The sequence below is a fragment of the Burkholderia sp. BCC0398 genome (assembly GCF_902833245.1).
GTDB lineage: Bacteria > Pseudomonadota > Gammaproteobacteria > Burkholderiales > Burkholderiaceae > Burkholderia > Burkholderia sola.
In genome coordinates, this window is the sequence record NZ_CADFEM010000002.1 from 339,685 (window position 1) to 393,172 (window position 53,488).

The 53,488-nt window shown below is 65.5% G+C and carries 45 protein-coding genes, 1 tRNA gene, 2 rRNA genes and 2 pseudogenes (2 of these 50 running past the window's edge); 16 read left to right on the forward strand and 34 right to left on the reverse strand.

The annotated features are described in order from the left end of the window. Together ffh and HWX76_RS05405 are read left to right on the forward strand one after the other, a co-directional pair. Window positions 1-928: the 3' portion of a signal recognition particle protein gene (gene ffh / locus HWX76_RS05400; RefSeq protein ID WP_050013880.1), read on the forward strand. It extends 440 nt beyond the left edge of the window; the window shows 928 of its 1,368 coding nt (coding positions 441-1,368); its start codon lies beyond the left edge, outside the window; its stop codon occupies window positions 926-928. Window positions 929-1,022: 94 nt separating this feature from the next. Beyond that, a complete protein-coding gene (locus tag HWX76_RS05405; protein ID WP_023477519.1) occupies window positions 1,023-1,574 on the forward strand; it encodes a hypoxanthine-guanine phosphoribosyltransferase in 552 nt (183 codons plus the stop codon). A gap of 89 nt (window positions 1,575-1,663) precedes the next feature. On the opposite strand, the gene HWX76_RS05410 is transcribed toward HWX76_RS05405, so the two are convergent. Further along, window positions 1,664-2,272 carry a MarC family protein gene (locus tag HWX76_RS05410; protein WP_050013881.1) on the reverse strand — a complete coding sequence of 203 codons (609 nt, stop codon included), beginning with the start codon at window positions 2,270-2,272 and terminating at the stop codon, window positions 1,664-1,666. A 21-nt stretch (window positions 2,273-2,293) separates the two neighbouring features. Next, window positions 2,294-4,030, reverse strand: a complete 1,737-nt coding sequence (locus HWX76_RS05415; RefSeq protein ID WP_050013882.1) for a proline--tRNA ligase — start codon at window positions 4,028-4,030, stop codon at window positions 2,294-2,296. Window positions 4,031-4,248: 218 nt separating this feature from the next. On the opposite strand from HWX76_RS05415, the gene HWX76_RS05420 reads away from it, so the two are divergent. Further along, a complete protein-coding gene (locus HWX76_RS05420) occupies window positions 4,249-4,893 on the forward strand; it encodes an RNA pyrophosphohydrolase (RefSeq protein ID WP_050013883.1) in 645 nt (214 codons plus the stop codon). 13 nt (window positions 4,894-4,906) lie between these two features. Next, on the forward strand, window positions 4,907-5,515 hold the full coding sequence (locus tag HWX76_RS05425) for a CNP1-like family protein (RefSeq protein ID WP_050013884.1): 609 nt from the start codon (window positions 4,907-4,909) through the stop codon (window positions 5,513-5,515). Window positions 5,516-5,613: 98 nt separating this feature from the next. Here the strand turns inward: HWX76_RS05425 and proB are convergent, their stop codons facing one another. The 4 genes from proB to rplU all read right to left on the reverse strand — a co-directional run bounded on the left by proB (window position 5,614) and on the right by rplU (window position 8,728). Continuing rightward, on the reverse strand, window positions 5,614-6,732 hold the full coding sequence (gene proB / locus HWX76_RS05430; protein ID WP_124637949.1) for a glutamate 5-kinase: 1,119 nt from the start codon (window positions 6,730-6,732) through the stop codon (window positions 5,614-5,616). 97 nt (window positions 6,733-6,829) lie between these two features. Further along, a complete protein-coding gene (gene obgE, locus HWX76_RS05435) occupies window positions 6,830-7,942 on the reverse strand; it encodes a GTPase ObgE (protein WP_050013886.1) in 1,113 nt (370 codons plus the stop codon). A 186-nt stretch (window positions 7,943-8,128) separates the two neighbouring features. Next, the gene (gene rpmA / locus HWX76_RS05440) at window positions 8,129-8,392 is read right to left on the reverse strand and encodes a 50S ribosomal protein L27 (RefSeq protein ID WP_006476999.1); all 264 of its coding nucleotides are present in this window, start codon (window positions 8,390-8,392) and stop codon (window positions 8,129-8,131) included. A gap of 24 nt (window positions 8,393-8,416) precedes the next feature. Beyond that, window positions 8,417-8,728, reverse strand: coding sequence for a 50S ribosomal protein L21 (gene rplU / locus HWX76_RS05445; RefSeq protein ID WP_004194344.1), 312 nt, complete (start codon window positions 8,726-8,728; stop codon window positions 8,417-8,419). A gap of 210 nt (window positions 8,729-8,938) precedes the next feature. Between rplU and HWX76_RS05450 the strand changes: the two genes are divergently transcribed. The 9 genes from HWX76_RS05450 to HWX76_RS05490 all read left to right on the forward strand — a co-directional run bounded on the left by HWX76_RS05450 (window position 8,939) and on the right by HWX76_RS05490 (window position 16,857). Further along, on the forward strand, window positions 8,939-9,934 hold the full coding sequence (locus HWX76_RS05450; protein ID WP_050013887.1) for a polyprenyl synthetase family protein: 996 nt from the start codon (window positions 8,939-8,941) through the stop codon (window positions 9,932-9,934). 149 nt (window positions 9,935-10,083) lie between these two features. Next, window positions 10,084-10,160, forward strand: a tRNA-Pro gene (locus HWX76_RS05455). A 140-nt stretch (window positions 10,161-10,300) separates the two neighbouring features. Next, window positions 10,301-11,593, forward strand: a complete 1,293-nt coding sequence (locus HWX76_RS05460) for an HlyC/CorC family transporter (RefSeq protein WP_050013888.1) — start codon at window positions 10,301-10,303, stop codon at window positions 11,591-11,593. 116 nt (window positions 11,594-11,709) lie between these two features. Then, window positions 11,710-12,987, forward strand: coding sequence for an ATPase, T2SS/T4P/T4SS family (locus tag HWX76_RS05465; protein ID WP_176015584.1), 1,278 nt, complete (start codon window positions 11,710-11,712; stop codon window positions 12,985-12,987). After that, the gene (locus HWX76_RS05470; protein ID WP_176015585.1) at window positions 12,984-14,195 is read left to right on the forward strand and encodes a type II secretion system F family protein; all 1,212 of its coding nucleotides are present in this window, start codon (window positions 12,984-12,986) and stop codon (window positions 14,193-14,195) included. Before HWX76_RS05465 ends, HWX76_RS05470 begins: the two co-directional genes overlap by 4 nt. A gap of 46 nt (window positions 14,196-14,241) precedes the next feature. Then, a complete protein-coding gene (locus HWX76_RS05475; protein WP_050013891.1) occupies window positions 14,242-15,153 on the forward strand; it encodes an A24 family peptidase in 912 nt (303 codons plus the stop codon). A gap of 1 nt (window position 15,154) precedes the next feature. After that, window positions 15,155-15,763: a dephospho-CoA kinase gene (gene coaE / locus HWX76_RS05480; protein WP_050013892.1), complete on the forward strand. Its 609-nt coding sequence runs from the start codon at window positions 15,155-15,157 to the stop codon at window positions 15,761-15,763. A 109-nt stretch (window positions 15,764-15,872) separates the two neighbouring features. Continuing rightward, window positions 15,873-16,628 (forward strand): cell division protein ZapD, encoded by a 756-nt coding sequence (zapD, locus tag HWX76_RS05485; protein WP_050013893.1) that lies wholly within the window; start codon window positions 15,873-15,875, stop codon window positions 16,626-16,628. Window positions 16,629-16,656: 28 nt separating this feature from the next. After that, the gene (locus HWX76_RS05490) at window positions 16,657-16,857 is read left to right on the forward strand and encodes a DNA gyrase inhibitor YacG (RefSeq protein ID WP_011544509.1); all 201 of its coding nucleotides are present in this window, start codon (window positions 16,657-16,659) and stop codon (window positions 16,855-16,857) included. A gap of 53 nt (window positions 16,858-16,910) precedes the next feature. Here HWX76_RS05490 and HWX76_RS05495 read toward each other — a convergent pair whose 3' ends face one another. The 4 genes from HWX76_RS05495 to secA all read right to left on the reverse strand — a co-directional run bounded on the left by HWX76_RS05495 (window position 16,911) and on the right by secA (window position 22,431). Continuing rightward, window positions 16,911-17,354 (reverse strand): NUDIX domain-containing protein, encoded by a 444-nt coding sequence (locus HWX76_RS05495; protein ID WP_006487137.1) that lies wholly within the window; start codon window positions 17,352-17,354, stop codon window positions 16,911-16,913. Further along, window positions 17,351-18,220: an ATP-binding protein gene (locus tag HWX76_RS05500; protein ID WP_050013895.1), complete on the reverse strand. Its 870-nt coding sequence runs from the start codon at window positions 18,218-18,220 to the stop codon at window positions 17,351-17,353. The genes HWX76_RS05495 and HWX76_RS05500 overlap by 4 nt, the downstream gene beginning before the upstream one ends. 19 nt (window positions 18,221-18,239) lie before the next feature. Further along, window positions 18,240-19,481 (reverse strand): bifunctional glutamate N-acetyltransferase/amino-acid acetyltransferase ArgJ, encoded by a 1,242-nt coding sequence (argJ, locus tag HWX76_RS05505; RefSeq protein WP_089488150.1) that lies wholly within the window; start codon window positions 19,479-19,481, stop codon window positions 18,240-18,242. Between the two features lie 142 nt (window positions 19,482-19,623). Continuing rightward, a complete protein-coding gene (gene secA / locus HWX76_RS05510; RefSeq protein WP_050013897.1) occupies window positions 19,624-22,431 on the reverse strand; it encodes a preprotein translocase subunit SecA in 2,808 nt (935 codons plus the stop codon). 256 nt (window positions 22,432-22,687) lie between these two features. Here secA and HWX76_RS05515 point away from each other — a divergent pair, with 256 nt between their 5' ends. Next, the gene (locus HWX76_RS05515; RefSeq protein ID WP_050013898.1) at window positions 22,688-23,164 is read left to right on the forward strand and encodes a DUF721 domain-containing protein; all 477 of its coding nucleotides are present in this window, start codon (window positions 22,688-22,690) and stop codon (window positions 23,162-23,164) included. An 83-nt stretch (window positions 23,165-23,247) separates the two neighbouring features. Here HWX76_RS05515 and lpxC read toward each other — a convergent pair whose 3' ends face one another. The 18 genes from lpxC to coq7 all read right to left on the reverse strand — a co-directional run bounded on the left by lpxC (window position 23,248) and on the right by coq7 (window position 43,416). Then, complete coding sequence (gene lpxC / locus HWX76_RS05520) at window positions 23,248-24,165, reverse strand: UDP-3-O-acyl-N-acetylglucosamine deacetylase (RefSeq protein WP_089488148.1); 918 nt, start codon at window positions 24,163-24,165, stop codon at window positions 23,248-23,250. A gap of 240 nt (window positions 24,166-24,405) precedes the next feature. Then, window positions 24,406-24,912 (reverse strand): peroxiredoxin, encoded by a 507-nt coding sequence (locus HWX76_RS05525; RefSeq protein ID WP_050013900.1) that lies wholly within the window; start codon window positions 24,910-24,912, stop codon window positions 24,406-24,408. A 189-nt stretch (window positions 24,913-25,101) separates the two neighbouring features. Continuing rightward, window positions 25,102-26,298: a cell division protein FtsZ gene (gene ftsZ, locus HWX76_RS05530; protein ID WP_006487140.1), complete on the reverse strand. Its 1,197-nt coding sequence runs from the start codon at window positions 26,296-26,298 to the stop codon at window positions 25,102-25,104. A gap of 112 nt (window positions 26,299-26,410) precedes the next feature. Further along, complete coding sequence (gene ftsA, locus HWX76_RS05535) at window positions 26,411-27,643, reverse strand: cell division protein FtsA (RefSeq protein WP_006487138.1); 1,233 nt, start codon at window positions 27,641-27,643, stop codon at window positions 26,411-26,413. 26 nt (window positions 27,644-27,669) lie between these two features. After that, the gene (locus HWX76_RS05540; RefSeq protein ID WP_006477014.1) at window positions 27,670-28,422 is read right to left on the reverse strand and encodes a cell division protein FtsQ/DivIB; all 753 of its coding nucleotides are present in this window, start codon (window positions 28,420-28,422) and stop codon (window positions 27,670-27,672) included. Between the two features lie 19 nt (window positions 28,423-28,441). Next, a complete protein-coding gene (locus HWX76_RS05545; protein WP_050013901.1) occupies window positions 28,442-29,383 on the reverse strand; it encodes a D-alanine--D-alanine ligase in 942 nt (313 codons plus the stop codon). A gap of 1 nt (window position 29,384) precedes the next feature. Next, window positions 29,385-30,782 (reverse strand): UDP-N-acetylmuramate--L-alanine ligase, encoded by a 1,398-nt coding sequence (murC, locus tag HWX76_RS05550; RefSeq protein ID WP_050013902.1) that lies wholly within the window; start codon window positions 30,780-30,782, stop codon window positions 29,385-29,387. Next, window positions 30,779-31,882, reverse strand: coding sequence for an undecaprenyldiphospho-muramoylpentapeptide beta-N-acetylglucosaminyltransferase (murG, locus tag HWX76_RS05555; RefSeq protein WP_050013903.1), 1,104 nt, complete (start codon window positions 31,880-31,882; stop codon window positions 30,779-30,781). Before murG ends, murC begins: the two co-directional genes overlap by 4 nt. Next, window positions 31,879-33,162, reverse strand: coding sequence for a putative lipid II flippase FtsW (gene ftsW / locus HWX76_RS05560; RefSeq protein WP_050013904.1), 1,284 nt, complete (start codon window positions 33,160-33,162; stop codon window positions 31,879-31,881). Before ftsW ends, murG begins: the two co-directional genes overlap by 4 nt. Beyond that, window positions 33,159-34,667, reverse strand: coding sequence for a UDP-N-acetylmuramoyl-L-alanine--D-glutamate ligase (gene murD / locus HWX76_RS05565; RefSeq protein ID WP_050013905.1), 1,509 nt, complete (start codon window positions 34,665-34,667; stop codon window positions 33,159-33,161). Before murD ends, ftsW begins: the two co-directional genes overlap by 4 nt. A gap of 28 nt (window positions 34,668-34,695) precedes the next feature. Next, entirely contained in the window at window positions 34,696-35,865 is a 1,170-nt protein-coding gene (gene mraY, locus HWX76_RS05570) for a phospho-N-acetylmuramoyl-pentapeptide-transferase (protein ID WP_006477019.1), read from the reverse strand. A gap of 16 nt (window positions 35,866-35,881) precedes the next feature. Continuing rightward, entirely contained in the window at window positions 35,882-37,288 is a 1,407-nt protein-coding gene (gene murF, locus HWX76_RS05575) for a UDP-N-acetylmuramoyl-tripeptide--D-alanyl-D-alanine ligase (RefSeq protein ID WP_050013906.1), read from the reverse strand. Continuing rightward, window positions 37,285-38,832 (reverse strand): UDP-N-acetylmuramoyl-L-alanyl-D-glutamate--2,6-diaminopimelate ligase, encoded by a 1,548-nt coding sequence (locus HWX76_RS05580; protein ID WP_050013907.1) that lies wholly within the window; start codon window positions 38,830-38,832, stop codon window positions 37,285-37,287. The genes murF and HWX76_RS05580 overlap by 4 nt, the downstream gene beginning before the upstream one ends. Next, entirely contained in the window at window positions 38,829-40,676 is a 1,848-nt protein-coding gene (locus HWX76_RS05585; RefSeq protein WP_124637943.1) for a penicillin-binding protein 2, read from the reverse strand. Before HWX76_RS05585 ends, HWX76_RS05580 begins: the two co-directional genes overlap by 4 nt. Beyond that, window positions 40,673-41,014 carry a cell division protein FtsL gene (gene ftsL, locus HWX76_RS05590; RefSeq protein WP_089488145.1) on the reverse strand — a complete coding sequence of 114 codons (342 nt, stop codon included), beginning with the start codon at window positions 41,012-41,014 and terminating at the stop codon, window positions 40,673-40,675. The genes HWX76_RS05585 and ftsL overlap by 4 nt, the downstream gene beginning before the upstream one ends. Next, on the reverse strand, window positions 41,011-41,952 hold the full coding sequence (rsmH, locus tag HWX76_RS05595) for a 16S rRNA (cytosine(1402)-N(4))-methyltransferase RsmH (protein WP_050013910.1): 942 nt from the start codon (window positions 41,950-41,952) through the stop codon (window positions 41,011-41,013). The genes ftsL and rsmH overlap by 4 nt, the downstream gene beginning before the upstream one ends. Before the next feature lie 23 nt (window positions 41,953-41,975). Next, complete coding sequence (mraZ, locus tag HWX76_RS05600) at window positions 41,976-42,404, reverse strand: division/cell wall cluster transcriptional repressor MraZ (RefSeq protein ID WP_006487094.1); 429 nt, start codon at window positions 42,402-42,404, stop codon at window positions 41,976-41,978. A 385-nt stretch (window positions 42,405-42,789) separates the two neighbouring features. Then, entirely contained in the window at window positions 42,790-43,416 is a 627-nt protein-coding gene (gene coq7, locus HWX76_RS05605; RefSeq protein WP_050013911.1) for a 2-polyprenyl-3-methyl-6-methoxy-1,4-benzoquinone monooxygenase, read from the reverse strand. Between the two features lie 276 nt (window positions 43,417-43,692). On the opposite strand from coq7, the gene HWX76_RS05610 reads away from it, so the two are divergent. After that, window positions 43,693-44,844 (forward strand): porin, encoded by a 1,152-nt coding sequence (locus tag HWX76_RS05610; RefSeq protein WP_124630563.1) that lies wholly within the window; start codon window positions 43,693-43,695, stop codon window positions 44,842-44,844. Window positions 44,845-45,124: 280 nt separating this feature from the next. Here the strand turns inward: HWX76_RS05610 and HWX76_RS05615 are convergent, their stop codons facing one another. The 3 genes and pseudogenes from HWX76_RS05615 to HWX76_RS05625 all read right to left on the reverse strand — a co-directional run. Continuing rightward, window positions 45,125-46,798: a long-chain fatty acid--CoA ligase gene (locus HWX76_RS05615; RefSeq protein WP_050013913.1), complete on the reverse strand. Its 1,674-nt coding sequence runs from the start codon at window positions 46,796-46,798 to the stop codon at window positions 45,125-45,127. A gap of 137 nt (window positions 46,799-46,935) precedes the next feature. Next, window positions 46,936-49,011: a molybdopterin oxidoreductase family protein gene (locus HWX76_RS05620; RefSeq protein WP_050013914.1), complete on the reverse strand. Its 2,076-nt coding sequence runs from the start codon at window positions 49,009-49,011 to the stop codon at window positions 46,936-46,938. A 96-nt stretch (window positions 49,012-49,107) separates the two neighbouring features. After that, a pseudogene (locus HWX76_RS05625) lies at window positions 49,108-49,617 on the reverse strand (integrase core domain-containing protein); the annotation flags it as partial. Between the two features lie 45 nt (window positions 49,618-49,662). Here HWX76_RS05625 and HWX76_RS05630 point away from each other — a divergent pair. Next, entirely contained in the window at window positions 49,663-50,706 is a 1,044-nt protein-coding gene (locus tag HWX76_RS05630; protein WP_060316196.1) for an IS110 family transposase, read from the forward strand. A gap of 254 nt (window positions 50,707-50,960) precedes the next feature. Here HWX76_RS05630 and HWX76_RS05635 read toward each other — a convergent pair. The 3 genes and pseudogenes from HWX76_RS05635 to HWX76_RS05645 form a co-directional block, all read right to left on the reverse strand. Next, window positions 50,961-51,595 (reverse strand): annotated as a pseudogene (locus HWX76_RS05635) (transposase); the annotation flags it as partial. Between the two features lie 197 nt (window positions 51,596-51,792). Continuing rightward, a 5S ribosomal RNA gene (rrf, locus tag HWX76_RS05640) occupies window positions 51,793-51,905 on the reverse strand. Between the two features lie 227 nt (window positions 51,906-52,132). Then, window positions 52,133-53,488 (reverse strand): 23S ribosomal RNA (locus HWX76_RS05645) (it continues 1,520 nt past the right edge of the window).

Here is a 53,488-nt window from a genome sequence, read left to right on the forward strand (position 1 = left end):
CGCGATCATGCAGCTGAAAACGGTGACCGAGCAGGTCGGCGCCGACTTCTTCCCGTCCACGCCGGACCAGAAGCCCGTCGACATCGCGCTCGCGGCCGTCGACTGGGCGAAGCGCCACTACCATGACGTGCTGCTCGTCGACACGGCCGGCCGCCTCGGCATCGACGAAGCGATGATGCAGGAAATCGCCGCGCTGCACGGCGCGCTGAAGCCGGCCGAAACGCTGTTCGTCGTCGACGCGATGCTCGGCCAGGATGCCGTCAACACCGCGAAGGCGTTCAACGACACGCTGCCGCTCACCGGCGTCGTGCTGACCAAGCTCGACGGCGATTCGCGCGGCGGCGCCGCGCTGTCGGTGCGTCACGTCACGGGCAAGCCGATCAAGTTCGTCGGCGTCGCCGAGAAGCTCGACGGCCTCGAGGTGTTCCACCCCGACCGGATGGCGAACCGGATCCTCGGCATGGGCGACATCCTCGCGCTCGTCGAGGAAGCGCAGCGCGGCGTCGATGTCCAGGCCGCGCAGAAGCTCGCCGACAAGGTCAAGAAAGGCGGCGATTTCGACTTGAACGATTTCCGCGCGCAGATCTCGCAGATGAAGAACATGGGCGGTTTGTCGTCGCTGATGGACAAACTCCCCGCGCAATTCCAGCAGGCGGCTGCCGGCGCCGACATGGGCCAGGCCGAGAAGTCGATCCGCCGGATGGAAGGCATCATCAGCTCGATGACGCCCGCCGAGCGCGCGAAACCCGAAATCATCAAGGCGACGCGCAAGCGCCGCATTGCGGCCGGCGCGGGCGTGCCGGTGCAGGAAGTCAACCGGATGCTGAACCAGTACGACCAGATGCGTACGATGATGAAGAAGCTGAAGGGCGGCAACATGCAGAAGATGATGCGCGGCCTGAAAGGCATGATGCCCGGCATGCGCTGATTACGTCCGTCGGCCGGCGCGCGGGTTTTTGCCGTAGCGCGCGCCTGCCGTTCTGCTTCATCCTTATTTGTATACCGACTGCCCGCCAGAACACATGAACCGCGAAGAAGCCCTCCACATTTTCGACCACTCCGAAGAGATCGTCTCGGCCGACGCCGTCAATGCGTCGATCTCGAAGATGGCCGACGCGATCCGCGCCGAGATCGGCGACGCGTTCCCGCTCGTTCTCTCGGTGATGGGCGGCGCTGCGGTGTTTACCGGGATGCTGCTGCCGCATCTCGATTTCCCGCTCGAATTCGACTACATCCACCTGACCCGCTACCGCAACACGACGCAGGGCAGCCCGGAGATGCACTGGCGCGTCGCGCCGCGCGAATCGGTGAAGGACCGCATCGTGCTCGTACTCGACGACATCCTCGACGAAGGCGAGACGATGGCCGCGATCCGCGACCGCATCCTCGACATGGGCGCGAAGCGCTTCATGTCGGCCGTGCTGTGCGAGAAGACGCTCGCGAAGGCGAAACCGCTGCACCCCGACTTCTGCGGCTTCTCGGTGCCGGACCGCTACGTGTTCGGCTGCGGGATGGACGCGAAGGGCTACTGGCGCAACCTGCCGACGATCCGCGCGCTGACCGCGAACGTCTGATCGCCGCGCTGTCCGCTATATAAATAGAAAGCGGCGCTCCGGTTGCCCGGAGCGCCGCTTTTTTTCGTCGGCCCGCCGCGCCGCCCGCGCTACGGCTGCAACTGGTGCACGAACGCGCGAATGCCCGCGAGCAGCATCTCGACCGAGATCGCGACGAGCACGAGGCCCATCAGCCGCTCGAACGCGGCGACGGTCCGCTCGCCGAGCCACGCCTGAATCCGTTCGGCCAGCACCAGCGTGATCGCGCAGACGATCATCGTGACCGTCAGCGCGCCGACCCACTCGAGCATTTTGCCGGGCGCCTGCGACGTCAGCAGCATCACCGTCGCGAGCGCGGACGGCCCGGCCAGCGCCGGAATCGCGAGCGGCACGATGAACGGCTCGCCGCCCGCGCGCGGATCGCTGCCGAGCGCGCCGTCCGGATGCGGGAAGATCATCCGCAGCGCGATCAGGAACAGCACGATCCCGCCGCCGAGCCGCAGCGACAGGTCGGTGAGGCTCATCATCCGCAGGAAGCGGTCGCCGACCAGCATGAAGAACAGCAGGATCACGAACGCGATCCCCACTTCGCGCAGGATCAGCTTCACGCGCCGCTCGCGCGGCACATCCCGCATCGCCGTGATGAACAGCGGGATGTTGCCGAGCGGATCCGTGATCAGCACGAGGAGCACGGTGGCCGACAGGAACGTGTATTCCATCGTGTCCCCCGGTCGCCGCGCTTAGTGCGCGAGCGCGGCGCGGATCTTTTCGGCGACCGTCGCCGCGGCCGTGTCGGCCGGCAGCAGCGTCGCTTCGGCGTCGCGGCGGCCCTGGTACTCGATCTTGCCTTCCTTCAGGCCGCGCTCGCCGATCACGAGACGATGCGGCACGCCGATCAGCTCCCAGTCGGCAAACATCACGCCCGGGCGCTCGCCGCGATCGTCGAGGATCACGTCGATGCCGGCCGCGACGAGTTCCGCGTACAGCTTGTCGGCCGTCTCGCGCACCATGTCGCTGCGGTCATAGCCCATCGGGCACAGCACCACCTCGAACGGCGCGATCGACTCGGGCCAGATGATCCCGCGGTCGTCGAAGTTCTGTTCGATCGCCGCGCCGAGAATGCGCGTGATGCCCACGCCGTAGCAGCCCATCAGCATCGGCTGCGGCTTGCCCGACTCGTCGAGGAACGTCGCGCCCATCGCTTCCGAGTACTTGGTGCCGAGCTGGAACACGTGGCCGACTTCGATGCCGCGGCAGATGTCGATCGCGCCCTTGCCGTCCGGCGACGGATCGCCCTTCTTCACGTTGCGCACGTCGGCGACGTCCGGCTCCGGCAGGTCGCGGCCCCAGTTCACGCCCGCGATGTGATAGTCGACCTCGTTCGCACCGACGACGAAATCGCTCATGTTCGCGACCGTACGGTCGGCGATCACCTTCACCGGCTTCTTCGTGCCGACCGGGCCGAGATAGCCCGGCGGCGTGCCGAACCACTCGACGATTTCCTGCTCGGTCGCGAAGCGGTGGTTCTTCAGGCCCGGCAGCTTCGACACCTTGATCTCGTTCAGGTCGTGATCGCCGCGCAGCATCACGAGCCAGATGGTCGGCTCGGCGCCTTCGTTGTCGGTCGCGAGCACGATCGACTTGATCGTGCGCTCGAGCGGGATCGCCAGCAGTTCGGCGACGGCCTCGCACTTCGCCTTGCCGGGCGTCGCGACCTTTTCCATCGCTTCGGCCGGCGCCGCGCGCTCAGGCGTCAGCGGCAGCGCTTCGGCCGCCTCGACGTTCGCCGCGAATTCGGACGTCGGGCAGTACGCGATCGCGTCCTCGCCGGTATCGGCGATCACGTGGAACTCGTGCGAGAAGTTGCCGCCGATCGAGCCGCTGTCGGCCGCGACCGCGCGGAACTCGAGGCCCAGGCGCGTGAAGATGCGCACGTACGCGTCGTACATCTTGCGGTACGACTCGTTCAGGCCGGCCGCATCCTTGTCGAACGAATACGCGTCTTTCATGATGAATTCGCGGCCGCGCATCACGCCGAAGCGCGGGCGGATCTCGTCGCGGAACTTCGTCTGGATCTGGTAGAAGTTCACCGGCATCTGCCGGTAGCTCTTGATCTGGTTGCGCGCGATGTCGGTGACGACTTCCTCGTGCGTCGGCCCGATCACGAAATCGTTGTCCTTGCGGTCCTTGAAGCGCAGCAGCTCGGGGCCGTACTGCTCCCAGCGGCCCGACTCCTGCCACAGCTCGGCCGGCTGCACGGCCGGCATCAGCAGCTCGATGGCGCCCGCCCGGTTCATTTCCTCGCGCACGATCGCCTCGACCTTGCGAATCGAACGCAGGCCGACCGGCAGGTAGTTGTAGATGCCGCCGGCGACGCGACGGATCATGCCGGCGCGGACCATCAGCTTGTGGCTGACGATCTCTGCGTCGGCGGGTGCCTCTTTCAGGGTGCCGATAAAGAAACGGGAAGCTTTCATGCGGACGGTTCCAAAAACGGCGCCCCCAGGCGGGGCGCCCGAAAAAGTTTCAAGGTGAAAAAGCGGCGCGCCGCGAACGACGATGGCGCAGATGACGTAGCAGACTAATCAGGGACAATTCAGCCGGTGTGCCCCGCGCGGATTCGCTCCGTCACGGTGCGCAGCGCCCGTTATCTGTTTATAATCAAAGCAATTTTAAAGGATTCGAAGGTGGTTGTATGCTGGATCGTGAAGGCTTTCGCCCGAACGTCGGCATCATCCTCTTGAACGCGCGCAACGAGGTGTTTTGGGGCAAGCGGCTCCGCGAGCATTCCTGGCAGTTTCCTCAAGGTGGGATCAAGTACGGCGAGACCCCCATGCAGGCGATGTACCGGGAACTGCACGAGGAAACGGGCCTGCATCCGGAACACGTCAAGATAATCGGCCGCACCCGCGACTGGTTGCGTTACGAGGTGCCTGACAAGTTCATCAAACGCGAAGTACGCGGTCATTACCGCGGCCAGAAGCAGATCTGGTTCCTGCTGCGGATGGTTGGACGCGATTGCGACATTTGCTTGCGCGCGACCGACCACCCGGAGTTCGATGCGTGGCGCTGGAACGAGTATTGGGTACCGCTCGATGCGGTGATCGAGTTCAAGCGGGATGTCTATCAGTTGGCGCTGACGGAACTGTCGCGCTTCCTGCGCCGCCCGGCGCAGCGAGCCGAGAAGCCGCGCGGGCCGCGTGTGTCGCGCTATCCGCGCGTCATTGGCGCACAGGCTCAAACGCTGACGATTGTCGACGCATCGGTGGTTTGTTCGGAGATCGAAGTGGAAGCGAGCACGCTCGACGAGATGCCGCCCCACGTGATCGTCGGCAAGTGACGAGTCGGACTGCATGACCGGGCGCGACCTTGGTGTCGCGCCCTTTTTTTACGAGGAATGCATATTGAAAGCGATTGCTCTCGCGCTCGCATCGATCGCCGCGATGGCCGCCCTGGCCGGCTGCGCGAACTCGAAAGCGCCGTCCAACAAGGATGACAGCGAGTTCGTGTACCTGCTCGACCGTCAGGGAACCTGGAAGGAAAACGCCGTCGACACGCTGCCGCCGCTGCCGCAAACGGGCGATCTGCTGCCGTTCAACGTGTCGCAGAACACACCGCTGAAGTTCTTCGTCGATGCGAAGTCCCTCGAGGTCGGCAGCGACGGCGTCGTGCGCTACGCAGTCGTCGTCACGAGCCCGGCCGGTGCGCGCAACGTGAACTACGAAGGCATCCGCTGCGACACCTACGAATGGCGCCAGTACGCCGGCCTGAACTCGGACCACAACGGCTGGGATCGCACCGTCGAGAACGACTGGCGGCGCATCGAGAACGGCGAGCTGAACGCCTACCACTCCGCGCTCTACCAGGACTACTTCTGCGCGAACAAGATGCCGCAGGGCTCGACCCGGCAGATCCTCGAAAACATCCGGTTCCACCGCACCGCGATGACGCAGTTGCGCTGACGGCACGCGATGCGGGTCGTCCGCATCGCCCTCCCGCCGGACAAAAAAGCCCGCATCGCGCGGGCTTTTTCATTTGAACGGCGGCATTTGGCCGGCGCTCACACCAGCACGAGGTTGTCGCGATGAATCAGTTCGGGCTCCAGCATGTAGCCGAGCACGGTCTCGATCTCGCCGCTCGGCTTGCGGTGAATCAGCTTCGTTTCCGCGCTGCTGTAGTTCGTGAGCCCGCGCGCCACCTCGCGCCCGTCCGGGCCGACGCACGCGATCACCTCGCCGCGCGCGAACGCGCCCTGCACGTCGATCACGCCGATCGGCAGCAGGCTCTTGCCGCCGGCCGTCAGCTTCTCGACCGCGCCCGCGTCGATCACGACATGGCCGCGCACCTGCAGATGGTCGGCCATCCATTGCTTGCGTGCCGCCATCCGCGCGGTACGGGCGATCAGTTGCGTGCCGATCGCCTCGCCGGCCGCCAGGCGCACGAGCACGTCGGACTCCCGGCCGCTCGCGATCACGGTATTCGCGCCGCTGTGGGCCGCACGCTTCGCCGCGAGGATCTTCGTCAGCATCCCGCCGCGACCGAGGCTCGAACCGGCCCCGCCCGCCATCGCCTCGAGCTCCGGCGCGCCCGCATTGGCCTCGCCGACGAGCTTCGCATTCGGGTCCTTGCGCGGATCGGCCGTGAACAGCCCCGACTGGTCGGTGAGGATGATCAGCGCATCGCCTTCGATCAGGTTCGCGACGAGCGCGCCGAGCGTGTCGTTGTCGCCGAACTTGATTTCGTCGGTCACGACCGTGTCGTTTTCGTTGATGATCGGCACGACGCCGAGCCGCAGCAGCGTGAGCAGCGTCGAGCGCGCATTCAGGTAGCGCTCGCGGTCCGCCAGATCGGCGTGCGTGAGCAGGATCTGCGCAGTGCGGATGCCGTGCTCGGTGAAGCGGCTCTCGTAGACTTGCGCGAGCCCCATCTGGCCGACCGCGGCAGCGGCCTGCAGCTCGTCGATTTCCCGCGGCCGCTTGCTCCAGCCGAGCCGCTGCATGCCTTCGGCAATCGCGCCCGAACTGACGAGCACGACTTCCTTGCCCTGCGCACGCAACGCGGCGATCTGGGCTGCCCAGCGGCCGATTGCAGCATGATCGAGCCCCTTGCCGTCGTTGGTCACGAGGCTGGAACCCACTTTCACCACCAATCGCTTCGAATCCGCGATGATCGAACGCATCCTGCACTGTCTCCTGTATCTGATGCCGGCCCGCCGGGCGCGATGGAACGCCGACGCCGGGCGGCACGCCCGGCGCGTGATCTGACCGCCTGACCGTTCAGGCGTCGTCGCCCGGGGCCGCGCCGCCCTTCGCCGGCGGCGCATCGCGGAAACGCACGTCCGCCGCGAGATCCTCCGCCTCCGCCGCGCGATGCGCGTCCGAATGTTCGGAGAGGTAGTCGTAGATCGCGTAGCACAGTGCTTCGCAGCCCTGGCCCGTCAGCGCCGAGATCTCGAACACCGGGCCGTCCCAGCCGAAGCGGTCGAGGAAATCCGCGACGCGCGCCTCGCGCTCGTCTTCCGGCACCATGTCCAGCTTGTTGAGCACGAGCCAGCGCGGCTTCTCGTAGAGCGCCTCGTCATACTTGCGCAGTTCGCCGACGATCGCCGTCGCTTCCGCGACCGGATCGACGCTTTCGTCGAACGGCGCGAGATCGACCAGATGCAGCAGCACGCCGGTACGCTGCAGGTGACGCAGGAATTGATGCCCGAGGCCCGCGCCTTCGGCCGCCCCTTCGATCAGCCCCGGGATATCGGCGATCACGAAGCTCTTGCTCGGGCCGACCCGCACCACGCCGAGATTCGGCGCAAGCGTCGTGAACGGGTAGTCGGCGATCTTCGGCTTCGCATTCGACACCGACGAGATGAAGGTCGACTTCCCCGCGTTCGGCATGCCGAGCAGGCCGACGTCGGCGAGCACCTTCAGCTCGAGCTTCAGCATGCGCCGCTCGCCCGGCTTGCCGTCCGTCTTCTGGCGCGGCGCGCGGTTCGTGCTCGACTTGAAATGCAGGTTGCCGAGACCGCCGGCGCCGCCCTGCGCGAGCATCACCTGCTGGTCGTGCTCGGTCAGGTCGGCGATCAGCTCGCCCGTTTCCATGTCGCTGATGATCGTGCCGACCGGCATGCGCAGCGTGACGTCGTCGCCGCCCTTGCCGTAGCAATCCGAGCCGCGACCGTTTTCGCCGTTGCGCGCGAGGTGCTTCTTCGCGTAACGGTAGTCGATCAGCGTGTTGATGTTGCGGTCGGCGATCGCGTAAACGCTGCCGCCCCGGCCGCCGTCGCCGCCGTCCGGCCCGCCGAACGGGACGAATTTCTCGCGGCGCATCGACGCGCTGCCATCGCCTCCGTCGCCGGCGATGACTTCGATTCGTGCTTCGTCAATGAACTTCATTCGTCACTCCGCCCAGTATTTCCGCTATTGTGCCGCGCGCCAGCACGCTTGAACAATCTGCCGTTCGGCCGATCGACCGCCGGTTGCGCGAGGGTCGCCGGTCCGCACTGGCGGGCGGCGACCCAATAAAAAAGGCCCCGCGAAGACTGCGGGGCCTTTCGGCTACGAAGCCCGTGGGTGCCTGACTTAGGCAGCCGCCGGGACGACGATGACCAGATGCTTCTTGTCCGCGCCCTTCGTCGCGAACTTGACGTGACCGTCGACCAGCGCGAACAGGGTGTGATCCTTGCCCATGCCGACGTTCTCGCCAGCGTGCATGCGCGTGCCGCGCTGACGCACGATGATGCCGCCAGCGTTGATTGCCTGGCCGCCGTACACTTTCACGCCGAGACGTTTCGACTCGGAGTCGCGGCCGTTCCGGGAAGAGCCGCCTGCCTTTTTGTGTGCCATCTGATTGCTCCTTTACCGAGGCGCTTACGCGTTGATCGCGTCGATGCGCAGCTCAGTGTAGTTCTGGCGGTGGCCGCCGTGCTTTTGGTAGTGCTTCCGGCGACGCATCTTGAAGATGGTGACCTTGGCATGACGACCGTGCGACACAACGGTGGCCTTGACGGAAGCCCCACTGACCAGCGGCGTACCGAACTGAATCGATTCGCCTTCGCCCACTGCGAGAACCTGGTCGAGCGTGATTTCAGCGTCAATGTCAGCCGGTATCTGTTCTACTTTGAGTTTTTCGCCAACGGCAACCTTGTACTGCTTGCCGCCGGTTTTTATGACCGCGTACATTGAGAACCTCACTCTGGATCCAATTTTTCCGCACACCACGCGCGGAAAACACGTGATTATACATGGGCTTAGCATCCAAGTCAAAGCCGATCGACGATTGCCGCGCGCGGGCTTCGGCCGGACGGCCAAAATCGCGCCGCTGGTACGTCTGACAGACCGGCATATCGCGGATTCGACTTATAATCCGCCGCATCACCCAATTCCATCATCATGTCGTCGTCCACCGCCTCCCCCACCCTCAGCGCCGCCCACCTGCTCGCCCCGATCACCAGCGACATGGAGCAGGTGAATCGCGTTATCCGGCAAAGCCTCGCGTCCGACGTGCTGCTGATCAACCAGATCGCCGAATACATCATCGGCGCGGGCGGCAAGCGGCTGCGTCCGGCGTTGCTGCTGCTCGTCGCCGGCGCGCTCGGCGAAACGTCGCACCAGCGGCACGTGCTGGCCGCCGTCGTCGAGTTCATCCACACGGCCACGCTGCTGCATGACGACGTCGTCGACGAATCCGAGCTGCGCCGCGGCCGCCAGACGGCCAATGCGCTGTTCGGCAACGCGGCGAGCGTGCTGGTAGGCGACTACCTCTACTCGCGCTCGTTCGAGATGATGGTCGGCGTCGGCAAGATGCGCGTGATGGAGATCCTGTCCGAAGCGACGACGATCATTTCGGAAGGCGAGGTGCTGCAGCTCCTCAACATGCACGACGCGGACGTCGACGAAACGCGCTACATGCAGGTGATCCGCTACAAGACGGCGAAGCTGTTCGAGGCGTCGGCGCGCCTGGGCGCGGTGCTCGCGGGCGCCGATGCGCCGACCGAGGCCGCCGCCGCCGAATACGGCCGCCGGATCGGCACCGCGTTCCAGATCATGGACGACTGGCTCGACTATGCGGGCACCGCCGAGGCAATGGGCAAGAATGCCGGCGACGACCTGCGCGAAGGCAAGCCGACGCTGCCGCTCATCTATCTGATCGAGCGCGGCACGCCCGAACAGTCGGCGCTCGCACGCGAGGCGATCGAACACGGCGGCACCGATCGCTTCGACACGATTTTCGAAGCGATCACGCGCTCGGGCGCGCTCGATCACACGCTTGAATGCGCACGCCAGGAAGCGCAGGCGGCCGCCGCCGCGATTGCCGCGTTCCCCGATTCGATCTACAAGGAAAGCCTGCTCGGGTTGTGCTCATACTCGACGTCGCGGCAATCGTAAACACGCCGCGAACGCGAAGCGATGCGTTGTCTCGAAAATTTTCTTCATCAAAGTATTCCCTTTTAGAAAAAACATCGTTATAGTTACGTTCTTGCTTGTGACGACGCAGCGATTCTTAACGAAGACGGCGAAGTCGGAAGAGCAAAAATCGGGGTGTAGCTTAGCCTGGTAGAGCGCTACGTTCGGGACGTAGAGGCCGGAGGTTCGAATCCTCTCACCCCGACCAGATTTAAAAAAACCGTGCACCGCGTGCACGGTTTTTTTTCGTCCGGCCGCCGCGGGCCCTCGTGTCGCGCGCGACACATCGCGGTCGCCGGCCTCTGCTATATTTCCCCCATCCCTGTCCTTCACTGCCCTTTCCAACGCGTGGACCAAATTCCCTTATGGGCGCAAATCGGCGCCGTCTTCCTGCTTCTTCTCTGTTCCAGCTTCTTTTCCATTTCCGAGACCGCGATGATGGCGCTCAACCGCCATCGGCTGAAGCATCTCGCAGGTCAAGGCGCACTCGGCGCGAAAACCACGCAGGGGCTTCTCACGCGCACTGACTTGCTGCTCAGCGTGATCCTGATCGGCAACAACCTGTTCAACACGATCATCCCGGTCCTCACGACGTCGCTCGCGCTCCATACGTTCGGCCGCAACAACCTCGCGCTGTCGATCGCCACCGGCGTCGTCGCGTTCCTGATCATCGTGTTCGCGGAAATCGCGCCGAAGATCGTCGGCGCGACGTTCCCCGAACGCATCGCGCTGCCCGCGAGCCTCGTGATCGCCCCGCTGATGCGCGTGTTCAAGCCGGTCGTGTGGTTCGTCAACGCGCTCGCGAACGGCGTGCTGTGGGTACTGCGCATCAACACGAAGACGGGCCGCGACCAGCGGATGTCGGCCGACGAGCTGCGCGCCATCGTGCTCGAATCGAGCAGTTTCATGCCGACCAAGCACCGCAGCATCCTGCTCAACCTGTTCGACCTCGAGAACATCACGGTCGACGACGTGATGGTCCCGCGCCGCCAGATCGAGTCGCTCAACTTCTACGCGCCGCTCGACGACATCCTGCATCAGCTCGAAACCTGCTATCACAACCGGCTGGTCGTCTACGAAGGCGACATCGACAAGGTGCTCGGCGTGCTGCACGTGCGCAAGACGCTCACCGGGCTGCACAACCAGGATTTCGACCGCGAGACGCTCCGCGCGCTGCTCGCCGAACCGTACTACGTGCCGTCCGGCACGCCGGTGGTCCAGCAGCTCCAGTTCTTCCAGGAAACCCGACAGCGCACCGCGCTCGTCGTCAACGAGTACGGCGAACTCGAAGGGCTCGTCACGCCCGAGGACATCATCGAGGAACTGATCGGCGAATTCACGACGTCGATGCCGCGCAGCGAACGCGCGGGCGGCTGGGACGAGAACGGCGAATGCATCGTGTCGGCCAGCATGCCGCTGCGCGAGCTGAACCGCTGGCTGCACCTGAAACTGCCGACCGACGGGCCGAAGACGCTGAACGGACTGGTACTCGAGATCCTCGAGGAAATTCCGGAAGACGACGTGTGCCTGAAAATCGGCGACGTGATGCTCGAGGTGATGCGCAGCGACGATCAGGCAGTACGCACCGTCAAGCTCTTCAAGCCGCGCGGCACGCGCACCGTGCGCGCCGCCTCGCGCTAGGGCCGGTTCACGCTAATAACGGGCTAGCGCTAGCCGAACGGCCGACTGCCGGCGCTGGCCGCGACGCGCGATGATCTGCGCATCACGGTCAACTGGCGGCCAGCGTGCCGGCTCACATGCACTTTCCTTCCTCCGCGGCGTCGCTACACGCGCGGTCGGCGCCCGCGCACGCCGGCGCGCCGCCCGCCGACGCGCCCCATGCACTCGATGCGGCCCAGCTCGACGATGCCCCCGCCGTACGGCTGCTGACGGACACGCTGCACGCGGCGCGCGTGCGCGACGCGTCGGACATCCACGTCGAGCCGTTCGAAGCCGGCTGGCGCATCCGTCTGCGCATCGACGGCGTGCTGCATGAACACGCGCGACCGCCGCTGCACCTGCGCGATGCGCTCGTCACGCGGATCAAGGTGCTCTCGCGCATGGACATCGCCGAGCGGCGGCTTCCGCAGGACGGCCGGCTGCGCATCGCGATCGACGGCGGCACGCGCGGCGACTATCGTGTCAGTTCGCTGCCCACGCTGTTCGGCGAAAAGCTCGTGCTGCGGCGGCTCGAAACGCTGCCGCCCGATCTCACGCTGGCCAACCTCGGCTTCGATGCGCGGCAGGCGGCCGCGATGGAGGCCGCGATCCGCGCGCCGCATGGCCTCGTGCTCGTCACGGGCCCGACCGGCAGCGGCAAGACGCTGTCGCTCTACTGCGCGCTGCAAATGCTCGATCGCGACGCGCACAACGTCTGCACGGTCGAGGATCCCGTCGAGATCCAGCTCGACGGAATCAATCAGGTCGGCGTCGCCGACAAGGCGGGGCTCACGTTCGCGACGGCGCTGCGCGCGCTGTTGCGACAGGACCCGGACGTCATCATGGTCGGCGAGATTCGCGATGCGGAGACGGCCGACGTCGCGATCAAGGCCGCGCAGACCGGCCATCTCGTGTTGTCGACGCTGCACACGAACGACGCGCCGGCAGCCGTCGCGCGGCTGCTCGACATCGGCGTCGCGCCGTACAACCTCGCCGCCGCGCTGCACCTCGTCACCGCGCAACGCCTCGTCCGGCGCCTGTGCGTTCACTGCCGCGCGCCTTCGGACGCATCGGCGCGCGCGCTGCGGGAATCCGGCTGCGACCCGGCGGCGCTGGCGGCCGGCTGGCGGCCGTTCGTCGCGCGCGGCTGTTCCGCCTGTCACGGGATCGGCTATCGCGGCCGCATCGGCCTGCATCAGACGATGCCGGTCTCGCCCGCGCTGGCCGAGCGCATCGTCGCGCGGGCGAGCGTCGGCGAACTCGCGCACTGCGTGGCGGCCGAGGGCGTGCGCACGCTACGCGACGCGGCATTCGCGCGCGTCATGGACGGCACGACGAGCCTCGCGGAAGCCGTCGCCGCCACCCCCGCCGCGTGAACGTGCGCACGCCGCCGCGCGAAACCCGCTTCGCATGGCGCGGCCGCCATCGCGACGGCTCTCCACGCCGCGGGATCGTCATCGCGTTCGACGCCTCGGCCGCGCGCGCCACGCTCGCGCGCGACGGCATCGCGGTACTGTCGCTCGACGTCCGCGGGCCGGCCCGTCCGCCTACGGCGGCCGCGCGCGACATCACGCGCTTCACGCACCAGCTCGCGAGCCTGCTGCAGGCCGGCCTGCCGCTCGCGCCGTCGCTCGAGATGCTCGCGCGCACCCGCACGCGCGACGGCGTGCCGCGCATTGCCGCGGGTCTCGCCCGCGAGATCGTCGGCGGCCGGCGCTTCGCCGATGCGCTCGCACGCTATCCATCGCAATTCGGCACGCTGTATCGTCAGTTGATCGAGGTCGGCGAAGCGTCCGGTTCGCTCGGCGTCGTGCTGACACGGGTCGCGGAACACCGCGAGCGCGCCGATGCGCAATGGCGCAAGCTGCGCGCCGCACTCGCGTATCCGGCCGCCGTCATCCTGTTCGGGCTCGCGATCTCCGCTGCATTGATGATGTGGGTCGTGCCGACCTTCCGGCAGATCTTCGACGGTTTCGGCGCCGCGCTGCCCGCGCCGACCCGCGCGCTGCTCGCGCTGTCCTCCGCGCTGTCGGCGTGGGGCGGCGTACTCCTGGCCGGCGCGGCCGCCACGGGCCTCGCCGCGCGGCACGCGCTGCGGCGCTCGGCCGCGCTGCGTCACGCGCTCGCGCGGCGCCTGCTGCGCGCTCCGCTCGCAGGCAGCGCGCTCGAGCGGTACGCCGCCGCACGCTGGTGCCGTTCGCTGGCGACCCTGCTCGGCGCCGGCGTGCCGCTCGCCGATGCGTTCGCCACGCTGGAGCGCACGGCCGGCCACCCGGTGTTCGCGCACGCCACCGCGCACATCGCCGCACGCGTGTTGCGCGGCGTACGTCTGGCCGATGCGATGCATTCGGCCGGCTGCTTTCCGGACGACGTCGTGCAGCCGATCGCCGTCGCCGAGGAAACCGGTGCGCTCGACACGATGCTCGCCGACATCGCCGCGCTGTGCGAACGCCAGCTGGACGCGCGCCTCGATGCGCTCGCGGCGCTCGGCGAACCGTTGATCGTGATCGTGCTGGGCGCACTCGTCGGCGGTCTCGTGATTGCGATGTATCTGCCGATCCTTCAACTCGGCAACGTGGTGTAGCATCGCAACCGATTCTGTCGCCTTTTAAGTCCGAACCTTGAGCCTCATGACGCCCGCGCCCCTGTCCGCCGTTTCCGATTCGCCCGAGAGCACGCTGCTCGCGCTGGCGATGCTGCCGCCCGCGCTGCAGTATGCGTTCGCGGTCGTCGTCGGCCTTTGCATCGGCAGCTTCCTGAACGTGGTCGTGCACCGGTTGCCCGTGATGATGCAGCGCGCGTGGCAGGCCGAGATCGCCGAGGCGACGGGCACCGCGAGCGCCCCGCCCGACGACGGTTATCCGCCGCGCTACGATCTGTGGCGCCCGCGCAGTGCCTGCCCGCATTGCGGCCACGTATTGCGCGCGTGGGAAAACATCCCGCTCGTCAGCTACCTGATGCTGCGCGGGCGCTGCCGGCGCTGCGGCCATGCGATCGGCATCCGCTACGTGCTCGTCGAGATCGCGTGCGCAGGGCTCGCCGCCGGCTCGCTCGCGGCGTTCGGCCCGACCGTCGCCGCGCTTGCCGCGTTCGCGCTGTGCGCGGCGCTGCTCTCGATGAGCGCGATCGATATCCGGACCGGCTACCTGCCCGACTCGATGACGCTGCCGCTGCTGTGGGCAGGGCTCGTGCTGAACCTCGGCGGCACCTTCACGTCGCTGCGCTCGGCCGTGATCGGCGCGATGGCCGGCTACCTGTTCCTGTGGTCGATCTACTGGCTGTTCAAATGGCTGCGCGGCATCGAGGGCATCGGTTTCGGCGACCTGAAGCTGCTTGCCGCGCTCGGCGCATGGATGGGCTGGGCCGCGCTGCCGCAGGTCGTGCTGTTCGCGGCGGTGACCGGCGCGATCGTCGGGCTCGTCGCAACCTGGCGCGGCCGCATGCGCTTCGAGGAGCCGATTCCGTTCGGCCCGTTCCTCGCGGCCGGCGGCGTCGCCACGCTGTTTTTCGGCACCCCTTTCTATGCGGCGCTCGGAGGCTGACATGTTTTCCGTAGGACTCACGGGCGGCATCGGCAGCGGCAAGACGACCGTTGCCGACCTGTTCGGCGCCCGTGGCGCATCGCTCGTCGATACCGACCTGATTGCCCACCGCATCACCGCGCCGGGCGGCCTCGCGATGCCCGCGATCGAGCAGGCTTTCGGTCGCGACTTCGTGGCCGCCGACGGCTCGCTCGATCGCGCGAAGATGCGCACGCTGATCTTCAGCGACGACGCCGCGCGCCGGCGCCTCGAAGCGATCACGCATCCGCTGATCCGCGCGGAGACCGATCGCGACGCGCGCAAAGCGCGGGGCCCGTACGTAATGTTCGTCGTGCCGCTGCTCGTCGAGTCGGGCACCTGGAAGGCGCGCAGCGATCGCGTGCTCGTCGTCGACTGCCCGGTCGAAACGCAGATCGCGCGCGTGATGCGGCGCAACGGTTTCACGCGCGAACAGGTCGAAGCGATCATCGCGCGACAGGCGTCGCGCGAAGCCCGCCTCGCGGCGGCCGACGACGTGATCGTCAACGACGCGCTCACGCCCGACGCGCTCGCCGCGCAGGTCGATGCACTGCACCAACGCTATGTCGAATTCGCGGCCGCCGCGCACTGAGCATCGCGCGCAATCGTGATGGTGTACGAAATTGGCGCGTTGCTAGGGTAGAGAGGGGGCATTAGAATGTCCTTCATTGTTTCAATCCCTACCCAAGAGGCGAGCGCGCTTGATTCTTTACGAGTATCCGTTCAACGAGCGAATTCGCACGCTGTTGCGTCTCGAAGATCTGTTCGAGCGCTTCACGTTCTTTTTGGCTCAGGAGGACCCGCGTGAACACCACGTCGCGCTGACGACGCTGTTCGAAATCGCCGAGGTAACGGGCCGCGCGGACCTGAAATCGGATCTGATGAAGGAGCTCGAACGTCAGCGCCAGACGCTCGCCCCCTTTCGCGGCAATCCGGGCATCGAGCAGAACGCGCTCGAAGCCGTGCTCGGTGAAATCGAGCAAACGCTCGCGAATCTCGCGCAGATGCAGGGCAAGACCGGCCAGCACCTCGTCGACAACGAGTGGCTCGCCAGCATCCGCAGCCGCGCGGTGATTCCGGGCGGTACCTGCAAGTTCGACCTGCCGTCGTACTACGCGTGGCAGCAATGGCCTGCGGAGCAGCGGCGCCAGGACATCGCGAAGTGGGTCCTGCCGATGCTGCCGTTGCGCGACGCCGCGGCGATCGTGCTGCGGCTCGCGCGCGAATCGGGTCAGGCGTCGAAGGTCATGGCGATGCAGGGCAGCTACCAGCAGATGCTGTCCGGCCGCACCTACCAGCTGATGCAGGTACGGGTGCCGCCGGAGCTGCGCGTCATTCCCGAAGCGAGCGCCAACAAATACATGCTGTGGGTACGGTTCACCATGCAGGACGGCGATGTACGGCCGCGCGCGGTGGACATCGACGTGCCGTTCCATCTGACACTGTGTAATCTGTAACGGCCACGTGCCGGATCGATGCTTTCGTATGACTACCGTTGTGAAATGTCCTTCGTGCGGCGCCGAAGTGCGCTGGACGCCTGAAAACAAGTTCCGTCCCTTCTGTTCGGCCCGCTGCAAGCAGCTCGACCTCGGCGCATGGGCCGCGGAAAAGTATCGGATCGGCGGCGCCTCCGACGAGGGTCCGTCGTCGGAAGAAGACGGCACGGACAACCGCCGCGACAGCTGAGCGACGCCCCCGTCCGCCGATACGGCCCGCCTTTCCGGCAGGCCGCCGCGGCGTCATTGCGACGCCGCTTCCTTCTCGAGCAGTTCGAGCACCGGCAGCGCCGCCGGCAACAGCGGCGCGACCTCGACCGGTAGCTGCTGCCACACGAACGCCTGCCCTTCCTTGCTGTGCGGCTCGCCCGTCCAGCCCGTCACCTTGCAGAAATAGAGCCGCACATACGCGTGCGGATAATCGTGCTCGAGCGTGTGCCAGCGATGGCTGGCCGTGACTTCGATGCCGAGTTCCTCGTGCAGCTCGCGCGCCAGCGCGTCCTCGACGCTTTCGCCGGCCTCCAGCTTGCCGCCCGGAAACTCCCAGTAACCTTCGTACGGCTTCCCCTGCAGGCGTTGCGCGAGCAGGTACCTGCCGTCCGGCTGCACCATCACGCCGACCGCGACTTCGGTCACCTTGCGACCGTCCGGCGCCCGCACGGCGCCCTGTGCCAGATCCGCGCTCATGCCTGCTCCTTGCGGCCCGACCAGTCCCGCGCGAACTGCCACGCGACGCGGCCCGAACGCGAGCCGCGCTCGAGCGCCCATACGAGCGCGTCGCCGCGCGCGGTCTCGATCTCCGCATCCGGGCAGCCGAAGTGACGCAGCCAGTGCGCGACGATGTCGAGGTAGTCGTCCTGCTTGAACGGATAGAAGCTGACCCACAGGCCGAAGCGCTCCGACAGCGAGATCTTCTCCTCGACGACTTCGCCGGGGTGAATCTCGCCGTCCGGCAGATGCTTGTACGATTCGTTGTCGCTCATGTACTCGGGCAGCAGATGGCGGCGGTTCGACGTCGCGTAGATCAGCACGTTGTCCGACTGCGCGGCGATCGACCCGTCCAGCGCGACCTTCAGCGCCTTGTAGCCCGATTCGCCGTCCTCGAACGACAGGTCGTCGCAAAACACGATGAACCGCTCCGGACGCTGCGAGATCAGGTCGACGATGTCGCCGAGATCGTGCAGGTCGTCCTTGTCGACTTCGATCAGGCGCAGCCCGTCGTTCGCGTACGCATTCAAGCACGCCTTGATCAGCGACGACTTGCCGGTGCCGCGCGCGCCGGTCAACAGCACGTTGTTGGCCGGCTTGCGCTGCACGAACTGCCGCGTGTTCTGGTCGATCAGCACTTTCTGGCGATCGATGTTGTGCAGGTCGCCGAGCGTGATCGACGACACGGCCGGTACCGGCTGCAGGTAGCCGCGCCCCTGGCGCTTGCGCCAGCGGAACGCGTGCGCCGCGTTCCAGTCGATGGCCGCCGGTGCGGGCGGCAGCATTCCTTCGAGACGGCCGAGCAGCGCTTCCGCGCGCGTCAGAAACTGTTCAAGCTTGTCCATGTCGTTCGAGCGCTCCCGATCAGGAGCGGTAATCCGCGTTGATGCTCACGTAATCGTGCGACAGGTCGCACGTCCAGACGGTGGCCTGCGCGTCGCCACGACCGAGCAGCACGCGGATCGTGATCTCGCTCTGCTTCATCACGCGCTGGCCGTCCTCTTCCTGGTAGGCCGGGTTGCGGCCGCCCGCCTTCGCGACTAGCACGTCGTCCAGATAGAGGTCGATCTTGCCGACGTCGAGATCCGCGACGCCCGCATAGCCGATCGCCGCGAGAATCCGGCCCAGGTTGGGGTCGGATGCGTAGAAGGCCGTCTTCACGAGCGGCGAATGGCCGATCGCGTACGCGATCTGGCGGCATTCGGCGACGCTCTTGCCGCCTTCGACCTGCACCGTCATGAATTTCGTCGCGCCTTCGCCGTCGCGCACGATCAGTTGCGACAACACCTGAGCGACTTCCGTCACCGCGTCGCGCAGCACCGCATAGGCCGGCGAATCGGTCGACGTGATGGCCGGCAGCGAGCTCTTGCCCGATGCGATCAGGATGAACGAGTCGTTCGTCGACGTGTCGCCGTCGATCGTGATGCAGTTGAACGAGCGGTCGGCGACTTCCTTCACCAGCGTGTCGAGCACCGGCTGCGCGACGTTCGCGTCGAACGCGAGGAAGCCGAGCATCGTCGCCATGTTCGGCTTGATCATGCCCGCGCCCTTGCTGATGCCCGTCAGCGTGACCGTGTGACCGTCGATCGTCACCTGGCGCGACGTCGCCTTCGGCAGCGTGTCGGTCGTCATGATCGCCTGCGCGGCGTCGAACCAGTTCGCGGCCTGGCGGTTCGCGAGCGCGGCCGGCAGGCCGGCCTTCAGGCGGTCGATCGGTAGCGGCTCGAGGATCACGCCGGTCGAGAACGGCAGCACCTGCGCCGGCGCGATGCCCGCGAGACGCGCGAGCTCCGTGCAGGTCTCGCGTGCGTTCACGAGGCCCGGCTCGCCGGTGCCCGCGTTCGCATTGCCCGTATTCACGACCAGCGCGCGGATGCCCGCGCCGCCCGCACGGACCTTCGCCAGGTGCTCGCGGCAGACGGTGACCGGCGCCGCGCAGAAACGATTTTCGGTGAACACGCCCGCGACCGTCGCGCCTTCGTCGACGGAAATGACCAGCACGTCCTTGCGATTCGGCTTGCGGATGTTCGCTTCCGCCCAGCCGAGCGTGACGCCGGCGACGGGATGCAGTTGGGCGGGATCGATCGACGGAAAATTGACAGCCATGGGGCACACCTGCCGGATGGAAAATGCCGGCATGCGCCGGCATCGATTGGAAGAACCGGCGGCCCCACGCGGGCCGCCACAACTCACATCACTGACTCGACGCTGCGAACGACGCGGCACGCGTGACGCGCGCCGCCGCCGATCATGACAGCTTCCCGTGACATTGCTTGTACTTCTTGCCGCTGCCGCACGGGCACGGGTCGTTGCGGCCGACCTTCGGCATTTCGCCGCCGGGGCCGCTGTGCGTCATCGCGCTGCCGACCATGTCGGCCGTCGCCGTGGCCGCCGTGGCCGCCGCGGCGGCCGTGACGTTCGCGACCGGCGCACCGGCGTCCGCGTAGTCGGCGTGCTGGTATTCGACGTTCTCGAGATGACCGCCGCGCTCCTCGATCTGCTCGGCCGCCTCCTCGAGCTGCTCCGGCGACTGGATCTGCACGTTCATCACGACGCGCGTGACTTCCTGCTTGATCGCGTCGAGCATCGCGGCGAACAGCTCGAACGCCTCGCGCTTGTACTCCTGCTTCGGATTCTTCTGCGCATAGCCGCGCAGATGGATGCCCTGACGCAGGTGGTCGAGCGCCGCGAGGTGCTCGCGCCACAGGCGGTCGACCGTCTGCAGCATCACCGAACGCTCGAACGCGCTGAACGATTCGCGGCCGACCAGCGCGACCTTCGCGTCGTACTGCTCGTCGGCGGCCGTCGTCACCGCGTCGAGAATCTCCTCGGCCGTGATCGACGACGACTCGTTCACCATTTCCTGGATCGCGAGGTCGAGCTGCCAGTCGTTGCGCAGCGCTTCCTCGAGCTCGGGCACGTCCCACTGCTCTTCGATGCTGCCTTCCGGCACGAACTGGCGGACGACCTCGGTGATCACGCCGTGACGCATCGCGGTGATCGTCTCGGTGATGTCGTGCGCTTCGAGCAGCTCGTTGCGCTGCTGGTAGATCACCTTGCGCTGGTCGTTCGACACGTCGTCGTATTCGAGCAGCTGCTTGCGGATGTCGAAGTTGCGCGCTTCGACCTTGCGCTGCGCCGATTCGATCGACCGCGTGACGATACCCGCCTCGATCGCCTCGCCTTCCGGCATCTTCAGGCGATCCATGATCGAGCGCACGCGGTCGCCCGCGAAGATGCGCAGCAGCGGATCGTCGAGCGACAGATAGAAGCGCGACGAGCCCGGATCGCCCTGGCGGCCCGCACGGCCGCGCAGCTGGTTGTCGATCCGGCGCGATTCGTGGCGCTCGGTACCGATGATGTGCAGGCCGCCCGCGGCCTTCACCTGCTCGTGCAGCGTTTCCCACTCGTCGTGCAGCTGCTTGATGCGGCGTGCCTTTTCGTCGGCCGGGATCGCGTCGTCGGCGTCGATGAACGCGGCCTGCTTCTCGGCGTTGCCGCCGAGCACGATGTCGGTACCGCGACCGGCCATGTTGGTCGCGATCGTGATGCGCTTCGGACGGCCGGCTTCCGCGACGATCGCCGCTTCACGCTCGTGCTGCTTCGCGTTCAGCACTTCGTGCGGCAGCCCGGCCTGCTTCAGCAGGTGCGACAGCAGCTCGGAGTTCTCGATCGAGGTCGTGCCCACCAGCACCGGCTGGCCGCGCTCGTAGCAGTCGCGGATGTCGCGGATCACCGCGTCGTAGCGCTCCTTGGCCGTCTTGTAGATCTGGTCCTGCTTGTCGATCCGCTTCGGCGGGCGGTTGGTCGGGATCACGACCGTCTCGAGGCCGTAGATCTCGTTGAATTCGTACGCTTCGGTGTCCGCGGTGCCGGTCATGCCGGCCAGCTTCGCGTACATCCGGAAGTAGTTCTGGAACGTGATCGACGCGAGCGTCTGGTTCTCGCTCTGGATCTTCACGTGCTCCTTCGCCTCGACCGCCTGGTGCAGGCCGTCGGACCAGCGGCGGCCGGCCATCAGGCGGCCCGTGAATTCGTCGACGATGACCACTTCGCCGTTCTGCACGACGTAGTGCTGATCCTTGTGGAACAGCGTGTGGGCGCGCAGCGCGGCGTACACGTGGTGCATCAGCGTGATGTTCTGCGGCGCGTACAGGCTCTCGCCCTCGCCGATCAGGCCCCATTCGGCGAGCAGGCGCTCGGCCTTCTCGTGGCCCGATTCCGTCAGGAATACCTGGCGCGCCTTCTCGTCGAGCGTGTAGTCGCCCGGCTTCTCGACGCCCGTGCCGTCGGCCTTCTCTTCGCCGATCTGGCGCTCGAGCAGCGGCGGCAGTGCGTTCATCCGCACGTACAGCTCGGTGTGATCCTCGGCCTGGCCCGAAATGATCAGCGGCGTCCGCGCTTCGTCGATCAGGATCGAGTCCACTTCGTCGACGACTGCAAAATTCAGTGCCCGCTGCACGCGCGCGTCGGTCTCGTAGACCATGTTGTCGCGCAGGTAGTCGAAGCCGAATTCGTTGTTCGTGCCGTACGTGATGTCCGCCGCGTACGCCTGCTGCTTCTGGTCGTGCTCCATGCCGGACAGGTTGATGCCGACCGACAGACCGAGGAAGTTGTAGAGGCGCGCCATCCATTCGGCGTCGCGCTGCGCGAGGTAATCGTTGACGGTCACGACGTGCACGCCGCGGCCGGCCAGCGCGTTCAGGTACACGGGCAGCGTCGCGACGAGCGTCTTGCCCTCGCCGGTGCGCATTTCCGCGATCTTGCCGTAGTGGAGCACCATGCCGCCGATCATCTGCACGTCGAAGTGCCGCATCTTCAGCACGCGGCGGCTCGCCTCGCGACAGACCGCGAAGGCCTCGGGCAGCAGCTTGTCGAGCGACTCGCCGGCCGCGACCCGCTGGCGGAATTCGTCCGTCTTGCCGCGCAACTGGTCGTCCGTCAGCTGCTCGATCTGCGTTTCGAGCGCATTGATCGTCGCGACGGTCTTTTGGTATTGCTTGACGAGCCGCTGGTTGCGGCTGCCAAAAATTTTCTGGAGAAAACCGGTTGTCATCGGATCGGATCCTGCGTCGCAGCACCGGCGCCCGGCGCGTGTTGCGCGCCCCGGCGCCCGAGCCTCGGCGGCTTAGCGAATTAGTGGACTCAAACGACGAATTTTAGCACGCGGGGCCGCATGCGCCTGCGTCCCGGCCGAACGGCCATTGCGCGCCGGGGCCGGGTGGGCGTGGGCGAAAGCCGCCCGTGCGCGGGCCGGCGCGGGTACAATCGGCTGCAACGTCCGCGCGCGTGCGCGCTCGAAGAAAGCCTCGATGAACCGATTTTCCAAGCGTTTCGGCCCGCTCGCCGCCTATCGCCCGCAACCCGTGTCCGAAGTGCTCGGTCGTACCGACGCATTCGCGGCGCTGCGCGCCGGCGTCGAGCAGATCGCGTCGCTGCAGCGCGACCTCGGCGCGTGCCTGCCCGACTATCTGGCGAATCACGTCGAACCGGGCTTCATCAAGGACGGCACCCTGACCCTCTTTGCCGCGCACAATGCGCTGGCCGCCCGGCTGCGACAAGTCGAAGTGCGACTGCTCGGCGATCTCCAGAAGCGCGGCTGGCCCGTGACGACGCTGCGCGTGCGCGTGCGGCCGAAGGACGCGCCGGAGCCGCCGCACGTGAAGCAGGCGCGGATGACGTCGACCGGCGCCGCCGCGCTGCGCGACCTCGCCGACCACCTCGAACCGTCGCCGCTGCAGGCTGCGCTCGCACGGATGGCGGCGCGGCACGGCGCGAAACCGCGCTGACTGCCCCGGCCGCCAGCGGCGGCCAGCCAACAAAAAAGCGACCCGAGGGTCGCTTTTTTATCGCTTGCGGTAACGAATGCCGGTCACGCGAAGGCCGTCTGCGCGTCGAACGCGAACCCCTTCGGCGCAGCCTGCGGATCGTCGAACGTCACGATGTCGTACGCGTCTTCGTGTGCGAGCAGCTCGCGCAGCAGCGCATTGTTCAGCCCGTGGCCCGACTTGTACGCGGTGTACGATGCCAGCAGCGGATGGCCGACCACGTAGAGGTCGCCGATCGCATCGAGCATCTTGTGCTTCACGAACTCGTCGTCGTAGCGCAGCCCGTCGTTGTTCAGGATCCGGTACTCGTCGAGCACGATCGCGTTGTCCATGCTGCCGCCGCGGGCGAGACCCAGCTCGCGCATCATTTCGACTTCATGGGCAAAACCGAACGTGCGCGCGCGCGCGATCTCGCGCACGTACGACGTATTCGCGAAATCGACCTCCAATTCCTGGCCGGTCTTGTCGACGGCCGGGTGACGGAAGTCGATCGTGAACTTCAGCTTGAAGCCGAAATACGGATCGAGACGCGCGAACTTGTCGCCATCGCGGATTTCGACCGGCTTCTTCACCTGGATGAAGCGCTTCGGCGCGTTCTGCTCTTCGATGCCGGCAGATTGAATCAGGAACACGAAGGACGCGGCGCTGCCGTCCATGATCGGGATTTCCTCGGCCGTCACGTCGACATAGAGGTTGTCGATGCCGAGGCCGGCGCACGCCGACATCAGGTGCTCGACCGTCGACACGCGCGCGCCATCCTTCTGCAGCACCGACGCGAGCCGCGTGTCGCCGATCGACATCGCGGAGGCCGGGATATCGACGGGCGTGGGCAGGTCGACGCGCGTGAACACGATACCCGTGCCCGGCGCAGCCGGACGGAGCGTCAGTTCGACCTTGCGGCCCGAGTGGAGACCGATACCCACGGTCTTCACGATGGATTTGATGGTGCGCTGCTTCAACATGGTCTTCTTCGTCTTGATTGAAGATATCAATCAGGAGTTATATTCGATAGGCGAGATTATAGCGTAATTCCCAATTCAACGCTGTTTGAAACTGCGTATCAATCTGTTTCGTCTGTTTACCCGCGCCGATACGGGACGGGCCAATGCCCGGAACGGAGGCGTTTCCGGTCATCGGCCCGTGTTACAACTGCCCTGCGGCCGGTGAGCAGCGTTGCCGGAAGGCAACGGCGCACCGCACGATCAGGACGTCAACGTCGCGAGAACACTCGCCGCATCGCTCACTTCGAACTTGCCCGGCGCCTCGACGGCCAGCGTCTTGACCACACCGCCGTCAATCACCATCGCGTAGCGCAGGGAACGAATTCCCATGCCACGCGCGGACAAATCCTGCGTCAGCCCCAGCGCATGAGTGAAAGCCGCGCTGCCGTCCGCCATCATGCGCACCTTGCCCGCGGTGTGCAGATCACGTCCCCATGCGCCCATCACGAATGCGTCGTTGACGGACACGCACCAGATCTCGTCGATCCCCGCCGCGCGCAGTTGCTCGGCGTGTTCGACGTAGCCCGGCACATGCTGCGCCGAGCAGGTCGGCGTGAACGCGCCCGGCAATCCGAAGATCACCACCCGCTTTCCCACAACCTGGTCGCGCACGCTGTAGGCGTTCGGCCCCAGCGTGCACCCTTCGCGCGCATCGTCGATGAACTCGAACAATTGCGCGTCGGGCAGCGCGTCGCCCACTTGAATCATGGCTGGTCCCTCATAGCGATACGGTTTTTCAGCGTGTCGCGGACAGCACGGCCCATCCCGCTCCGCTCACGCGAAGAGGGCACGTTTCCCGGCCCGGCGTCGCATCCGACGCGGCCTGTCGTGATCCGTGGCATCCGTCACGCCGGCGTTACCGCGGCAACTTCGCCGCGGCTTCGCCTGTGTGCGTCGTCAGTCAGCCTGCTTGCGCAGGAAAGCCGGGATGTCGTACGTGTCCACCCCCTTCTCCTGCAGCGCCTGCACGTGCGATGCCGCGGTTTCGCGCGAGTTGCGCCACACCGCCGGCGTATCGAGCGCGCCGTAGTCGGCCGTGCTGACGTGTTGCGCCGGCGCATAGCCGTGCGACACCGCGCTGACCGGCTGGTTGTCCGTACCCGTGCGCAGCAGCGTCATCGGTGCCGACTGCTGCTTCTTCGCCGCACGGCCCAGCCCCGTCGCCACGACCGTCACGCGCAGTGCATCGCCCATCGCGTCGTCGTACACCGCACCGAAGATCACCGTCGCATCTTCCGCCGCGTAGCTCTTGATCGTGTTCATCACTTCGCGCGTTTCCGACAGGCGCAGCGAACGGCTCGACGTGATGTTGACCAGCACGCCGCGCGCGCCCGACAGATCGACGCCTTCGAGCAGCGGGCTCGCCACGGCCTGTTCCGCCGCGAGGCGTGCGCGATCGACGCCGGCAACCGTCGCCGTGCCCATCATCGCCTTGCCCTGCTCGCCCATCACCGTCTTCACGTCTTCGAAGTCGACGTTCACGAGGCCGTCGACGTTGATGATTTCCGCGATACCCGCCACCGCGTTGTTCAACACGTCGTCCGCGCACTGGAAGCACTTGTCCATCTCGGCGTCATCGCCCATCACGTCGAACAGCTTGTCGTTCAGGACGACGATCAGCGAGTCGACGTGATCCTCCAGTTGCTGCGAGCCTGCTTCGGCGACGCGCATGCGCTTGCCGCCCTCGAACTCGAACGGCTTGCTGACGACACCGACCGTCAGAATGCCCATCTCCTTCGCGATCTGCGCGACCACCGGTGCCGCGCCCGTGCCCGTGCCACCACCCATGCCGGCCGTGATGAACACCATGTGCGCGCCGCGCAGTGCGTCGGCGATGCGCTCGCGCGCTTCTTCCGCTGCCGCACGACCCATTTCCGGCTTCGCACCGGCGCCCAGACCCGTGTTGCCGAGCTGGATCACCGACGATGCGCGCGAACGCGACAGCGCCTGCGCGTCCGTGTTCATCACGATGAAGTCGACGCCCTGCACGCCGCGGTTGATCATGTGCTGGACGGCATTGCCGCCAGCGCCGCCAACGCCGACCACCTTGATGATGGTGCCGTTGGTCTCGGTTTCCAGCATTTCGAATTCCATTGTTGCCTCCGTCAAGAGAATGACTGCTACTCGGCCGTTATTCGGCAGGAGATCGGGCAACCCCCTGTCGCGCGCCAGCCGCCGGCACCAGCGCGAATTTCGATTCGGTATTTCAGAAGTTGCTCAGGAACCATTCCTTCATCCGCGAGAACACCTGCCCCGCGTTGCCGGACTGCACGGCGACCTTGCGGCCGCGCATGCGCTGCGCACTGCCTTCGACGAGCAGCCCCATCGCCGTCGAGTAGCGCGGATTGCGCACGACGTCGGACAGGCCGCCTGCATATTCCGGCGCACCGATGCGCACCGGCTTCAGGAAAATGTCTTCGCCGAGCTCGACCATGCCCGGCATCATCGACGCGCCGCCGGTAATGACCACGCCGGAGCTCAGGAGTTCTTCATAACCCGATTCGCGCACGACCTGCTGCACGAGCGAGAACAGTTCCTCGACGCGCGGCTCGATCACGGCCGCGAGCGCCTGGCGCGACAGCGTGCGCGGGCCGCGTTCGCCGAGGCCCGGCACTTCCACCATTTCGTCCGGATCGGCAAGCGCCTGCTTCGCGATCCCGTAGCCGACCTTGATGTCTTCCGCATCCGGCGTCGGCGTGCGCAGCGCCATCGCGATGTCGCTCGTGATCTGGTCGCCAGCGATCGGAATCACCGCCGTGTGGCGGATCGCGCCTTCGGCGAAGATCGCGATGTCGGTCGTGCCGCCGCCGATGTCGACCAGCACCACGCCGAGATCCTTCTCGTCTTCGGTCAGCACCGCCAGCGACGACGCGAGCGGCTGCAGGATCAGGTCGTTCACTTCCAGCCCGCAGCGGCGCACGCACTTGACGATGTTCTGCGCGGCGCTCACCGCGCCCGTCACGATGTGCACCTTCACTTCCAGCCGGATGCCGCTCATCCCGATCGGCTCGCGCACGTCCTCCTGGCCGTCGATGATGAATTCCTGCGTGAGGATGTGCAGCACCTGCTGGTCGGTCGGGATGTTGATCGCCTTCGCGGTCTCGATCACGCGCGCGACGTCCGTCTGCGTGACTTCCTTGTCCTTGATCGCGACCATCCCGCTCGAGTTGAAGCTGCGGATGTGACTGCCCGCGATCCCGGTGAACACGTTGGTGATCTTGCAGTCGGCCATCAGCTCGGCTTCCTCGAGCGCGCGCTGGATCGACTGCACGGTGGCCTCGATGTTGACCACCACACCTTTCTTCAGACCCTTCGACTCGCTCTGGCCGAGACCGATCACCTCGTAGTGACCCTCGCCCTTCAGCTCGGCGACGATGGCCACCACCTTCGACGTGCCGATGTCGAGGGAAACCAGCAGATCCTTGTAGTCTTTGCTCATAAAGTGCTCTTGCGTGTGATCTCTCGTTACTTCTTGCGCTTGTCGGTATCGGTCAGGAACCGCATGCCTGCCGCGCGAATCGCGAATCCGTTCGGATAGCGCAGGTCCGCGTACTCGATGTCGTTGCCCCAACGCTCCGTGACGGCCGGCCACGCGGCGACCAGACGCTGGCTCCGGTCATGCAGCGTGTCGCTGTTGCGTTCCTTGCCCAGCTCGACCTGCATGCCGTTCGACAGCTTCACCGTCCACGCGTACCGCGCCGACAGCGTCACTTCTTCCGGCGCCGCCTTCAGCGGCGCGAACCATTTCCCGAAGTCGCGATACCGCGTGACGACTTCCTTCGCACTGCCTTCCGGGCCGTCGAACGCCGGCAGTTCCTGCTCCAGCTCGCCCTGGTTCGCGGTGAACAGCTCGCCGTCGACGCTCACCAGCTGATCGCTGCCCCAGGTCCCGAGCGGTTTGTACTCCTCGAGCGTGACAGCCAGCGCATTCGGCCACACCCGGCGCACGCTCGCGTGACGCACCCACGGCATCTGCTCGAACGCCGCGCGCGCCGTATCGAGATCGACCGTGAAGAAATTGCCCTTCAGCCGGCCGACCACGCCCGCGCGCACCGTGGGCGAATTGATGTGCTCGGTGTCGCCGTCGATCCGGATCTCCCGCAGCGCGAACGTCGGGCGCTGGATCAGCCAGTAGCAGCCGGCCGCCGCCAACACGAGCAGCAGCAGCGCGTACAGCGCGCTGGCGGCAAGGTTGAGTTGGCGAACGTTGTTCCACATACGTCGTTCCGTTCCTGCGTCAGTCGTTGAGCGTGAGCGACAGCACCTTCACGACCAGCTCCGAATAGCCGATGCCGACCGCGCGCGCGGCCTTCGGCGGCAGCGAGTGGTCGGTCATCCCGGGGGCCGTGTTCACTTCCAGGAAATACGCATTGCCGGCCGCGTCGACCATGAAATCCGCGCGCCCCCAGTCGGTGCAGCCGAGCACGTCGAACGCGCGGCGCGCGATGCGCTTCAGTTCCGCTTCCTGTTCCGCCGGCAGGCCGCACGGGATCAGGTACTGCGTATCGTCGGCGACGTACTTCGCGTGATAGTCGTAGAACTCGCCGGCCGGCACGATCTTGATCAGCGGCAGGTCGAGATCGCCGGCGATGCACGCGGTGTATTCGCCGCCGCCTTCGATGCTCTTCTCGACGATCACGATCTTGTCGTGCGTCGCGGCTTCCGACAGTGCGGCGGGCAACGCGTCGGCCGTCTTCACCTTCAACACCGCAACGCTCGAACCTTCACTCGCCGGCTTCACGAACAGCGGCAGGCCGAGCTTCGCGACGATCTCCGTCGCGCGCGCCGCGTAGTCGTCACCGCGCATCACCGTCTCGAACGGCGGTGTCGGCACGCCCGTCTGCTGCCACACGAGCTTCGTGCGGAACTTGTCGAGGCCGAGCGCCGACCCGAGTACGCCGCTGCCCGTGTAGCGGATCCCGTAGAAATCGAGCGCGCCCTGGATCTGGCCGTTCTCGCCGTAGCCGCCGTGCAGCGCGTTGAACGCGCGCACGAAGCCTTCGTCCTTCAGCGCCGACAGCGGCCGCTCGGCCGGGTCGAACGGATGCGCGTCGACGCCTGCGTCGCGCAGGCCCTGCAGCACGAGGCGGCCCGAGGTGAGCGACACCTCGCGCTCGGCGGATTCGCCGCCGAACAACACCGCCACCTTGCCGAAACGTTTCGGATCGATCCCGCTCATGTCATCCCTTCTGTTGCGTGTTCTGCACGACCTTCGCCGGCACGCCGCCGATCGAACCCGCGCCCATCGTGATCACCACGTCGCCGTTCTGCGCGACCTTCGCCAATGCGTCCGGCACGTCGTCGACCGTCGCGACGAACACCGGGTCGACCTTCCCCGCCGTGCGCAGCGCACGCGACAGCGCGTCGCCGCTGGCCGTCGGGATCGCGGCCTCGCCGGCCGCGTAGACTTCCGTCAGCACCAGCGCATCGACCGTCGACAGCACGTTGACGAAATCGTCGAAGCAGTCGCGCGTGCGCGTGTAGCGGTGCGGCTGGAACGCCAGCACGAGGCGGCGGCCCGGGAACGCGCCGCGCGCGGCCGCGATCGTCGCTGCCATCTCGACCGGGTGATGACCGTAATCGTCGATCAGCGTGTACTGGCCGCCGTCCGCGCTCGGCACGTCGCCGTAACGCTGGAAGCGCCGGCCGACGCCGTTGAATTCCGCCAGCGCCAGCTGGATCGCGTCGTCCGACACGCCGAGATCGGTCGCGATCGCGATCGCCGCGAGCGCGTTCTGCACGTTGTGCAGACCCGGCATGTTCAGCACGACCGCGAGCGGCGCACGCCCTTCGCGGATCACCGTGAAGTGCATCCGGCCGTCGCGCGCGTCGATGTCTTCCGCGCGCACCTGCGCGTCCGGCGACAGGCCGTAGCGCACGACCGGCTTCGAGATGAACGGGATGATCTGCCGCACGTTCGGATCGTCGACGCACACGACCGCGCTGCCGTAGAACGGCAGGCGCTGCGTGAATTCGATGAACGCCTGCTTCAGCCGCGCGAAATCGTGGCCGTAGGTGTCCATGTGGTCGGCATCGATGTTCGTGATGACTTCGATCACCGGATACAGGTTCAGGAACGACGCATCCGACTCGTCGGCCTCGGCGACGATGAAGTCGCCCGTGCCGAGCCGTGCGTTCGCGCCGGCGCTGATCAGCCGGCCGCCGATCACGAAGGTCGGGTCCAGCCCGCCCGCCGCGAGCACGCTCGCGACGAGGCTCGTCGTCGTGGTCTTGCCATGCGTGCCGGCGATCGCGATGCCCTGCTTCAGGCGCATCAGCTCGGCCAGCATCACCGCGCGCTGCACGATCGGCACGCCCTGGTGGCGCGCGGCCAGCACTTCCGGGTTGTCCGAGCGCACGGCCGTCGACACGACGACCGCGTTCGCGCCCTCGATGTTCGCCGCGTCGTGGCCGATCGCGACCCGCGCGCCCAGCGCCTCGAGGCGATCGGTCACCGCATTGCGCGACAGGTCGGAGCCGCTGACCTCGTAGCCGAGGTTGACGAGCACTTCGGCGATGCCGCTCATGCCCGCGCCGCCGATCCCGACGAAATGAATGTGTTTGACGATGTGTTTCATTGCAGTTGTTCCAGGTTCGCGCCGGCCGCCTTCGCGCACACGCGCGCGACTTCGTCGGTGGCCTCGGGCTTCGCGAGCGAGCGCGAACGTTCCGCCATCTCCGCGAGCGATGCACGCGACTGGCTGCGCAGCCAGTCGGCGAGCAGTTCCGCCGACAGGTCGCGTTGTTGCACCAGCACGGCCGCGCCCGCATCGGCGAGGAACGCGGCGTTGGTCGTCTGGTGATCGTCGACCGCGTACGGGAACGGCACGAACAGCGCCGCCACGCCCACCGCCGCGATCTCCGACACCGTCATCGCGCCCGACCGGCAGATCACCAGATCCGCCGCCGCATACGCGGCCGCCATGTCGTCGATGAACGGCACGAGCCGCACGTCTTCGCCGGCCGCGAAACCGGCCGCTTCGTAATTCGCCTTCAATGCTTCGATGTGCTTCACGCCCGCCTGGTGCACGACGCGCGGGCGCTCGCCCGGCGCCAGCAGCGCCAGCGCGCGCGGCACGACTTCGTTCAGCGCGGCGGCCCCAAGGCTGCCGCCGACGACCAGCACGTTCAACGGGCCGCTGCGCGACGCATAGCGTGCTTGGGGCGGTTCCGTGTGCGCAAGTTCCGCGCGAATCGGGTTACCCGTCCATTCCGCGTGCGGCAGCGCGCCGGGGAACGCGACGAGCACGCGCTTCGCGAGTTTCGCGAGCACCTTGTTCGTCAGGCCGGCGATCGAGTTCTGTTCGTGCAGCACGAGCGGACGCCCCGACAGCGCGGTCATCACGCCCGCCGGGAACGTGATGTAGCCGCCCATCCCGAGCACGACGTCCGGCCGCACGCGGCGCAGCGCGCCGAGGCTCTGCCAGCATGCGCGCAGCAGGTTGACCGGCAGCGTCAGCTTGGTCTTCAGGCCCTTGCCGCGCAGCCCGCCGAACCGCACGTACTCCATCGGAATGCCGTGCTTCGGCACGAGCGTCGCTTCCATCCCGGCCGGATTGCCGAGCCATACGACGCGCCAGCCCGCCGCCTCCATCCGGTGCGCGACCGCGAGCCCCGGGAACACGTGGCCCCCGGTGCCGCCTGCCATCACCATCAGCGTGCGTTGCGACGCGGTCATACCTTCCCTCCGCGCATCAGCACCCGGTTCTCGTAATCCACGCGCAGCAGCACCGCGAGCGCGACGCAGTTCAGCAAAATGCCCGAACCGCCGTAGCTCACGAGCGGCAGCGTCAGCCCCTTGGTCGGCAGCAGCCCGAGGTTCACGCCCATGTTGATGAACGTCTGCGCGCCGAACCAGATGCCGATGCCCTTCGCCATCAGGCCCGCGAACGTGCGATCGAGCGCGAGCGCCTGGCGGCCGATTTCGAACGCACGGCGCACGATCCAGTAGAACAGCAGGATCACGACCAGCACGCCGACGAAGCCGAGTTCCTCGCCGATCACCGCGAGGATGAAGTCGGTATGCGCTTCCGGCAGGTAATTCAGCTTCTCGACGCTGCCGCCGAGGCCGACGCCGAACCACTCGCCGCGGCCGAACGCGATCAGCGAGTGCGTGAGCTGATAGGCCTTGCCTTGCGCGTAGCGCTCGTCCCACGGATCGAGATACGCGAAGATCCGCTCGCGACGCCACGGCGACAGCCACACAAGCATCGTGAACGTGCCGACCGCCGTCGCGACGAGGCCGCCGAACAGCTTGCCGTTCACGCCGCCGAGAAACAGCACGCCCATCGCGATCGCGGCGACCACCATGAACGCGCCCATGTCCGGCTCGAGCAGCAGCAGCGCGCCGACGAGGCCGACCGCGAACGCCATCGGCAGGAAGCCCTTCGCGAAGCTCTGCATGTATTCCTGCTTGCGCACCGTGTAGTTCGCCGCGTAGATCGTCACCGCGAGCTTCATGATTTCCGACGGCTGCATGTTCGTGATGCCGAGCGGAATCCAGCGGCGCGCACCGTTCACGCCCTTGCCGACGTGCGGGATCAGCACGATCACGAGGCCGACCAGCGCGATCAGGAACAGATGCGGCGCGTATTTATCCCAGGTCGACACCGGCACGCGGAACGCAACCACCGCCGCGATGAACGCGACGGTAAGCGACACGCAGTGGCGCATCAGGAACGCGTAATCGTGATACGACGCGTATTTCGGCGAATCGGGCATCGCGATCGACGCCGAATACACCATCACGACGCCGAGCCCGAGCAGCGCGATCGCGACCCACAGCAGCGAATAGTCGAAATCGAGCATCCGCGAACGGCTCGGACGCACGCCGTTGACGACGCTCGCGAGGCCGCCCGTCGCGGCGCGCGTGGCCGATGCGACGCGGCCGCCCGCGGCATTGCCGCCGGTGTCGCGCCGGTCGTTGAAACGGGAGACGAGGCGATCGGACCAGCTCATGACGTCGCTCCTTTGTCGATGGCGACTTCATCCACCGCCGCGCGGAACACTTCCGCGCGATGGGCGTAGTTCCTGAACATGTCGAGGCTCGCGCACGCGGGCGACAGCAGCACCGCATCGCCCGGCTCGGCCAGCTCGGCCGCCGCGTGCACCGCGCCTTCGAGCGTCGCATGGTCGGAAAGCGGCACGCCCGTTTCGGCGAGCGTGTCGCGGATCGCCGGCGCGTCGCGGCCGATCAGCATCACCGCGCGACACCAGCGCGCGACCGGCGCGACCAGCGGCGCGAAATCCTGCCCCTTGCCGTCGCCGCCCGCGATCAGCACGATCTTCTGCGCGAGTCCGTCGAGCGCGGCCACCGTCGCGCCGACGTTCGTGCCCTTGCTGTCGTCGACGTAGTCGACGTCGTCGATCGTCGCGATCACCTCGACGCGATGCGCTTCGCCGCGGTATTCGCGCAGTGCGTGCAGCAGCGGCGCGGCGGGCAGGTCGATCGCCCGCGCGAGCGCGAACGCGGCCAGCGCGTTCGCCGCGTTGTGCAGCCCGCGGATGCGCAGCGCGTCGGCCGGCATCAGGCGCTTCTGTGCGATGTCGGGCGTATGCGCGTCGCGCTTGCGCCGGCGGGTCGTCGTCGCTTCATCCGGCGCGTCGCGATCGACGGCTTCCACGAGCCACGCGATGCCGTTGTCGCGCGACAGCCCGTAGTCGCCGTCCTGCGTCGGTTCGTTCAGGCCGAACGTGACCGTGCGCGGTGCGTCGGCCGCGCCGGCTGCCGGCGCGAACTTCATCACGGCCGCGTCGTCGCGGTTCAGTACGCGCGTCGTCGTCGCGCCGAAGATCCGGCCCTTTGCCTGCGCGTACGCGTCGAGGCTGCCGTGCCAGTCGAGGTGGTCCTGCGTGATGTTGAGGATCGCGGCCGCATCGGGCGCGAACGTGCGCGCGGTCTCGAGCTGGAAGCTCGACAGTTCGAGCACCCAGACGTCGGGCAGCGCGGTTTCGTCGATCGCGCTCGCGAGCCGATCGAGCATCGCCGGGCTGATGTTGCCCGCGACCGCGACCTGCTTGCCCGAGCGGTGGCACAGCAAGCCCGTGAGGCTCGTGGTCGTGGTCTTGCCGTTGGTGCCGGTGATCGCGAGCACCTTCGGCTGGTAGCCGCTCGTGCCGAGCGCGCGCAGCGCCTGCGCGAAGAATTCCAGCTCGCCCCAGACCGCGACACCGCGCTCGTTCGCGGCCGCGACCAGCGCCGCGAGTGCGGGTTCGAGCGGCGACAGCCCGGGGCTCAGCCCGACGATCTCGACGCCGCCGTCGAGCAGCGCGGGCGTGAACGCCCCGCCAACGAACTCCGCATCGATGCCTTCGGCCTGCAGCGCGGCAAGGTTCGGCGGCGCCTCGCGGGTATCGGCAATGCGCAGCCGGCACCCGTGCCTCGCGCACCATCGCGCGATCGCGAGACCCGATTCCCCGAGCCCCAGTACGAGCACCATCGGCCGTTGCCGATCTCCAAACATCTCGCCAGACATCCTTGTTACCTTTCCTTTACCGCAGCTTGAGGGTGGTCAGACCGAACAGGCACAACATCAGGGTGATGATCCAGAAACGCACGACCACCTGCGTTTCCTTCCAGCCGGACAATTCGAAATGGTGATGCAGCGGCGCCATCTTCAGCAGGCGCCGCCCTTCGCCGTAACGCTTCTTCGTGTACTTGAACCACGACACCTGCAGCATCACCGACAGCGTTTCCGCGACGAAGATGCCGCCCATGATGAACAGCACGATTTCCTGGCGCACGATCACCGCGACCGTGCCGAGCGCGCCGCCCAGCGCCAGCGCGCCGACGTCGCCCATGAACACCTGCGCGGGGTGCGTGTTGTACCAGAGGAACGCGAGCCCGGCCCCGCCCATCGCGGAACAGAAGATCAGCAGTTCGCCCGCGCCCGGGATGTGCGGGAACAGCAAATATTTTGAATAGACCGCGCTACCCATCACGTACGCGAACACGCCGAGCGACGCGCCGACCAGCACGACCGGCATGATCACGAGGCCGTCGAGGCCGTCGGTCAGGTTCACCGCGTTGCTCGCGCCGACGATCACGAAGTAGGTCAGCACGATGAAGCCCCATACGCCGAGCGGGTAGCTGATCGACTTCAGGAACGGCAGCATCAGGTCGGCACGCGCCGGCAGCCCCATCGACAGGCCGCTCCTCACCCATGCCATGAACAGGTCGAACACGCGTACGTTGTTCGCCTCGGACACGCTGAACGCGAGATAGACGGCCGCGAACAGCCCGATCACCGACTGCCAGAAATACTTCTCGCGCGACGACATCCCGCGCGGATCCTTGTGGACGACCTTGCGGTAATCGTCGACCCAGCCAATTACGCCGAAGCCGAACGTGACGAGCATCACGATCCAGATGAACCGGTTCGTCAGGTCACCCCACAGCAGCGTCGCGACCGCGATGCCGATCAGGATCAGCACGCCGCCCATCGTCGGCGTGCCGGACTTGACGAGGTGGGTCTGCGGGCCGTCCTTGCGCACGGCCTGCCCGACCTTCATTTGCGTCAGCTTGCGAATCACCCACGGTCCGCACACGAGCCCGATCCCCAGCGCGGTGATGGTGGCCATCACCGCCCGGAACGTGAGGTACGTGAACAAGCGCAAAAAGCTTGCGTCTCCTTGCAGCCATTGCGCCAGCGCCAGCAGCATGCTTCCTTCCTTCTACTCAGTGTGCGGCGGGCACGGTGCCCGTCGCGGGTTGGTTCGTCAGCGCGTCGACCACGCGCTCCATCTTCATGTACCGCGAGCCCTTCACGAGCACCGTCGCCTGCGCGCCGTAACCGGCCGCGAGCAGCGCCGACACGAGCGCGTCGACGTCGCCGAAATGGCGTGCCGTGTCGCCGTAGGCGGTGCACGCGTCGCGCGATGCGTCGCCGAGCGCGAACAGCGCGTCGATCCCGCGTTCGCGCGCGTACGCGCCGACCTCGCGGTGGAATGCCGGCCCTTCGTCGCCGACTTCGCCCATGTCGCCGATCACCAGCACGCGCGGCGCCGGATGCGCGGCGAGTACGTCGATCGCGGCACGCATCGAATCGGGGTTCGCGTTGTACGTATCGTCGACGACCGTCGCGCCCGCGAGGCTGCCGACGCTCGCCTGCTTCACCTGCAGCCGGCCCTTGACCGGTTCGAACGCTTCGAGCCCCTGCCGGATCGCCGACAGCGCGACGCCGGCGCCGAGCGCCGCGGCCGTCGCTGCCAGCGCGTTGCGCGCGTTGTGCTCGCCGAGCGCACGCAGCCGGACCGTGACGGCGCCCGCCGGCGTGTCGATCGCGAGCTCGCCGCCGTGCACGCGGCCGACCACCTGCGCGTCGTTCTGCCGTTCGACGTCGTGCAGCGCGAAATCGAGGATCCGGTTGCCGGTCGCCGCAACGCGCCAGATGCCCGCGTACGCGTCGTCGGCGGGGAACACCGCGACGCCGTCCGGCGGCAGCGCGTGGATCACGGCCGCGTGTTCGAGCGCGACGGCTTCGACCGTCGCCATGAATTCCTGGTGCTCGCGCTGCGCGTTGTTGACGAGCGCGACCGTCGGCGCGGTCAGACGCGCGAGGACGTCGGTTTCACCCGGGTGGTTCATGCCGATCTCGATCACCGCGAGACGATGCACGGCCGACAAGCGCAGCAGCGTCAGCGGCAGGCCGACGTCGTTGTTCAGGTTGCCGGCCGTCGCGAGCCGCGCGTCGGCGCCGACCGCCGCCGCGAAGATCGACGCGATCATTTCCTTGACGGTCGTCTTGCCGTTGCTGCCCGTCACCGCGACCAGCGGCAGCGGGAATCGCATTCGCCAGCCGTGCGCGAGCGCACCGAGCGCGGCACGCGTTTCGCCGCCTTCGATCATCGGCATCGCGACGCCTGCGGGCGCGTGCGCGACGAGCGCGGCGGTCGCCCCGCGCGCGGCGACGTCGCCGAGGAAATCGTGCGCGTCGAAGCGCTCGCCTTTCAGCGCGACGAACAGGTCGCCCGGGCCGACCGTACGGCTATCGGTCGACACGCGGTCGAACGTGACGCCCGCGTCGCCGTGGACGGTGGCGCCGGGAATCAGGCGGCCGGCTTCGCCGAGACTGAGCATCGTCATTCGGCGCCTCCCTTGCCGTGCGTCGCGCGCGCGGCGAGCGCGAGCCTTGCATGATCCTGATCGGAGAACGTGCGCTTCTTGCCCATGATTTCCTGCGTGGCCTCGTGGCCCTTGCCGGCCAGCACGACGACGTCCTCGCGAGCGGCGCCGCGCACGGCCTGCAGGATCGCGCTCGCGCGATCCTCGATCCGGCGTGCGCGATCGGGCGCGGTCATGCCCGCGACGACCTGGTCGATGATGCGCTGCGGATCCTCGCTGCGCGGGTTGTCGCTCGTGACGACGGTTTCATCGGCGAGCCGCTCCGCGATCGCGCCCATCAGCGGACGCTTCGTCGCATCGCGATCGCCGCCGCAGCCGAACATGCAGACGAGCCGGCCGCCGCGCGCCGCGGCGATCGGGCGCAGCGCGTCGAGCGTCTTTTCGAGCGCGTCCGGCGTATGCGCGTAGTCGATCACGACGAGCGGCTCGTCGTTCTGCAGCCGGCCGCCGAGCCGCTGCATCCGGCCGTTGACCGACTCGAGCCGCTCGATTTCGCCGAGGGCCGCGTCGAACGGCACGTCGGCCGCGAGCAGCGAGCCGAGTACCGCGAGCAGGTTGCTGACGTTGAACGTGCCGAGCGTGCCGACCTCGACGTCCGCGTCGCCCCACGACGAACGCAAGCGGAAAGCGGTGCCGGTCGCGGTCGCGCGCACGTCGAGCGCGATCAGCTCGCGATCGGCGTCGGGCGCCGGCACGTCGCCGATCCCATACGCGATCGTGCGCACACGGCCGGCCAGCTTCTCGAGCAGGCGACGGCCCGCTGCGTCGTCGCGGTTGATCACCGCCGCGCGCAAACCGCGCCACGCGAACAGCTTCGCCTTCGCCGCCTCGTACGCATCCAACGTGCCGTGATAGTCGAGGTGATCCTGCGTGAGGTTCGTCAACACCGCGATGTCGAACGCCGTCCCGTTCACGCGCCCCTGGTGCAGCGCGTGCGACGACACCTCCATCGCGACGGCCTGCGCGCCCGCGCCGCGCAACTGCGCAAGGCTGCGCTGAAGTTGCGGCGCGTCGGGCGTCGTGAAGCCGGTCGGCACGAGCTGGCCGGGCATCCCGCTGCCGAGGGTGCCGATCACCGCGCACGGCTGGTGCAACGCCGTCAGCGCGGTGGCGATCCATTGCGTGCACGACGTCTTGCCGTTCGTGCCGGTGACGCCGATCGCGAACAGGCTGTCGCTCGGATCGCCGTACCAGCCGCTGGCGATCTCGCCGGCGAGCTGGTCGAGCGCCGGCACCGCGAGCGCGACGGGTACGGCCGGCGCGGCCGGTGCCGCGCTCAGCCCTTCCGGCTGATACAGCACGGCGGCCGCACCGCGTGCGACGGCGTCGGCCATGAACGCGCGGTTATCTGCCCCGTCGACCGCATACGCGACGAACACGTCGCCAGCCTTCAGGCTGCGCGTGTCCGCATGCAGTTGCGCCGCGGGGGTCACATGCTGACGCAACCACGCGAGCGCGGCTGCGATCTGCTGATGCGCCGGATGGGAACTGCGGGCGGCGCTCATCGAACCACTCCTGGTGAATTACGTGTCGTGCTGGATACGATCATATGCTTCGCACCGCTGCCCGCGGCCAGCTTTTGCGGGCCCTTTGCGGTAGCAGATTCCGGCGAATCGTCGGACACGACGAGCTGCTTGATCGGCATGTTCGGCGGGACGTTCAGCGCACGCATCGTGTCGCCGGCGATCGCCGAGAATACGGGGCCCGACACCTGGCCGCCGAAGTGGCTGCCGGCAGTCGGCTCGTCGACCGACACCGCGATCACGACGCGCGGATTCGGCATCGGCGCCATCCCGACGAACGACGCGCGGTATTTGCGCGTGTAGCCGTGACCTTCATGTTTGTATGCGGTACCGCTCTTGCCGCCGACGCGGTAGCCCGGCACGGCCGCATCCGGCGACGTGCCGCCCGGCGCGACCACCGTCTCGAGCATCGCGCGCACTTCGCGCGCGGTGGTCGGATTGAACACCTGCGTGCCCGCGATCGGCTGATTGGGGTCGGTCTTGAAAATGGTCACGGGCATCAGCTCGCCGTCGTGCGCGATCGCCGTGTACGCGCGGGCGAGCTGGAACAGCGACACCGACAGGCCATAGCCGTACGACATCGTCGCCTGCTCGATGCGGCGCCAGCTCTTCCACGGACGCAGTCGGCCGGCCACCGCGCCCGGGAACCCGACCTTCGGCGCCTGGCCGAGGCCGATGCTCGTATACATATTCCACATTTCCTCGGGCCGCATCGTCATCGCGATCTTCGTCGCGCCGATGTTGCTCGACTTCTGGATCACGCCGCCGACCGTCAGCGTGCCGAAACCCGCGTCGTCGGTGATCGGCGCGCCGTCGAGCACGAAGTGCCCGTTGCCCGTCTCGACGAGCGTGTTCGGCGTCACGCGATGCAGATCGAGCGCGAGCGACACGGTGAACGGCTTCATGATCGAGCCCGGCTCGAACACGTCGGTCATGATCCGGTTGCGCAACTGCTCGCCCGTCATGCGCGAACGGTCGTTCGGGTTGTACGTCGGGTAGTTGACGAGCGCGAGCACTTCGCCGGTCCGCACGTCGACGACCATCGCCGCGCCGGCCTTCGCCTTGAACTTCTCGACGGCGGCCTTCAGGTTCGCGTACGCGATGTACTGGATCTTGCTGTCGATCGACAGGTCGACGTCGGTGCCGTTGTGCGGCGGGATCTGCTCGGCGACATCCTCGATGATGTGCCCCATCCGGTCCTTGATCACGCGACGCATGCCGGACGTGCCGGACAACATCTTCTGGTCGCCCAGTTCGACGCCTTCCTGCCCTTCGTCCTCGACGTTCGTGAAACCGATCAGGTGAGCGGTGATCTCGCCTTCCGGATAGAAGCGCTTGTATTCGTTGCGCTGATAGATGCCGGGAATGTCGAGCGCGGCGACCTTGTCCGCGACGTCGATCGGCACCTGGCGCTTCACGTAGACGAAGCCCTTGTCTTGCGACAGCTTCACGCGCAGTTCCTTCGACGTCATGCCGAGGAGCTTGCCGAGCTGGTTGACCTTGTCGGTATCGAGATCGTCGGGCACCGCGTCCGGAATCGCCCAGATCGCGCGCACCGGCAAGCTCGTCGCGAGCACGAGCCCGTTACGGTCGAGAATCTTGCCGCGCGTGGCCGGCAGCTCGAGCGTGCGCTGGTAGCGGCTTTCGCCCTGCTTCTGATAGAACGCGTTGCCGGGCCCCTGGATCCAGAACGCCCGGGCGGTCAGCGCGACGAACGCCATGAACAGCAGGAACACGACGAGCTTCGAGCGCCACATCGGCAAATGCACGCCCAGCACGGGGCTCGACGAGAACTTCACGTTCTGGCGCTTCGGGGACGGCTTCATCGCGCGCCCCCGTTGCCCTTGCCGGCCGTGTCGGCCGATGCCGCCATCGGCGCGTCGATCGCCTTCGCCGCACCCGCCGGCAGCGTCAGGTATTGCGTGCGACCGGTCGAAATCGGCTGCATTTTCAGCGAATCGTTCGCGAGCTGCTCGATGCGCGACGTCTTCGACAGCGCGCTCTGCTGATATTGAAGCTGCGCGTAGTCCTGCTGGAGCTGACGCTCCTGCGACTGCGCGCGCTGCAGCTGGATGAAGATCTGGCGTTGCTGGTTCGTCGAGTTGACGACCGACAGCGCGCAACCCATCACGATGATCAGCAGGAAGATATTGAGACGGCTCATGGCGTGACGCGCTCCGCAATGCGCATCACGGCCGAGCGGGCGCGCGGATTCGCGGCGACTTCCGCTTCGCTCGGGAACTGGCGGCTGATGATCTTGAGCGGCGGGCTCGGCAGGTCGACGGCGCGGATCGGCAGGCGACGATCGACCGCAGGCGCACTCGCGTGCGCCTGCATGAATCGCTTGACGATCCGGTCCTCGAGTGAATGAAAGCTGATGACCACCAGCCGCCCCCCTTGCTCCAGCAACGACAGTGCCGCGTCTAGTACGACTTGCAGGTCCGCAAGCTCTTGATTGACGTGAATCCGTATAGCCTGAAAGGTGCGGGTTGCCGGATCCTTGCCCTTCTCACGGGTTTTGACGACGTGACCCACGATTTGGGCAAGCTCGCCCGTGGTGTCGAGAGGCCCAAGACGGTCGGACTCTGCCCGGCGAGCAACAAGCGCCTTTGCAATCTGAAAAGCAAACCGTTCTTCCCCATAATCCCGTATCACCTCCGTCAATTCCTGCACCGATGCCCGCGCGAGCCATTCGGCCGCCGACTCGCCGCGCGTCGGATCCATTCGCATGTCCAGCGGACCATCCGCGCGGAAACTGAAGCCGCGCGCCGGATCGTCCACCTGCGGCGAGGACACGCCCAGGTCCAGCAACACCCCCGACACCTTCTCGACGCCGCGCGCCGCAAGCGCGTCGCGCATCGATGCAAAGCTGTCATGCACGATCGAGAAGCGCGCATCCTCGATGCCCTGTGCCGTCTCGATCGCCCTCGGATCCTTGTCGAACGCGATCAGCCGCCCGCCCGACGCCAGCCGCGCGAGCACCGCGCGGCTATGGCCGCCGCGCCCGAACGTGCCGTCGACATACACGCCGTCCGGCCGCGTCACGAGCGACTCGACCGCCTCATCCAACAGCACCGTCCGATGCCGCAATTCATTTCCCATCGCGGGCGTCTCCGTCACCGCAATCAGAACGTGAAATTCTTCAGCGCGTCGGGCATGCCCTGCGCCATCGCCGCCTGCTCCTTCGCGTTGTAGGTCTGCGAATCCCACAGCTCGAAGTGACTACCCATTCCCAACAACATGACTTCCTTTTCCAGTCCGGCTGCCATGCGCAGCTCGGGCGATACGAGAATCCGGCCCGCGCTGTCGAGATCGACATCCATCGCATTGCCGAGAAAAATTCGCCGCCACCAGTGCGCGTCCATCGGCAGCGCGGCGATCTTGGCGCGGAACACTTCCCATTCGGGGCGCGGAAACAGCAACAGGCAGCCGTCCGGGTGCTTGGTCACAGTCACCCGTCCTTCTGCCTGTCCTTGCAGCGCTTCGCGATAGCGAGCCGGCACCGACATCCGCCCTTTCGCATCGAGCGTCAGCGCCGACGCCCCTTGGAACACTTTCCGCTCTCCCGTTCAGGGCACCGAAGCACCCGCTCAATGCTGAGAATTTAGCCGGAACAGCCGGCTAAATCACACAAAAATACACTTTCTCACACTGTCTCCCACTTTAGAGGAAGGGTGTGGCACGGTCAAGGGAGCGGCCCGCTTTTTTGACGAATTTTGTTAGTTAGAACAAGGACTTACGCGCACATGCTCATGCGACCCCTCATTCCAAAAACCGTTATAAATGAATGAGCTAGTGCAACTTGTGAAGGTGATACGTGAGAAAGACGGGCCAGACTGGCGTGCGGACGGGGCTTTCGGGGGCGGGAAAACGAGGAGTGAGCGGACGGTATCGGGGGCGGTGAACCGGGGCGGCGTCCTGCACCACCCCGGCCAAATCTCAGAGATAGTAAGCAGTGCGCGTCATGACTTTCGACGCGGCGCGCATCAGCATCCGCGCGGGTAGCGGCAGCTCGATCCCGCCGGCGTCGGTCGCGGCCTTGCCGTGCTTCACCTCGTCGATCCGCATCTGGTCGACGATCGCGCGCGATGCGGTGTCGGTCGCCGGCAGCTCGGACATGTGACCTTCGAGATGGCTCTCGACCTGCCGCTCCGTCTCCGCCATGAAGCCGAGGCTGACCTTGTCGCCGAGCGTGCCGGCCGCCACACCGATCGCGAGCGCGCCGGCATACCACAGCGGGTTCAGCAGGCTCGGGCGCGAATCGAGTTCCTTCAGGCGGTGCGCGGTCCACGCGAGGTGATCCTCCTCCTCGCGCGCGGCCTCCTCGAACATCGCCTTCGCCGACGCGGTACGCGCGGTGAGCTTCTGCGCCTGGTAGAGCGCCTGCGCGCAGACCTCGCCGACGTGATTCACGCGCATCAGGCCGGCCGCGTGCGTGCGCTCGGCGGGCGTCAGCTCGACGTCCGTCGTATCGACCGGCACGGGCACCGGCCGGCTCATCCGGCTAATGCCGGTCAGCGATCGCAGGCCGCGATCGAATTCGCTGATCAGTTCATCCAACACCATCCTGTTCTCCTGGCTGCAGATGCCGCTGCGCGCGGCAAGGGCACGAGTCCGCTGCGTAACCGACTTGATTATTCAGCGGAAATTGCGGTTAACCCGTGATTTTAACCATTGTTGCATAAAGGAAACATGGCGGCGTTGAGCTGCAGCATTTCGCTTTGTGGCAAAAACCGGCTTTGCTACATTACGTGCGACTTCTTGCGAAGTTGATGGGGCCCGTCGACAGAACATAACTATCCGCCCCGCCAAAAAAATTCAGTGATTCTTGGAGATCCGCTAATGAAAAAGTCGCTTCTCGCGCTCGTCGCGCTGGGCGCGTTCGCTGGCGCTGCTCATGCGCAAAGCAGCGTGACGCTTTACGGCATCATCGATGAAGGCTTCCTCTTCAACAACAACGCAGGCGGCAAGCACCTGTACGGCCTGGCGAGCGGCGTGATGCAAGGCAGCCGCTTCGGCCTGCGCGGCACCGAGGACCTCGGTGGCGGCCTGAAGGCGATCTTCACCCTCGAAAACGGTTTCGACGTGAACAGCGGCCGGCTCGGTCAGGGCGGCCTGATGTTCGGTCGTCAGGCTTACGTCGGCCTGTCGAGCCCGTACGGTACGGTCACGCTGGGTCGTCAGTACGACTCCGTCGTCGACTTCGTCGGCCCGCTCGAGGCAGGCGACCAGTGGGGCGGCTACATCGCCGCTCACCCGGGCGACCTCGACAACTTCAACAACGCATATCGCGTGAACAACGCGGTCAAGTTCACGAGCCAGAACTACGGCGGCCTCACGTTCGGCGGCTTGTACAGCTTCGGCGGTCAGGCAGGCCAGTTCTCGAAGAACCAGGTCTGGTCGCTCGGCGCAGGCTACAACAACGGCCCGCTGGTCCTCGGCGTCGGTTACTTGAACGCACGTACGCCGAACCAGTTCGGCGGCATGTTCAACAACGGCTCGGCATCGTCGTCGATCTCGTCGCCGGTCTACGGCGCGTACGCGAACAACGCGAACACGTACCAGGTCATCGGTGCAGGCGGCGCGTACACGTTCGGCGCAGCGACGATCGGCGCGACGTACTCGAACACGAAGTTCAAGGGCTTCTCGGCAGGCCCGTTCGTGAACCAGACCGCGACGTTCAACAACGGCGAAATCAACTTCAAGTACCAGTTGACCCCGGCGTTGATTCTCGGCGCCGCGTACGACTACACGCAAGGCAGCAAGATCGACGGCAACTCGGCAGCCAAGTACCACCAGGGCTCGCTGGGCGTCGACTATTTCCTGTCGAAGCGCACGGACGTGTACGCGATCGGCGTGTACCAGCACGCATCGGGCAACGTGCTCGATTCGAACGGCAACGTCCTGAAGGCAACGGCGGCGATCAACGGTCTCGCAGGTTCGAGCACCAGCAACCAGGTCGCAGCACGCGTCGGTATCCGTCACAAGTTCTAATCAGCTTGTCTGACAAGCCGCAGCATATTGAAGGCGCCTTCGGGCGCCTTTTTCTTTGCTGGCGCGGCGGGGATGCCGATTGGTGGCCGGGCGGTGAATCGATCGGTCCGCGGGTGGCGGTAGACGCGCGTCGCGGTACGCCGTCCCGGCCGTCAGGTCGAAACGCGAGGCTTGCGCCGCCGCTCGCACGAAACAGGCGCCTCCTGGTCAATCACCCGCAGCCGCAAACAAAAAGCCCGGCACAGGCCGGGCGTTTCGTTCAACCGCATCGTTGCGTGCGTTACGCACGTCCGTCGCGCAGTTCGCGCCGCAGGATCTTGCCGACGTTCGTCTTCGGCAGCTCCGTGCGGAACTCGACCAGCTTCGGCCGCTTGTACCCGGTGAGCCGCTCCTTGCAGTAGGCAAGGATGTCCTTGTCGGTCAGCGCCGGATCCTTTTTGACGACGAACAGCTTCACGGCTTCGCCGGAATGCTCGTCCGGCACGCCAACTGCCGCCACCTCGAACACGCCCGGATGCGACGCCACCACGTCCTCGACTTCGTTCGGATAGACGTTGAAGCCGGACACGAGAATCATGTCCTTCTTGCGATCGACGATCTTCACGTAGCCGCGCGCATCCATCACGCCGACGTCGCCCGTCTTGAAGAAGCCGTCCGCGAACATGACCTTCGCGGTCTCGTCGGGCCGGTTCCAGTAGCCGGCCATCACCTGCGGGCCACGGATGCAGATCTCGCCCGGCTCGCCGAGCGCGACGTCGTTGCCGGCATCGTCTCGGATCGCGACTTCGGTCGACGGCAGCGGCAAGCCGATCGTGCCGCTGTATTCGGTCGCCGTCACAGGGTTGCAGGTCGCCACCGGCGACGTTTCGGACAGCCCGTATCCTTCGATGATCGCCGTACCGGTCTTTTCATACCAGCGCTTCGCGACGCCTTCCTGGATCGCCATGCCGCCGCCGTTGGCGATCACGAGCTTCGACAGGTCGAGCTGACCGAATTCCGGATGGTTCAGCAGCGCGTTGTACAGCGTGTTGACGGCCGGAATCGTCGAGATCTGGTAGCCCTTCAACTCCTTGATCATGCCGCCGATATCGCGCGGGTTCGGGATCAGGATACCCATCCCGCCCGTGCGCATCGTCAGGAAACCGCACACGGTCAGCGCGAACACGTGATACAGCGGCAGCGCGACAACCGTCACGAACTGTTTCACGTCCGGGTACTTGTCGTGAGCCGGCTGATGCCACGCGCCGGCCTGCAGCACGTTCGACACGATGTTCCGGTGCAGCAGCGTCGCGCCCTTCGCCACGCCGGTCGTCCCGCCCGTGTACTGCAGGAACGCGACGTCGTCGGGGCCGATTTTCTGCGATTTGAAGCCCTGTCGCCCGCCCTCCGACAGCGCGGCCTTGAAGCGCGTGAACGACGGCAGTTGCCACGCAGGCACCATCTTCTTCACGTTGCGCACGACGTAATTGACGAGCCAGCCCTTGATGCCCAGCAGGTCGCCCATCGACGCGACGACCACGTGCTTGACGGCCGTATTGGCGATGACGGCCTGCAGCGTCGACGCGAAATTCTCCAGGATGACGATCGCCTCCGCACCGCTGTCCTTCAGCTGATGCTCGAGCTCACGCGGCGTATAGAGCGGGTTGACGTTGACGACCGTGTAGCCGGCACGCAGGACCGCGGCAATCGTGACCGGGTATTGCAGCACGTTCGGCATCATGATCGCGACGCGCGCCCCGCGAGCCAGGCCGCGGGATTGCAGCCACGCGCCGAACTCGCGCGACAGCTTGTCGAGTTCGCCGTACGTGATGCCCTTGCCCATGCAGACGAACGCGGTACGGTCTCGGTACTGCCGGAAGCTCTCGTCGAGCAGGTCTGGAACGGACGGATAAGGAGAGGCGTCAATTTCGGCTGGAACGCCGGGTGGGTACGATTTCAGCCAAATTTGATCCATACCGCGCGTCTCCTCACAGATTTTCGAATGGTCGTGCTAAAACGCATCGTAACGGCTCCCCCGCCCCGAGACAACAGGGTTAGATGTCCACTTCGAACTTGCATATCAATTTCGTCTGATCATACGGCGATATTCGATCAAATCCGCTCAACTTCCACAAGACAATCGTAAAACGTCGCCGAATTGCCCAGGTCTGTCAGCGCCTGGCTCGTCACCTCGTTCGCGTTCCTGCCGTCCGGCGACAGCTTCTTCCACCAGATCGACAGACCGACGACGAGCCCGGCACGCGCGCGATCGGTTACTCGCGCGAGCGCCTGCATCGATCCGCGGTCGTTGAAGATACGGACGACGTCTCCCTCTGCGATGCCGCGCGCGCGGGCGTCGGACGGATGCATGTCCAGGTGCGGCTCGCCTTCCGTCGAACGCAGGCTGTCGACGTTCACGAACGTGCTGTTCAGGAAGTGGCGGGCCGGCGGCGAAATCATCGCCAGTGGATAGCGTGCGGCAAGCCCGGGCGCGGCTTCGGCCGATTCGAACGGCGGCAGATAGTCAGGGACGGGGTCCATGCCCATCTGCTCGAGCCGCGGGCTGTAGAACTCGCACTTGCCGGAGGGTGTGCGGAAACCGCCGTTCGCGAATGGCGCTTCCGGCAGCTTGAGCTTCAGCCAGCCGGCGCGCTTCAGCGTGTCCCAGTCGCTGTCGAGCGCCGGATCGTCCCAGCGAAGCGCCGCACGCGCGACCTCTTCGTCGCTGTGATAGAGCGCGGGCTCGTCGAGTCCCATGCTGCGCGCGATTCCGCGAAAGATCTCCGTGTTCGGCCGCGCGTCTCCCACCGGCGGAATCGCCGGCAGGTTGGCCATCACGTAGGTATGGCCGTACGACTTATGGACATCCAGATGTTCGAGCTGCGTCGTCGCCGGCAAGACAATGTCGGCGAAATCGACCGTATCCGTCTTGAAGTGTTCGAGAACGACCGTGAACAAATCGTCACGTGCGAAGCCCGCGGCAACCTTCGACGAGTCCGGCGCAACCGCCACCGGATTCGAGTTGTACACGATCACCGCTTCGACTTTCGGCCCGAACGTCGCGTCGCCCGGGTGTAGCAGCGCATCGCCGAGCGCGTTCATGTTGATGATGCGCGGCAGCTTGTGCGGCCAACCCGGCATCAGGTCCGGACGCACCAGCGTCGCCTGATTGACGGGCGCCGATTCCGACGACGAGAGCAGCAGGCCACCCGCCCGATCGCGCCACGCCCCCGTCAATGCCGGCAGGCTTGCGATTGCGCGCACGGCATTGCCGCCGCCGCGAACGCGCTGCATGCCGTAGTTGAGGCGAATCGATGCCTTGCGGGTGGCGCCGTAGCGACGCGCAAGGTCGACCAGCTCCGATGCGTCGATGCCGCAGATCTGCGCAACGCGTTCCGGCGGGTAGGACAAGGCGCGCGCCTTGAGTGCGTCAAAGCCGAGTGTGTGGTCGGCGATGTAATCGTGATCGAGCAGGTTTTCGGTAATCAGCACGTACATCATGCCGAGCGCAAACGCGCCATCGGTACCGGGCTTCAGTGCAATGTGCTGATGACATTTCTCCGCGGTGAGCGAACGGTACGGGTCGATCGCGACAAGATGCGCGCCACGACGCTTCGCTTCCTGCGCGCGGGTCCAGAAGTGCAGGCTCGATGCAATCGGATTCGCGCCCCATATCAGGATCAGCTCGCTTTCCTCGAAGTGCTCGACGTGCATGCCGACACTACCGCCGTATGTGTATCGCAGCCCCGCCGCGCCGGCCGCCGAGCAGATCGTGCGCTCCAGCCGCGACGCGCCGAGCTTGTGGAAGAAGCGCTGGGCAATGCCCTCGCCTTGCACGAACCCCATCGTCCCCGCATAGCTGTACGGCATGATTGCTTCCGGCGCGCGCTCGGCGATTTCACCGAGGCGACGCCCGATCTCGTCGAATGCCTCGCTCCAGCTAATCGGCACGAAGCGCCCTTCCCCCTTCGCGCCGACGCGCTTGAGCGGGACGGTGAGGCGATCGGGATGATGAACGCGATCCGCGTATCGGCTGACTTTCGTACACAACACACCCTGCGTCGGCGGATGATCGGGATCGCCGGTGACCTTGATTGCCTTGCCGTTCTCGACGGTCACCCGCATTGCGCACGTGTCCGGACAATCATGCGGGCAAACGGCCCGGGCTATCTGGGTGGCGGCGTTCATCGTTTTTGAATGCAGAGATGGGGATTCGCAAATTTTACGTGGGGACGTTTGACCTTCCCCCTCTGAAGTGAGGCTGACCCAATTTCCGTCCCAGTCTTAATTGGAAAATTCCGGCTCTTCGGGGCGGCCCGAATCGGCCCGATCGGTGCACTGGCGGGCAAATTCCGCCGGTGTCATCCACTGCAGCGCAGAATGAGGACGCGCCTCGTTATAGTACTCGCGCCAGACCTCGATTTTGCGTCTGGCGTCCTCGAGCGACAAGAACCAATGTGCGTTGAGGCATTCCTCCCGGAAGCGTCCGTTGAAGGATTCATTCTTCGCATTGTCGGTCGGCTTGCCAGGACGCGAGAAGTCAATCTCCACGCCATTCTCGTACGCCCATTTGTCCAGCGCCTTCGAAATAAATTCGCTGCCATTGTCTGCCTTGATATAGCGGGGAAGCGGACGATGCTGCGCAAGCCGGGTCAGTGCGGCGACAACGTGCTCGCCACGCAACGAGCCGTCGACTTCAATCGCCAGGCATTCTCGCGTGTAGTTGTCCACGATCGTGAGCGTGCGCAAGCGTCGACCATCAAACAACGCATCAGCAACTAATGGTATGGTCCACCCGCTTCTTCTATCGTAGTGGCGCTACCACCCATGGAGGCTGCCATGAACTCGGTCACGTTAGGAATCGATCTCGGCAAGCGCTGGTTCCACGTCGTCGGCTGCGACGCTGCTGGCAAAGTCGTGCTGCGCGAGAAGTTGGGGCGTAATCAACTCCTGCAGCTTATGGCACAACATCCACCGTGCCTTGTCGGCATAGAAACATGCTGTGGCTCGCAGTATCTGGCCCGCAAATTTCAGGGCTTCGGACATGACGTCAAACTTCTGCCAGCACAGTACGTCAAGCCGTTCGTCAAATCGCAGAAGAACGACTTTAACGACGCTCAGGCTATTGCCGAAGCTGTCCGACTTCCGACGATGCGGTTTGTGCCGCTCAAGTCAGAGGAACAGATGGATGTCCAGGCGCTGCATCGCGCCCGCGAACGCATGCTCCAGCAACGCCTGGCATTGACCAACCAGATTCGCGGACTGCTGCTGGATCGCGGCATCGAGATTGCACAGGGGTTCTATGCGCTTCGCACCGTGTTGCCCGCTCTGCTCGAGAAGGAAGACGCCGGCTTAACTCCCATGATGCGCGATCTTGGACACATGTTGCTCGACATGTGGAATCACACGGAAACAACCATTGAACAGATGAACGACCGGCTCAAATGTCTCTCACGTGAGAGTGACCTTTGCCGACGCCTTCAAACGATTCCCGGCGTCGGTGTCTTGCTGTCGACCGCCATCGTCTCCGCAGTCGGCAATGCATCAACGTTCCGGCGGGCACGTGATCTCGCCGCCTGGGTGGGGCTGGTGCCACAACAGCATACAACCGGCGGCAAGCCACGTTTGCTAGGTATTACAAAGAGGGGAAACAGTTATCTGCGTCGCCTGTTCGTGCAGGGCGCCCGTGCGCTATGGGTATGGAAAGACAAGCATCCCAACGATCCGATCCAGCACTGGCTAATCCAACTTGCCGAACGCCGGCATGCGCACATTGCAGTCTGCGCACTGGCAAACAAACTCGTACGCATTGCATGGGCTGTCATGCGAAGCGGCGCGGAGTTTAACCTGAACTACCGCACCGGAATCGCAGCAGACCGATAGCTCTACCCCTGACCACCGTTACTTTCCGCAGCTCGCGCAGCCAATCAGCATGGCGCAAACGACCATCCGTCGCTTCCCCAAACCCGTATGGACTTCCGGCAGACATCATGCCGCGCCACTAATTGGGACGGAAGCGTGCGACTACATCATGCAGGCCAGATCCGGCTTCGATCGGATCGCTATAGGCCGGATAGATAAACGCGAGTCGTCTATCGCCACCAGTCTGCGCTTGCGGTTTGCGGGTGGACCATAGAGAAATCCATACTCCAGATTTCGTTGATTGCGCTTACTAACTGCTTTGGCTGTCGGCGCCGGGCCGACTTGTTCCGTCGAGGTCGTTTGTGGCGCAACGAAAGCCCCAATTCGCGATACACGCGTTCGACGCGTTTATGATTATCTCGCCAGCCTTCCCGGCGAAGCATCACGTACACGCGGGGCGCGCCGTAATGCACCCGCACTTCCGTGATCTCCTTGATGCGCATCTCCAGCGCGCTTTGATCCCGCGCGACCGACTCGTAACGGTAGACCGTGCGGGACAGCTGCAACAACGCGCAGGTCTGCCGCTGGCTTGCGCCGAAACGCTGCATCAAGTCCGTGACCAGATCACGGCGCCGAGAAGGCTTCAGAGCTTTTTTGACAGCACATCCTGCAGCATGGCCTTGTCCAGCGACAGTTCGGCCACGAGGCGTTTGAGCTTCGCGTTTTCTTCCTCAAGCTGCTTCAGCCAGCGCAGCCCCGAAGGCGCCAGCCCGCCGTACTTCGTCCGCCAGTTGTAAAACGTCGCGTCGCTTATCCCCATCTTGCGGCAGACCTCCGCGACTGGTGTGCCCAGCTCGGCCTGCTTCAACGCATATGCGATCTGCTCTTCGGTGAACTTGCTCTTCTTCACGGCATGACCTCCTGGTCTCGATAACAACGTCATGCCGGAATTCCCCACTTCCAAATGGGACAGTTTTGCGGGCTAGGGTCAATTTGCGGCAGAGGAGCCCGGCGTACGTAGCCTCGGTCACGCCTCGCCACATGCTTTTTGGAATGCCGAAATGCAAAAACCCCCGCCTTTCGGACGGGGGTTTTTGGCTTGAGGGAGCCTGACGATTACCTACTTTCACACGGGAATCCGCACTATCATCGGCGTAGAGTCGTTTCACGGTCCTGTTCGGGATGGGAAGGGGTGGGACCGACTCGCTATGGTCATCAGGCAAAGAGGGTTGTTGTGCTGGCTTCGCAGCACAACCAATCTTGGAAGAAGCAGTAATTTTGAGTTGTGTGTATCACACACGAGAATCCAACTTGTCTCATCTTGCTACGCAGGTCGCCGGTACTTCAACCGGCGCGCCGCATCGATCAGCTCCGCTGCTCGACGCTCTGCGTGGGATGCTCGTAAGTGCTGAAGCACTAACGATCATCGACAAGGCAGACTTGTTATAGGATCAAGCCTTACGGGCAATTAGTATCAGTTAGCTGAACGCATTACTGCGCTTACACACCTGACCTATCAACGTCCTGGTCTCGAACGACCCTTCAAGGGGATCTAGTCCCCAGGGATATCTCATCTTAAGGCGAGTTTCCCGCTTAGATGCTTTCAGCGGTTATCTCTTCCGAACATAGCTACCCGGCGATGCCACTGGCGTGACAACCGGTACACCAGAGGTTCGTCCACTCCGGTCCTCTCGTACTAGGAGCAGCCCCCTTCAAATATCCAACGCCCACGGCAGATAGGGACCAAACTGTCTCACGACGTTTTAAACCCAGCTCACGTACCTCTTTAAATGGCGAACAGCCATACCCTTGGGACCGGCTACAGCCCCAGGATGAGATGAGCCGACATCGAGGTGCCAAACACCGCCGTCGATATGAACTCTTGGGCGGTATCAGCCTGTTATCCCCAGAGTACCTTTTATCCGTTGAGCGATGGCCCTTCCATACAGAACCACCGGATCACTATGACCTGCTTTCGCACCTGCTCGACTTGTCGGTCTCGCAGTTAAGCACGCTTATGCCATTGCACTATCAGCACGATTTCCGACCGTACCTAGCGTACCTTCGTACTCCTCCGTTACGCTTTGGGAGGAGACCGCCCCAGTCAAACTGCCTACCATGCACTGTCCCCGACCCGGATCACGGGCCAAGGTTAGAACCTCAAACAAACCAGGGTGGTATTTCAAGGACGGCTCCACCGAAACTAGCGTTCCGGTTTCATAGCCTCCCACCTATCCTACACAGATCGGTTCAAAGTCCAATGCAAAGCTACAGTAAAGGTTCATGGGGTCTTTCCGTCTAGCCGCGGGTAGATTGCATCATCACAAACACTTCAACTTCGCTGAGTCTCGGGAGGAGACAGTGTGGCCATCGTTACGCCATTCGTGCAGGTCGGAACTTACCCGACAAGGAATTTCGCTACCTTAGGACCGTTATAGTTACGGCCGCCGTTTACCGGGACTTCAATCAAGAGCTTGCACCCCATCATTTAATCTTCCGGCACCGGGCAGGCGTCACACCCTATACGTCCACTTTCGTGTTTGCAGAGTGCTGTGTTTTTATTAAACAGTCGCAGCCACCAGTTTATTGCAACCCCTTCACCCTCCTGGCGCAGGCCAGTCAAGCTACAAGGGCGTACCTTATCCCGAAGTTACGGTACCAATTTGCCGAGTTCCTTCTCCCGAGTTCTCTCAAGCGCCTTAGAATACTCATCTCGCCCACCTGTGTCGGTTTGCGGTACGGTCATCGTTAGACTGAAGCTTAGAGGCTTTTCTTGGAACCACTTCCAATTGCTTCGCTCCCT

Coding starts and splice junctions, on each gene's coding strand:
- murF (WP_050013906.1), bottom strand. CDS start 37,288: ATGACGATGCTCAGTCTCGGCGAAGCCGGCCGCCTGATTCCCGGCGCC.
- rplU (WP_004194344.1), bottom strand. CDS start 8,728: ATGTACGCGGTCATAAAAACCGGCGGCAAGCAGTACAAGGTTGCCGTT.
- HWX76_RS05545 (WP_050013901.1), bottom strand. CDS start 29,383: ATGAGCGGGATCGATCCGAAACGTTTCGGCAAGGTGGCGGTGTTGTTC.
- coaE (WP_050013892.1), top strand. CDS start 15,155: ATGTTTTCCGTAGGACTCACGGGCGGCATCGGCAGCGGCAAGACGACC.
- lpxC (WP_089488148.1), bottom strand. CDS start 24,165: ATGTTGAAGCAGCGCACCATCAAATCCATCGTGAAGACCGTGGGTATC.
- HWX76_RS05410 (WP_050013881.1), bottom strand. CDS start 2,272: ATGGAATACACGTTCCTGTCGGCCACCGTGCTCCTCGTGCTGATCACG.
- HWX76_RS05610 (WP_124630563.1), top strand. CDS start 43,693: ATGAAAAAGTCGCTTCTCGCGCTCGTCGCGCTGGGCGCGTTCGCTGGC.
- rsmH (WP_050013910.1), bottom strand. CDS start 41,952: ATGGGAAATGAATTGCGGCATCGGACGGTGCTGTTGGATGAGGCGGTC.
- rpmA (WP_006476999.1), bottom strand. CDS start 8,392: ATGGCACACAAAAAGGCAGGCGGCTCTTCCCGGAACGGCCGCGACTCC.
- HWX76_RS05490 (WP_011544509.1), top strand. CDS start 16,657: ATGACTACCGTTGTGAAATGTCCTTCGTGCGGCGCCGAAGTGCGCTGG.
- HWX76_RS05515 (WP_050013898.1), top strand. CDS start 22,688: ATGAACCGATTTTCCAAGCGTTTCGGCCCGCTCGCCGCCTATCGCCCG.
- ftsZ (WP_006487140.1), bottom strand. CDS start 26,298: ATGGAATTCGAAATGCTGGAAACCGAGACCAACGGCACCATCATCAAG.
- argJ (WP_089488150.1), bottom strand. CDS start 19,481: ATGGCTGTCAATTTTCCGTCGATCGATCCCGCCCAACTGCATCCCGTC.
- HWX76_RS05475 (WP_050013891.1), top strand. CDS start 14,242: ATGACGCCCGCGCCCCTGTCCGCCGTTTCCGATTCGCCCGAGAGCACG.
- HWX76_RS05500 (WP_050013895.1), bottom strand. CDS start 18,220: ATGGACAAGCTTGAACAGTTTCTGACGCGCGCGGAAGCGCTGCTCGGC.
- HWX76_RS05420 (WP_050013883.1), top strand. CDS start 4,249: ATGCTGGATCGTGAAGGCTTTCGCCCGAACGTCGGCATCATCCTCTTG.
- mraY (WP_006477019.1), bottom strand. CDS start 35,865: ATGCTGCTGGCGCTGGCGCAATGGCTGCAAGGAGACGCAAGCTTTTTG.
- HWX76_RS05585 (WP_124637943.1), bottom strand. CDS start 40,676: ATGAAGCCGTCCCCGAAGCGCCAGAACGTGAAGTTCTCGTCGAGCCCC.
- HWX76_RS05405 (WP_023477519.1), top strand. CDS start 1,023: ATGAACCGCGAAGAAGCCCTCCACATTTTCGACCACTCCGAAGAGATC.
- HWX76_RS05525 (WP_050013900.1), bottom strand. CDS start 24,912: ATGATTCAAGTGGGCGACGCGCTGCCCGACGCGCAATTGTTCGAGTTC.
- HWX76_RS05495 (WP_006487137.1), bottom strand. CDS start 17,354: ATGAGCGCGGATCTGGCACAGGGCGCCGTGCGGGCGCCGGACGGTCGC.
- murG (WP_050013903.1), bottom strand. CDS start 31,882: ATGACCGCGTCGCAACGCACGCTGATGGTGATGGCAGGCGGCACCGGG.
- murC (WP_050013902.1), bottom strand. CDS start 30,782: ATGAAACACATCGTCAAACACATTCATTTCGTCGGGATCGGCGGCGCG.
- HWX76_RS05465 (WP_176015584.1), top strand. CDS start 11,710: ATGCACTTTCCTTCCTCCGCGGCGTCGCTACACGCGCGGTCGGCGCCC.
- ftsW (WP_050013904.1), bottom strand. CDS start 33,162: ATGAGCTGGTCCGATCGCCTCGTCTCCCGTTTCAACGACCGGCGCGAC.
- murD (WP_050013905.1), bottom strand. CDS start 34,667: ATGTTTGGAGATCGGCAACGGCCGATGGTGCTCGTACTGGGGCTCGGG.
- ftsA (WP_006487138.1), bottom strand. CDS start 27,643: ATGAGCAAAGACTACAAGGATCTGCTGGTTTCCCTCGACATCGGCACG.
- HWX76_RS05425 (WP_050013884.1), top strand. CDS start 4,907: ATGACCGGGCGCGACCTTGGTGTCGCGCCCTTTTTTTACGAGGAATGC.
- ftsL (WP_089488145.1), bottom strand. CDS start 41,014: ATGAGCCGTCTCAATATCTTCCTGCTGATCATCGTGATGGGTTGCGCG.
- HWX76_RS05415 (WP_050013882.1), bottom strand. CDS start 4,030: ATGAAAGCTTCCCGTTTCTTTATCGGCACCCTGAAAGAGGCACCCGCC.
- coq7 (WP_050013911.1), bottom strand. CDS start 43,416: ATGGTGTTGGATGAACTGATCAGCGAATTCGATCGCGGCCTGCGATCG.
- HWX76_RS05620 (WP_050013914.1), bottom strand. CDS start 49,011: ATGAACGCCGCCACCCAGATAGCCCGGGCCGTTTGCCCGCATGATTGT.
- HWX76_RS05580 (WP_050013907.1), bottom strand. CDS start 38,832: ATGAGCGCCGCCCGCAGTTCCCATCCGGCGCATCAGCAGATCGCAGCC.
- obgE (WP_050013886.1), bottom strand. CDS start 7,942: ATGAAGTTCATTGACGAAGCACGAATCGAAGTCATCGCCGGCGACGGA.
- HWX76_RS05630 (WP_060316196.1), top strand. CDS start 49,663: ATGAACTCGGTCACGTTAGGAATCGATCTCGGCAAGCGCTGGTTCCAC.
- proB (WP_124637949.1), bottom strand. CDS start 6,732: ATGCGTTCGATCATCGCGGATTCGAAGCGATTGGTGGTGAAAGTGGGT.
- HWX76_RS05540 (WP_006477014.1), bottom strand. CDS start 28,422: ATGTGGAACAACGTTCGCCAACTCAACCTTGCCGCCAGCGCGCTGTAC.
- secA (WP_050013897.1), bottom strand. CDS start 22,431: ATGACAACCGGTTTTCTCCAGAAAATTTTTGGCAGCCGCAACCAGCGG.
- HWX76_RS05450 (WP_050013887.1), top strand. CDS start 8,939: ATGTCGTCGTCCACCGCCTCCCCCACCCTCAGCGCCGCCCACCTGCTC.
- HWX76_RS05615 (WP_050013913.1), bottom strand. CDS start 46,798: ATGGATCAAATTTGGCTGAAATCGTACCCACCCGGCGTTCCAGCCGAA.